Below are 57061 nucleotides of genomic sequence, written 5' to 3'. Positions count from 1 at the left end.
AAGTCGACAGTCTCTGGACCAAGGCCGTGCATCTGTCCGACATCGAACTGGACAAGCCCAAGACTGAAATCCTCTTCGGCAAGGACGGCCAGCTCAACCTGCTCGGGCTGTTCAAACTGCCCGCGAGCGAACCGACCCCTGCCGACCCGAACGCCAAGCCATTTCCGCTGCGCGTGGACCGGATCAATCTGGCGGGCGGCGCGGTGCACTTCGAAGACTCGCGCCCCAGCGAACCGATTGAATTTCTCTACGACAAACTCGACTTCGAGCTGAAAAACCTCAGCACCCTGCCCGACGACAGCGCCGACATGACCCTGGTGGCCATCGGCCCCAACGGCGGACAGGTCGACTGGACCGGCAACTTCAGCCTGATCCCGCTCGCCTCCGAAGGTAAGCTGAAAATCACCGATGGCAAGATGCAAGCCTTCTGGCCCTATGTGCGCGACGCCGTGCCCCTGGACCTCGAAAGCGGCATCATGAGCCTCAGCACCGACTACAAACTCAACCTGTCCAAAGAAACCGAACTGCTGCTGAACAACGTCGCGGTCAGCATCGCACCGTTCGCGATCAAGGCCCCGGACGGCCGTCCTTTGGCGAAGCTGGCACGACTGGACATCAGCGAAACCACAATCGACCTGGCCAAGCAGCAAGTGGTGGTCGGCAAGATTCGCAGCCAGAAACTGGAAACCTGGGCCTCCCTCGAAGCCGATGGGCAACTCGACTGGCAAAAGCTGTTCGCCAGCCAACCGTCCAAACCTGCCGCCAAAGCCAATGCCGAACCCGCCAGTACGCCAGCGGCAGCCGACTCGCCCAAGCCTGAACCGGCGCCACCGAGCAAACCGTGGCAAGTGCTGCTCAAAGACGTACAGCTGCGCGATTACCAGGTGCACCTCGCCGACCGCAAGGCACAACCCGCCGTAGCGCTGGAAGTCGGCCCGTTGAACCTGGACCTGCAGAATTTCGACAGCCTTAACGGCTCGCCTTTCAATCTCAAGCTCGACACCGGCGTGGGCAAACAGGGCAAGCTCCTGGCCGACGGCGTGGTCAATCTCGCCCCGGTCAGCGCCAAACTGAAGGTGCAGACCAAAGACATCGACCTGCGTGTCGCCCAGTCCTACATCACCCCGTTCATTCGCCTGGAACTGCGCAGCGGCATGCTCGGCAGTGACCTGACGGTCGATCTGAAAAGCACCGAACCGCTGGCGTTCAGCGTCACCGGTCGTGCTCAGGTCGATCAGTTGCACACCCTCGACACCCTTAAAACCCGCGACTTTCTCAAGTGGCAACAACTGGTGCTCGAAGGCCTGAACTATCAGCATGGTGACAGCCTGTCGATCGACAAGGTCAACCTGTTCCAGCCGTATGCGCGCTTTATGATCAACGATGATCGCACCACCAACATCGATGACCTGTTGATCCCGCAACCGCCCGACAGCGGCGCCAAAACCACCGCGGCCAAACCGGCCAGCAAAGACAAACCACTGGGTATTCACATCGGCGGCATTGCCATCAATGACGGTTCGGCCAACTTCGCCGACTTCAGCCTGACACCGAACTTCGCCACCGCCATCCAACAGCTCAACGGACAGATCGGCACCATCGACAGCCGTCAGGCGAAACCGGCCAGCGTGGATATCAAAGGCAAGGTTGACCGTTATGCACCGGTGACCATCAAGGGCGCGGTCAATCCGTTCGACCCGATGGCCAGCCTCGACATTGCCACCAGTTTCAAACGGGTAGAACTGACTACCCTCACGCCCTACTCCGGCAAATTCGCCGGGTATCGCATCCGCAAGGGCCGGCTCAATCTCGATGTGCATTACCTGATCACCAAAGGCCAGCTCAAGGCCGAGAACAAAGTGGTGATCGAGCAATTGCAACTCGGTGAAAAGGTCGACAGCCCGGATGCCGTGAGCCTGCCGCTGAAACTGGCGATTGCCTTGCTCAAGGATGTCGATGGCAAGATTTCCATCGAGTTGCCCGTCACCGGCGACCTCAATAATCCGCAATTCAGCATCATGCCGATTGTCTGGCAAACCCTGCGCAACCTGATCGTCAAAGCGGCCGCTGCGCCGTTCAAACTGATTGGCGGACTGGTCAGTGGCGGCGGTTCCGAGGACCTGGGCACCGTGTCGTTTGCGCCGGGTTCAAGCGACTTGAGCAAGGACGCCGAAGGCGCTCTGATCAAACTGTCCCAGGCCTTGAAGGAACGTCCGGCCCTTCGCCTGGAAATCGAAGGCACGGCCGCCGCCAGCAGCGACGGCCCGCTAATTGCCGAACAACGCCTGGAACGTGAATACCAGTACAACTACTACAAAATGCTCCAGCGACGCGGCGACAAGGTGCCGGCCCAGGCTTCATTGGTGCAGGTCCCGGAGAACGAGAAAGGCCCGCTGCTGGAAGGCATCTACCGCACGCGCCTGAAGACTCAGCCGCCAGCCGAATGGAAGGACCTGGGCAAGGAAGAACGCACCGCGAAAATGCGTGCCGACGTGATCAAGTTCTGGAGCACCAGCGACGTGCTGTTGCGTCAGTTGGGGCAAGAACGCGCCAGCAGCATCAAGGACTATCTGGTGGATAAGGGTCAGTTGGCCGATGACCGCGTGTACTTCGTCGACGCCAACCTTGGCGAAGCCGAAAGTGACGGCTGGGTGGTGACGCCGTTGCATCTGGACGCGGAGTGAGGGTGATGCGATTGCTAGCGGGCCTGGCATTGGTGATGGCTGCCAGCCAGGCCTCGGCGGCCGATACGCTGCGCTGCGGCAGTCAATTGATCAGCGTTGGGGACCGGTCCAGCGAAGTGCTGCAGAAATGCGGGGAACCGGTCAGCCGCGACTTGTTAGGCTACAAACGTAGCGCCAACCGCCGCGAGGAGTTTCAGGTGGAAGAATGGACATACGGGCCCAATGGCGGGATGTACCAGTTCCTCAGGTTTGAAGGAAATCGCCTGACGCAGATCACCAGCAAACGCGGTAACTGAACTCACCACAGTCTCAAAGGGCCACAATCAAAAATGTGGGAGTGGGCTTGCTCGCGAATGCGGTCTCTCATTCAGCATCTGTGTTGACTGAACCAGCGCATTCGCGAGCAAGCCCGCTCCCACATTTGATCTTTGTTGCTGTTCCAAATAGAACAGGCCCCCGACACGAATGTCGGAGGCCTGTAATGGCCACATCCTTATGGCCGTTCGCATGAACTCCTAAGAAGCGGCAGGCGTATTGCTCGGCCCGTCTGCCACACCTTCTCCCGGTCCAGGCGAGAAGTCTTGCCTTACTCGGCTTTCAGGCCGTCAGCGGAGACCGCTTTGACGCCTTTGATTTTCTTGGTGATCGCCACGGCGGTGGCTTTCTGGGAATCAGTCACTGCAACAGTGGACGACAGCGACACAACACCTTTATTGGTTTCGACTTTGATGTCGGTACCAGGAATGCCTTTTTCGGTCAGCAGGTCGCTTTTGACTTTGGTGGTGATCCAGGTGTCGGAAGTAGCTTCCTGAGCCTTGTCGACTTCACCTGCAGCCAAGGTCATTGGCGCTTGGGTGGTGGTGGTCTGTGCGAATGCTGCGTTGGCCATGGTCAGGGTCAGCGCGGTAGCAGCAGCGGCAGCGATAGCGAACTTCTTCATACGAGTAACTCCTGTTTTTCTAGAAAGTCTGCTGGTTGTCTTCTCAGCAGGGTTACTGGGTATATTGCGAACGCTGTGCCAACTTTGAGACGACTAACAACTCCTTATAAATCAACAGGTTACGAATTAGCCCCATTTTCGAAATCATGCAAAATGCATGACCTTGGAAATCTCTGCATGCAACATGCGGGATTTCACAAAGTTCCTAACACGCTGAATTTTTTGGCTTTTTTTCTGTGTCTGGAAGGCATTCGCAAGCAAAAAAAAGCCCCGAGTCCTTTGGACGCGGGGCTGTACGGGAAGTCGCCGTTTACGTAGCGGAACCCGTGCAACCTTTAGGCACGTAATCTTGTTGAGCGGTGCTGGTACACGACCAGCCATTGGTAGCATCGCGGGTCAATGTAATGGTCTTGCTCAGCACTGGCGCCGGTGCATTCAGAATCGTGCACACAATCGTACCCGCGCCTGTGGAAGCCGTACCGGTCACCGCGACCGTACAATTGCTGGTCGTGGCGCTACCTGCCGGCGCCACGTTGGCAACCGTTGGCGCAGTGCCCTGGTTGATCACATCTTCATACGGCACCTTCATCGCGGAAATCTCGGCCAAACCCGCCGTCACTTTCGCCCGCGCCTGATATTTGGAATACATCGGCAACGCAAACGTCGCGAGGATCCCGATGATCGCCACCACGATAAGCAGTTCGATCAGGGTAAAACCTTTCTGAGTCTTCATAGACAAGCTCCATGCATGAGTCGGAATCTCATGATCTGAAAGAACTCCAGCACAGCCCGTGCCAAGCGCTACAGCCCCTGCTGGCGGGACGCGGGATCGATCAAAAGAGCTTTCCTACACCCAGCAACCGCACTATCTGACACTTTTTGTCACCTCAACACGGCTGGTTGGGCTCGGGTCCTTGACTAGGCTATAAGTCATGAACTGTCTGCGTCCGGTATCCCAATGAATGACATCGCCCTTAGCGGTCTGGCCAAGCAATTGGTCCTGGCCGAGCTGCTCACTGACAAAAGCGCGCAACAGGCGTATCAGCAAGCCCAACGCAATAAAATCTCCCTGGTCAGTTATCTGGTGCAGAACAAGCTGGTGAAGAGCCGACAGATCGCCGAGATCGCCTCGGAGCATTTCGGCATGGCGCTGCTTGACCTCAATGGCCTGGACAAGGAAACCCAGCCCAAGGGACTGGTCAGCGAAAAGCTGATCCGCCAGCACCACGCCCTGCCCCTCTGGCGGCGCGGCAACAAGTTGTTCGTGGGGGTTTCCGACCCGACCAATCACCAGGCGATCAATGACATTCAGTTCAGCACCGGGCTAAACACCGAAGCCATCCTGGTGGAGGACGACAAACTCAGCGAGGCCATCGAGAAGTTCTTCGACAGCCATGCCAGTGGCCTGGAAGACATGGCGGACGTTGACCTCGATGGGTTGGACATCGAGTCGGCCGACGACAGTAAAAATGACGCCATCGCCGGGCAGGATGCCGATGACGCCCCCGTGGTGCGGTTTGTCCACAAAATGCTGCTCGACGCGATCAAGAGCGGATCGTCCGACCTGCATTTCGAGCCCTACGAAAAAACCTACCGCGTGCGGATGCGCACCGACGGCATGTTGCGCGAAGTGGCCAAGCCGCCCATCCAGTTGGCCAGCCGCATTGCGGCGCGGCTGAAAGTCATGGCCAGCCTGGACATCTCCGAGCGGCGCAAACCTCAGGACGGGCGGATAAAGATGCGCCTGTCCAAAAGCAAGTCCATCGACTTTCGGGTCAATACCCTGCCGACCTTGTGGGGCGAGAAAGTGGTGATCCGGATCCTCGACCCGGCCAGCGCGCAAATGGGCATTGACGCGCTCGGCTACGAGCCCGACCAGAAAGACCTGTACATGGCCGCCCTGAAGCAGCCACAGGGGATGATTCTGGTCACCGGGCCCACCGGCTCGGGCAAGACCGTGTCGCTCTACACTGGCCTGAATATCCTCAATACCGTGGACATCAACATTTCCACCGCCGAAGACCCGGTGGAGATCAACATGGAAGGCATCAACCAGGTCAACGTCAATCCCAAGCAAGGGCTGGATTTTGCCCAGGCACTGCGTTCATTCCTGCGCCAGGACCCGGACGTGATCATGGTCGGCGAAATCCGCGACCTCGAAACCGCCGAAATCGCCATCAAGGCTGCGCAGACCGGGCACATGGTGCTGTCCACCTTGCACACCAACAGCGCCGCCGAAACCCTGACCCGATTGCACAACATGGGCATTCAGGGCTTCAACATCGCCACCTCGGTCACCCTGATCATCGCCCAGCGATTGGCGCGTAAATTGTGCAACCACTGCAAGACCCCCATCGAGATCCCCCGCGAAGCGCTGCTCAAGGAAGGCTTCCCCGAGGAACGCATTGGCTCATTCACGATCTATGAACCGGTCGGTTGCGATCAGTGCAACGGCGGCTACAAAGGGCGAGTCGGGATTTATGAAGTGGTGAAGAACACCAAGGATTTGCAACGGCTGATCATGGCCGAAGGCAATTCGCTGGAAATCGACAGCCAGATGCGCAAGGACGGTTTCAACGACTTGCGCACCTCGGGCCTGATCAAGGCCATGCACGGCCTCACCAGTCTTGAAGAAATCAATCGGGTCACCAAGGACTGAACATGGCGGTCAAAGCAGCAAAAATCAGCGTCTATGCCTGGGAAGGCACAGACCGCAAAGGCACGAAAATGACCGGCGAGTTGAGCGGCCAGAACCCGGCGTTGATCAAGGCCCAACTGCGCAAGCAAGGCATTAACCCGGGCAAGGTGCGCAAGAAATCCGCGTCGATTTTCAGTTTCGGCAAACGCATCAAGGCCCAGGACATTGCCCTGTTCACCCGGCAGATGGCGACCATGATGAAAGCCGGCGTGCCGCTGTTGCAATCGTTCGACATCATCGGCGAAGGCTTCGATAACCCGGCCATGCGCAAGCTGGTGGACGAGGTGAAACAGGAAGTGGCGGCGGGTAACAGCTTCGCCGCCTCCCTGCGCAAGAAGCCGCAGTATTTCGATGAGCTCTATTGCAACCTGGTGGACGCCGGCGAGCAGGCCGGTGCCCTCGACACCCTGTTGGAGCGCGTTGCGACCTACAAGGAAAAGAGCGAAAGCCTCAAGGCCAAGATCAAAAAAGCCATGACCTACCCGCTGGCCGTGGTCTTCGTCGCGATCATTGTCACCGGGATTTTACTGGTCAAGGTCGTGCCGCAGTTCGAGTCGGTGTTCAAAGGCTTTGGTGCCGAACTGCCGGCGTTCACGGTAATGGTCATCGGCCTGTCGGAATTCATGCAGCAGTGGTGGTGGGCGATGCTCGGCGGGTTGTTCGCGGGCATTTTCGGCGTGCGTCACGCCTTCAAGACATCCCCGGGGTTTCGCGACTGGCTCGACACCTGGCTGTTGAAACTGCCGCTGATTGGCACACTGATGTACAAATCTGCCGTGGCCCGCTACGCCCGTACGTTGTCGACCACCTTCGCCGCTGGCGTGCCATTGGTCGAAGCGCTGGATTCAGTGGCCGGCGCCACCGGCAACATCGTCTTCAAGCGTGCGGTGCTGCGCATCAAGCAGGACGTGTCGACCGGCATGCAGCTGAATTTTTCCATGCGCACGTCCGGCATCTTTCCCAACATGGCGATTCAGATGACGGCCATTGGCGAAGAGTCCGGTGCGCTGGACGACATGCTCGACAAGGTCGCGAGTTTCTACGAAGACGAAGTGGACAACATGGTCGATAACCTCACCAGCCTGATGGAGCCATTCATCATGGTCGTGCTCGGTGTTATCGTCGGAGGCCTGGTGGTTGCGATGTACCTGCCCATCTTCCAACTTGGCTCAGCGATCTGACATGCCACTGACTGAAATCCTCACGGTTTACCCGGCGTTCTTCGTGGTCATCGCCTTGGCGGTAGGCCTGGTGGTGGGCAGTTTTCTCAATGTGGTGGTCTGGCGCCTGCCGAAAATGCTCCAGCGTGAATGGCGGATGCAAGCCAACGACGTACTGGGCGTGCCTCCCGAAGTGCCGGGCCCGACCTACAACTTGATGCTGCCCCACTCCCACTGCCCGCACTGCGACCATCGCATTCGCGCGTGGGAAAACATCCCGGTGCTCAGTTACCTGTTTTTACGCGGTCGCTGCTCGAACTGCGCCGCACCGATCAGCAAGCGCTATCCGCTGACCGAACTGGCCTGCGGCCTGCTCTCGGCGTTTATCGCCTGGCATTTCGGTTTCGGCTGGCAGGCTTGCATGGTGCTTCTGCTGACCTGGGGCTTGTTGGCGATGAGCCTGATCGACGCCGAGCACCAATTGCTGCCGGATGTACTGGTGTTGCCGCTGCTGTGGTTGGGGTTGATCGTCAACAGCTTCGGGGTTTTCGTCTCACTGCATGAAGCGCTGTGGGGCGCAGTGGCCGGGTACATGGCGTTGTGGTCGGTGTACTGGCTGTTCAAGCTGATTACCGGCAAGGACGGGATCGGTCACGGCGATTTCAAGTTATTGGCCATGCTCGGTGCCTGGGGCGGTTGGCAGATCTTGCCACTGACGATCCTGCTGTCATCGCTGGCAGGCGCCCTTCTCGGGGTGATTTTGTTGCGCCTGCGCGACGCGAAAACTTCGTCGCCAATCCCCTTCGGCCCCTATCTGGCGATTGCCGGCTGGATTGCCTTGCTCTGGGGTGGTCAAATAACCGACTTCTATTGGCAGTTTGTCGGTTTGAAATGAATACCCCTGTGGAAAAACCCTGGATTCTCGGCCTGACCGGCGGCATCGGCAGCGGCAAAAGCGCCGCGGCCCAACACTTCATCGACTTGGGCATTCACGTCGTCGACGCTGATCATGCGGCGCGTTGGGTGGTCGAACCGGGTCGCCCGGCACTGGCCGCGATCGCTGAACATTTCGGCCCCGGCGTGTTGCAAGCCGATGGGCAACTGGACCGCGCCGCTCTTCGGAAATTGATTTTTGAAGTACCGCAGGAACGCCTGTGGCTCGAAGGCCTGCTGCATCCGTTGATCGGTGAAGAAATCGCACACAATCTGGCCAAGGCACAATCGCCCTACGCGATTCTGGTTTCGCCACTGCTGATCGAGTCCGGGCAGTACGCCATGACCCAACGGGTGCTGGTGATCGATGCGCCGGAACAGTTACAGATCGAACGCACCTTGCAGCGTGACCAGACCAGCGAGCAACAGGTCCAGGCGATCCTCAAGGCCCAGTCCAGCCGTGAGGACCGCGTGAGCCATGCCGACGATGTGGTGGTCAACGACCGCGACCTCGCCTGGCTGCACAGCGAGGTCGAACGCCTGCATCACTTTTACCTTACTTTGCGTGGAGGCCAGTCATGAGCCAGATCCCTACCGTCGAATGCCCAACCTGTGGCGCGCCTGTCGAATGGAGCCCCGAGAACAAATTTCGGCCGTTCTGCTCGGACCGTTGCAAACTGATCGACCTCGGGGCATGGGCATCGGAAGAACACAAGATTCCGGTCAGCCCGGACGCTGAAGACGAAATGTTCAGTGAAGACTTCGATCCGCGCCACTGACTTCTCAGGGCCGCATAAAACCGTAGTCCTGGTCGTCATCGAGGTTTTCCGCGAGAAAGCGCAACTCATCGGCCAGGTCCTCGATACTGCGCACCGCCTTGCTTTGTTGCACCACTGCACTGAGCAAGGCGCGCAGGCTCAACCCCGGATCAAATCCCACTTCCTGCGCCCCATCCAGACTCTGACGCAGCTCCTGTCTTGCCCATTCGTACACACTCATGCCCATGCTCCTCAAGGTTTGGTCGAGCATGAGTTCGCCGGTCGAAAGCCGATTTGATGTGGATCAAGACTTCGGATCGTCGTCTTTCCAAGGGGCCGACAGGTAGCGTGTGCGGTTGAACGTCTCCAGCCATTCCGGGCAAAACACCACCAGCGCGCTGACGATCATGCCGTTGATGAACGCTTCCGGAAAAATCAGCAGCCACAGATAGCCGATAAAATCTTCCAGCCAATACGGCATGACAAAAATTTCGTCGTACCACAGCAACCCCAGCGCCAGCAGCAGACACAACAATGCCGACAGCGCGGCGGCAAAAAAACCGGAACAGAAGATATACACAAAGGGATTTCGCGGTTGCGCCCGCTCTACCAGGATGGCGATGCACTCAGTAACCAGCACGGGTAGCAAAATCAGCAACGCCCCGTTTACCCCTACGGCAACCAGGTCCTGACGCCCGAGCAGCACCAGCCCGAGCTGCGCAATCAAGCCACCGACGATTGCCAACGGCCAATCCAGCAACAAGGTGACGGCCGTCATGCCGATGAAGTGATAAGACACACCGGTATCGAAATCCCGTCGCACCAGCCACAGCATGAACAACGCGAACACCGTGCCGAACAGCAAATGCTGGCGCCGACTGTCGGTGAACAGCTCGACCCAGGGCGCACGCCAGATCGCCCAGAGCAGCACGGGCGCATAGATCAGCCAGCCGACCGTCAGCGTTTCGGGTGACAGCAGCTCGGCACCGATCATGGCCGGACCTTCTCCAGCGCCTCATGCAGCTGCGCGGCCGTGGCGTATTCGTGTTGCGCCACTAATTGGCCTGCATTGAGTTGCAGCCACAGCACTTTGTCCCCCGCCCCGGGGTAACGCGGCACTACGCGCCCGTCACGGTCGAGCATTACCCTGTAGGAATAATCGCGCATGGCCGGAATGGCAAACATCTTCGCGATCAGCTGTGGCATGCGTTGGATGTCCGCTAAAAATACGACATGACGCGCCTCCAGATAGCCCTTGGGCTGGCCTTGCAACGCCGCCTCAACCAGTTTGGCGGCTTCCATGCTTCGTGCCACCAGCAGCGTCTGCGTCTGATTATCGAGTGTGAATGCCTGATCGAACTGATCGAGCAGGGTCCAGGGCGCCAGTCGTTCACCCACCGCCAGCGCCTGGGCCCACAAGGGCAGAAAACTGAGCAGCAACACCGGCCAATATTTCATGTTCACCCCTTGTCCCATCGCTTATGCATGATGGCCATCAGTCTACACCGCCGATTCTGACTGCCCAGTGATCTCCAATGCCGGTAAACGGTTTCTGCTTGTCGCATTTGAACGCTAAGCTTGGGCCTATGGATGACTCAGATTATTTACGCCTGCTGACCATCGCGGCCGAGCAAGCCAACGCGTTCCTTTCCAATGCCCGCAAATGGGAGCGTGAGCGTTGGGTGTGCCAGCGCCTGCTGCAAGGCCTGAACATTCCCTACCGCGCCGACGAGTTCGCTCCGGCCGGCGAGCCGCCGGACGTGTTGTTTCGCGAGGCGAATTTCGAGGTGTTTTTCGTACTCGATGAGGGTCGGCGACTGAACGACGAATGGCGCGACGAACTGCAACGTCGACGCAGCGCGTTTTCCCTGAGCCAGTTGGTGCGACGCGAAGCCAAACCCAAACGCATCCCCGCCAATGAGTTTTTGCTGCGACTGGCGCCGACCTTGCGCAAAAAAGCGCACAACTACAAAGAACGCGGCATGGACCTGGGGGAGCTCGACATCATTGCCTTCGCCAGCCTCAAGCGAGAAGTGCTGGACCTCAACAGCCATTTTCCGCCGCCCACCGAATACCTGCGCCAGGGCTGGCGTTCGTTGTCGCTGGTCGGCCCGACGTTTGCCCGAGTACTGTTCGCGCACCCGGATGCACCGGATTTCCTGCGCAGTAACCTGGGGCGCAGCATCGTCTTCGATGTCGGCATCAGCCTGTGAGCCCATTGCAGGAATTGATCGCACACGTCCCGCAAACCGGCCGCGTACGCTGGATCGGCGTACGCCCTGAACCTCACGTACCGATGATCGAACTGGATGCCGTGGAAGCGCGGCTCGAGGCCGGTTTGACTGGCGATCGAGCCCGTCCCGGCATCCGTAATGCGCGGCAGGTGACATTGATTCAATGGGAACACTTGGCCGTCATCAGTTCGCTGATGGGCCGCCCGGACGATCAACCGGTGTTACCTAATGATTTGCGGCGCAACCTCGTTATCAGCGGTATCAACCTGTTCAGCCTCAAGGGCCGGCGCTTCCGGATCGGCCAGGCGATTTTCGAAACCACCGGCTGGTGCCAGCCTTGCGCGCGCCTGCAAAACAGCCTCGGCCCAGGGTCTTTTCAGGCTGTGCGCGGCCATGGCGGAATCACCGCCCGGGTGATACAAAGTGGAATCATTCGACTGGACGACACGGTGAGCGTCGAGCCCATCCCGGACAGCGGCTATGCTCCGTTCAACGTGCGTTAAATCCGCCTGTAGCTTCTACACATTCAGCAACGTCTACTGACGAGGCCTTTATGACCAGCCGCCTGAACCCCGACGACCAAAAGCATGTCGAAGAGTACCTGCATTTGTCCCAGCACCAAGTCGAGCGCCGACCTTTCCGGCCGTGGATGCTCCTGGTGGTGGTGTTGGCAGTGACCATTGGCCTGGGCCTGTTGAGCCGATTTATCAGTTACCTGACGCTATGAGCCGCCTCGCGCTCGCTCGGTTGACTGCACCGATTTCTTTTAGCCTTGCGAGATATCCCCATGACTCATCGTATTGTCATCGTTGGCGGCGGCGCCGGCGGTCTGGAGTTGGCTACCCGTCTGGGTAAGACTCTGGGCAAGCGTGGCACGGCCAGTGTGATGCTGGTCGACGCGAACCTGACCCACATCTGGAAACCGCTGCTGCATGAAGTGGCGGCCGGGTCGCTGAACTCTTCCGAAGACGAACTTAACTATGTTGCCCAAGCCAAATGGAACCACTTCGAGTTCCAGCTGGGGCGCATGAGCGGGCTCGATCGCACGCAGAAAAAAATCCAGCTGGCCGCCACTTACGACGAAGCAGGCCTGGAACTGGTGCCCGCCCGTGAAGTGGGTTACGACTCGCTGGTGATCTCGGTCGGCAGCACCACCAACGATTTTGGCACCCAGGGCGCGGCGCAGCATTGCCTGTTCCTCGACACCCGCAAACAGGCCGAGCGCTTCCACCAGCAACTGCTCAACCATTATCTGCGTGCCCATGCCGGGCAGACCGACAAGGTCGAACAGATCAGCGTCGCTATCGTCGGCGCCGGTGCCACCGGTGTTGAACTGGCCGCCGAGCTGCACAACGCGGCGCATGAATTGGCAGCTTATGGTCTGGACCGGATCAAACCGGAAAACATGCACATCACTCTGATCGAAGCCGGTCCTCGGGTATTGCCAGCCTTGCCGGAACGAATCGGCGGGCCTGTGCATAAAACCCTGGAGAAACTCGGGGTCAACGTCATGACCAATGCGACGGTGAGTGAAGTGACGGCCGACAGCCTGATCACTGCCGACGGCAAAGTGATCAACGCGAGCCTTAAAGTCTGGGCTGCGGGGATTCGTGCACCGGGTTTCCTCAAAGACATCGATGGCCTGGAAACCAACCGCATCAATCAGCTGCAAGTGCTGCCGACCCTGCAAACCACCCGCGACGAGAACATCTTCGCGTTCGGCGATTGCGCGGCCTGCCCGCAACCAGGCACTGATCGCAATGTGCCGCCGCGCGCTCAGGCGGCGCATCAGCAGGCGTCGTTGCTGGCCAAGTCACTGAAGCTGCGGATCGAGGGCAAGGCGTTGCCGGAGTACAAGTACACCGATTATGGCTCGTTGATCTCGCTGTCGCGTTTTTCGGCTGTGGGTAACTTGATGGGCAACCTGACCGGCAGCGTGATGCTGGAAGGCTGGCTGGCGCGAATGTTTTACGTGTCGCTGTACCGCATGCACCAGATGGCGCTGTATGGGGCGTTTCGTACGGCAATGCTGATGCTGGGCAGCAAAATCGGGCGCGGGACTGAGCCGCGACTCAAACTGCACTAACTCGGTCTAGTGTGGGAGCGGGCTTGCTCGCGAAGAGGGAGTATCAGTCGACATGAATGTTGCCTGGCACTCCGCTTTCGCGAGCAAGCCCGCTCCCACATTTGTTATTCATTGCCCTGAAGATCTGTGTCTCACTGTATCTCCCCCGCGTTTTCGCCCCTTCGCTTACAAACTCCCCCTTGCGCGACACAGTAGCGATACACCCAACCCGCTAAATGGCCACACCCGAGCAAGGCTACCCGCCCGCTTCGGTTGTCGCCGCACTTACGTGGCAACCCTTTATCAAGTGGTTGTGTCGTGCAACCCAGGAGAATTGAAATGTCCCGTACTACCAAAAACACTATTGGTCTGCTTGGCGCTGTTCTGGCCGGTGGCATGATGTTGACCGGCTCCGTCTTCGCTTCGCAGCCCCTGACTCAAGGTTATCTGCTGGCCTCGGCCGAACAGGTGGTGAAAACCCCTGAAGGCAAATGTGGCGAAGGCAAGTGCGGCGATGCGTCGATGGCAAAGACCGATACCGACGGTGACGGCAAAGTCTCCCGCGCCGAATTCCAGGCTGTCGCGCCGAAATCCAACTTCGACAAGATCGACACCAACCACGATGGCTTCATCGACGAGCAAGAAGCGTTCGATAACGTGAAAGCCAACTACGAAGCCAACGGCAAGAAAATGCCAAAAGGTTTGTTCGAGCACCTGAAAGACCAAGACGGCGCCTAAGTTTCAGAACACCACGCCCCGCTTTCTCCACCCAGAAGCGGGGCTTTTTTCATCTGGCGGATTTACACCTGGAAGCGCTGCACCATGGTGCTCAACGAATTGGCCAAGCGTGAGAGCTCATGGCTGGAAGCACTGGTCTGATTCGCCCCGGCAGCGGAACGCACGGACAGGTCGCGGATGTTCACCAGATTGCGGTCCACTTCTCGCGCCACTTGCGCCTGTTCTTCGGCAGCGCTGGCGATCACCAGATTACGCTCATGGATCTGGTGAACCGAGTCAGTGATGGTCTGCAACGCCTCGCCCGCACGCTCAGCCAGGGCCAGAGTCGTCGCTGCGCGAGTCGAGCTCGCTTGCATCGAATCCAGCGCCTGGGTCGAGCCGCTGCGCATGCCCTGAACCATTTGTTCGATTTCCTGGGTCGATTGCTGCGTGCGATAAGCCAGTGCGCGAACTTCATCGGCCACCACCGCAAATCCTCGACCGCTTTCCCCGGCGCGTGCCGCTTCGATGGCAGCGTTGAGCGCCAACAGATTGGTCTGCTCGGCAATCGCGCGAATCACATCCAGCACCTTGCCAATGTCCTGCGACTGGTTGGCCAGGGACTGCACCAGGCCACCCGTCACCTGCACATCACTGGCCAGCGCACCGATGGCCGCGACCGTTTCGCTGACGCGCTCCTGACCGGCGTGGGCGGAATCGCTGGATTGGCGCGTAGCGTCGGACGTCGACACCGCATTGCGAGCAACTTCCTCCACCGCCGTGGTCATCTCGTTAACGGCGGTGGCAGCCTGTTCGATCTCGTTGTTCTGCTGCTGCAGGTTTTGCGTGCTGTCGAGGGTGACCGCGTTCAACTCGTCCGCCGCCGTCGCCAGTTGCGCCGCCGAGCCGCTGATGCCTTGCAAGGTTTCGCGCAGGTTCTGCTGCATGGTTGCCAGCGCCTTGAGCAAGCGGCTGACTTCGTCGTTGCCATGGGTTTCGATCGCACGCGTGAGGTCGCCACGTGCGACGTTTTCCGCAGCCTGCAGCGCTTCGCCCAAGGGTTTGACGATGCTGCGAGTGAGTAACATGGCCAGTCCGACGGTGGCCAGCGCTGCCAACGCGATGAACAGGCTGACAATCGTTCGCGAGGTATCGTAATGCGCGGCAGATTTCTCGCTTTCGGCGGCGACTTGCCTGGCGAACAGGTCTGCCAGGTCAGTGAGTTGTTTGCCGGAGCCATCGACCACGGTTTTCATGTCGATCAGCAGCAGTTTGGTCAGTTCGTCACGACGACCTTGTTCCGCCAGTGAAAACGATTGGGCAATACCGGAACGGTAGGCCGCGAAGGTGGTTTTGAACTGGTCATATAACGCCTTGCCTTCGGCGGTGTTTACCAGCTTGTCGTACGCGGCGATCCGGTCGCTGAGCTCCTTGTCGCGGGTATCCATCTGGCTGCGGTATTGAGGAATGTTCTTGGGGTCCTGATCCAGGGCCATGCGCAGGGAAATGGTGCGGATGCGCAGCATGAGCTCGCGGATCTCGTCGCCACCGCGAATGCTCGGCAGCCATTGCTTCTCCACCGCCACTTCACTATCGCGAATGCTCGACATCTGACCCAGCGCAAACACGCCAAGCAAGGCGACCAACACGGCAATCAGGGCAAACCCCAAGGCCGCCCGAGGAGCAATATTCAACTGACGAAGCAACATAACGAACGCCCTTTTCTTGTAATGGCCTGGATAAGGGGCGTGTGTCGACAGAACCCCGTCGCTTCGCTATCGGCAAGTTGTACGATGACTTGAAGGGGATCGCATTTTTTGGCAAACAAAAAGCGGCAGACAAAAAACGGCAGACAAAAAAAATCCCCGTATCTTTCGATACGAGGATTTTTAATATGGTCGGGGTAAGGGGATTCGAACTCCTGACATCCTGCTCCCAAAGCAGGCGCGCTACCGGACTGCGCTATACCCCGGTAAAAAAAAGGCGACCTTCACAAGTCGCCTTCTTCGATCAGCGCTTTTGGCCTCTGATCTTAAGATCTGATCCCAGCGTTAACTGGTTTCAAAAATGGTGGGTCGTGTGGGATTCGAACCTACGACCAATTGGTTAAAAGCCAACTGCTCTACCAACTGAGCTAACGACCCAAAAATGGTCGGGGTAAGGGGATTCGAACTCCTGACATCCTGCTCCCAAAGCAGGCGCGCTACCGGACTGCGCTATACCCCGGTTTGAAATTGGCTCCGTGACCAGGACTCGAACCTGGGACCCAATGATTAACAGTCATTTGCTCTACCGACTGAGCTATCACGGAACTACATATTTCAATTTACAACGGTGAAGCTTTTCGCATTCTCTTCGACCCGTTCGCATCGCTGCGTTCGTGTGTCTGAGGCGCGCTATTCTACAATCTTCAGCACCTCTGTCAACCCCCTAAATTGCTTTCAAGTTAATGATTTGCAACTTATTTTGGATTCCTGCTTGGGGAGCGGAAACCCTGGCGGGTGACTGACTGCGGGGCGCACTTTACAAGCCTTTTCCTTAGAGTTCAACAGCCTGGCGAAAAAAAGGCCTCGCAATGCGAGGCCTCGTCAGTTTTGTTGACCGGATGGGTCAGACGAATACGATTTCGTCGTTTTCCACCACACCCTTGGCGGTATCGCCTGGCATGAAATGACCCGACAGAATCAACTGGGCCAGCGGGTTCTCGATCCAGCGCTGAATCGCTCGTTTGAGCGGACGTGCGCCGTATACCGGGTCGTAACCCACCGCGATCAGCTTATCCATGGCCTCAGGGCTCAACTCCAGTTTCAGCTCACGCTCGGTCAGGCGACTGCGCAGGCGACCCAACTGGATCTCGGTAATGCCCGCAATCTGATCCCGCGCCAAAGGCTCGAAGATCACCACTTCGTCGACCCGGTTAATGAACTCCGGCCGGAAGTGGGTGGAAATCGCGTCCATCACCGCCGCGCGCTGTGCCTCACGATCACCGACCAGTTCCTGGATCTGCACCGAGCCCAGGTTGGACGTCATGACGATCACGGTGTTCTTGAAATCCACCGTGCGGCCATGGCTGTCGGTCAAGCGGCCATCTTCCAGCACTTGCAGCAAGATGTTGAACACATCCGGGTGGGCCTTCTCGACCTCGTCCAGGAGGATCACCGAGTAAGGCTTGCGACGCACCGCCTCGGTCAGGTAACCGCCCTCTTCATAGCCCACATAGCCTGGTGGGGCGCCAATCAGCCGGGCCACGGAATGTTTCTCCATGAACTCGGACATGTCGATCCGCACCATGGCCTCTTCAGTATCAAAGAGGAACTCGGCCAGTGCCTTGCACAGCTCGGTTTTACCGACACCGGTCGGGCCGAGGAACATGAACGAACCGCTCGGGCGATTCGGGTCGGACAACCCGGCCCGGGAACGTCGCACGGCGTTGGAGACCGCGATTACTGCTTCGTCCTGGCCGATCACACGCTGGTGCAACAGGCTTTCCATCTTCATCAGCTTGTCGCGCTCGCCTTCGAGCATTTTCGACACGGGGATGCCGGTCCACTTCGACACGACTTCAGCGATTTCTTCCTCTGTCACCTTGCTGCGCAGCAACTGGTTCTCGCTTTTGCCGTGTTGGTCGACCATTTGCAGGCTGCGCTCCAGATCCGGGATGACCCCGTATTGCAGCTCGGCCATGCGGTTCAGGTCGCCTTTACGGCGTGCGGCTTCCAGTTCCTGACGGGACTGTTCGATCTTTTGCTGGATCTGCGCAGAACCCTGGACTTCGGCTTTTTCAGAATTCCAGATTTCTTCGAGGTCCGAATACTCACGCTCGAGGCGGACGATTTCTTCCTGGAGTTTTTCCAGGCGTTTGATCGCCGCTTCATCGCTTTCTTTCTTCAGTGCCTGGGATTCCACCTTCAACTGAATCAGGCGACGCTCCAGACGGTCGAGCACTTCCGGCTTGGAATCGATCTCCATGCGGATGCGGCTGGCCGCCTCGTCGATCAGGTCGATGGCCTTGTCCGGCAACTGACGGTCAGTGATGTAGCGATGGCTGAGTTTGGCCGCGGCGATAATCGCGCCATCAGTGATCGCCACCTTGTGGTGAACCTCATAACGCTCTTTGAGGCCACGCAGAATCGCGATGGTGTCCTCTTCGCTCGGCTCGTCCACCAGCACTTTCTGGAAGCGCCGTTCGAGGGCCGCATCCTTCTCTATATATTGGCGGTACTCGTTGAGCGTGGTCGCGCCGACGCAATGCAGCTCGCCGCGAGCCAGGGCAGGCTTGAGCATGTTGCCCGCATCCATCGAGCCTTCGCCTTTACCGGCGCCGACCATGGTGTGCAGTTCGTCGATGAACAGGATGATCTGCCCTTCCTGCTTCGACAGCTCGTTGAGCAGCGATTTCAGGCGCTCCTCAAACTCACCGCGATACTTGGCACCGGCGATCAGCGCGCCCATGTCGAGGGACAGCAGGCGTTTGCCTTTCAGGCCATCCGGCACTTCGCCATTGATGATGCGCTGGGCCAGGCCTTCGGCGATGGCAGTTTTACCCACGCCAGGCTCACCGATCAGCACCGGGTTGTTCTTGGTACGGCGTTGCAGGACCTGAATGGTCCGGCGAATTTCGTCGTCACGGCCGATCACCGGATCGAGCTTGCCTTCTTCGGCGCGCTTGGTCAGGTCGACGGTGTATTTATCCAGCGCCTGGCGCGACTCCTCGTGGTTGGCATCGTTGACCGCTTCGCCACCACGCAGGTTATTGATCGCGTTTTCCAGGGCTTTCTTGCTCACGCCCTGCCCCAGCAACAACTTGCCGAGTTTGCTGTTCTCGTCCATGGCGGCGAGCAGCACGAGTTCGCTGGAGATGAACTGGTCGCCCTTCTGCTGGGCCAGGCGATCAGCCTGATTGAGCAGGCGCGCCAGGTCCTGCGACATGTTCACGTCGCCGGTCGGGTTCTGGATTTTCGGCAGCTGGTCGAGCTCTTTGGTCAGCTCCTTACGCAGGCTGTTGACGTCAAAACCGACCTGCATCAGCAGGGGTTTGATCGAACCACCCTGCTGTTCGAGCATGGCCTGCATCAAGTGCGCCGGCTCGATGCCGGGATGGTCGAGGCCGACGGCCAGGGATTGGGCGTCGGAGAGTGCTAACTGTAATTTGCTGGTTAAACGATCTATGCGCATGGGTCACCTTCCTTTTGAGCAGGCCGGACCTATAAATCATCCTGAATGAAGAAACCTGCCAGATACCGTTATAGATGCGGTCGATTCTGGGAGTTTCAAGCGTCGATCAGTTGATGCAGATCAGAGAAGTCTAGCGTTCGAGCCAGATAAGGGAGGCAAACCGGCCGGTACGGGGACTGCGGCGGTAAGAAAAGAAGCGTGGATCGGTCACGGTGCAGAAACCGCCACCGTAAACAGCGGTGACACCGCGTGCCGCCAGACGCAAACGCGCCAGTTCGTAGATATCGGCCATGAACTTGCCGGCGTTTCGACTTGGCTCGAAAGCTTTAGCGGCGTCCGGCAATTGCTCGACGAAGGTTTCGCGCACTTCCGGGCCGACTTCAAAGGCTTTGGGGCCAATGGCCGGGCCGAGCCAGACCAATACGTCTGCGGGCGGCACCTCCAGACTGTCAAGCGTCGCTTCCAGCACACCCGCCGCCAATCCGCGCCAACCGGCATGGGCCGCGGCAACGCGGGTGCCGGCACGGTCGCAAAACAGCGCCGGCAAACAGTCTGCGGTCATTGAAGCGCAGGCAATACCGGGCGTGGCTGTCCAGCTGGCGTCGGCAGTGACGACCAGGCCTGGGTCCGCGTGGGCCACGGCAATGCCGTGGACCTGTTGCAGCCAGGCCGGTTGAATAGAGAAATGCTCGGTGAGGCGACGGCGATTTTCGGCCACAGCTTCGGGGCTGTCGTCGACGTGATCGCCGAGGTTGAGGCTGTCGAACGGCGCCAGACTGACGCCGCCCGCACGGGTGGTCACACAGGCTTTCACCCCGGCAGGCGCAGGCCAGTCGGGAATCAGCCAGTCACTCATCCGATGAACGCCTCACGGTCTTGCTTGAGCAGGGTCAGCAACCAGACGAAATCGTCTGGCAGCGGCGATTCCCAGCTCATGCGCTTACCGGTGGTCGGGTGATCCAGTTCCAGGAACCGCGCATGCAGGGCCTGACGCGGGAACGCCTTCAACGATTCGACCATGGTCACACTGGCTGCCGGCGGGATACGGAAGCGACCGCCGTAGGCAGGGTCTCCGACCAACGGGTAGTTGATGTGGGCCATGTGTACACGAATCTGGTGCGTACGACCGGTTTCCAGCTTCACCCGCACGTGAGTGTGGGAGCGGAAACGCTCGAGCACGCGGTAATGGCTGACGGCTTGCTTGCCCCCTTCCATCACCGCCATGCGCTGGCGTTGCTGACCGTGACGACCGATCGGCGCGTTGATCTTGCCGCCGGCAGTCACCACGCCGATCACGATGCATTCGTAGATCCGGCTTACGCTGCGGCTCTGCAATTGCGTGACAAGCTGTGTCTGCGCCTGAATGGTCTTGGCCACCACCATCAGACCGGTGGTGTCCTTGTCCAGGCGATGCACGATACCGGCGCGGGGCACATTGATAATGTCCGGCACATGGTGCAGCAAGGCGTTGAGCAAGGTGCCATCAGCGTGGCCGGCAGCCGGATGCACCACCAGACCCGCAGGTTTGTTGATCACCAGGATGTCGTCGTCTTCATAGACGATGTCCAGTTCGATGTCTTGAGCGATCCATTCGCCCTGAGCTTCCTGCTCGGCGGTCAGTTCAAGAATGGCGCCACCGTGAACGATGTCTCGCGGGCGGATAACCGCCCCATCCACAGTCAGGCGGCCGTCTTTGATCCAGGCGGAAAGGCGCGAGCGCGAGTGCTCAGCGAATAATTGTGCGGCGACTTGATCGAGGCGTTGGCCGCCCAATTCGGACGGCACCTCTGCGCGAAGTTCAATTTTATCGGACATGCTCAGACTAGGCGTCGGCACAGCCTTTGGTTTCGGCTGCGCGCTTGTGGTTAAATACGGCGTCTTTTGCCCCGAGGCTATTCAACGGGGCGCTCATCATAACAGGACGGCCCCGCCCAAGACAGCGGCCGTCATAGGGACGCAAGCCGCCATGCAAGTGAAACACCTGCTGCTGATCGCCATCCTCGCATTGACCGCTGCTTGCTCATCGAAGGAAGTCGTAGACGAAAACCTTAGCGAAGTCGAGCTGTACCAGCAGGCTCAGAACGATCTGGACAATAGTAGCTATACCAGCGCCATTGCCAAGTTGAAGGCTCTGGAATCGCGCTATCCGTTCGGTCGCTACGCTGATCAGGCTCAACTCGAGCTCATTTACGCCAACTACAAGAACACTGAGCCTGAAGCCGCCAAGTCTGCTGCCGAGCGTTTCATTCGCTTGCACCCGCAGCATCCGAACGTGGATTACGCCTACTATCTGAAAGGTTTGACGTCTTTCGACCAGGACGTCGGCCTGCTGGCGCGCTTCCTGCCGCTGGACATGACCAAGCGTGACCCGGGTGCCGCTCGCGACTCCTACAACGAGTTCGCCCAGCTGACCAGCCGCTTCCCGAACAGCCGCTACTCGCCGGATGCCAAGCAGCGCATGATTTATCTGCGCAACCTGCTGGCCTCCTACGAGATTCACGTTGCCGACTACTACCTGACCCGTCAGGCCTATGTCGCCGCAGCGAACCGTGGTCGTTACGTGGTGGAAAACTTCCAGGAAACCCCGTCCGTCGGTGACGGCCTGGCGGTCATGACCGAAGCCTACCAGCGTCTGCACCTGGACGAACTGGCAGCCACCAGCCTCGAAACCCTGAAGCTCAACTACCCGAACCACCCAAGCCTGGTGGACGGTCAGTTCCAGCCTTCGGTTGCCGAAGCCGACAACCGTTCGTGGTTGAGCAAGGCCACCCTGGGCCTGATCGAATCCCGTCCGCCGCTGCCGCCGGGCGAAACCCGCGCCAACCAGGACGTGCAGAAGCAGTACCAGGATGCCAAGGACGCGATTCCGAGCGAGCTCAAGCCTAAAGATGGCAACGGCGACGCAGTCGAAGAAGAGCAACACGAGTCCGAAGGCAACAACAGCGACCGCTCGTGGTTCAGTTACATGACCTTTGGCGTGTTCGACTGACACCTCAGGTTGTACAAAAAGGAGCCTCGCGAGGCTCCTTTTTTGTGGGTGTGATGATTACGCTGTGCGCTCGCCATGACCTTGGCTAAACTGCTGAATCACTCGTCATAAAGCAGCTCACCATGCTTCGTTTATTGTTCTGGATCGCCCTGATTGCCGCTGCAGTATGGTTCTGGCGCAAGTTCAAGGGCGCGGCCAATGCCCCAAGGTCCTCCGCCGAGCTGGAGGCTGCGCCCATGGTCCGTTGCGCCCATTGCGGCGTACACCTGCCCCGCGACCGCGCGCTGAGCCTTCAACAACAGTGGTATTGCAGCCAGGCTCACCTCGAGCAAGGCCCGGGCCCAAGTGGTCGCTGAGACCTCCAGTCCCGGCGGCAAACAGGCTCAGCGACTGCTGCGCCTCTATCACCTCTACCGTTTAAGCATCGGCATCACTCTGGTGCTGTTGATGACCAGCAACCTGGACAACCAGTTGCTGGCGTTCGCCAATGACGACCTGTTGCGTAATGGCAGCTGGCTGTACCTGGTACTGAACATTCTGCTGGTGGTGTTTCTGGGAAACACCCGCCGGCCGGCGCAGCTGTTCAGCCTGGCGCTGGTCGATGTCCTGCTGCTCTGCGGTTTGTTCTACGCTGCGGGCGGAGTGGCCAGCGCCATCGGCAATCTGTTGATTGTGTCGGTGGCCATCAGCAATACCCTGCTGCGAGGACGTGTCGGCCTGTTGATCGCCGCGGTCGGCGCGCTGGGCATCGTCGGTTTGAGTTTCCTCCTGAGCTTCAGCCATCCCGCCAGCCCCAACGATTACCTGCAAGTCGGCATGCTCGGCGCCCTGTGTTTTGCTGCGGCATTGCTGGTGCAAGGGCTGAGCAGACGCCTGGAAGTCAGCGAACACCTCGCCGAACAGCGAGCCGGCGAAGTGATGGGACTCGAAACGCTCAACGCGCTGATCCTGCAACGCATGCGCACGGGGATTCTGGTGCTCGACGAACAGCGACGAGTGCAACTGGCCAACCACAGCGCATTGATCCTGCTGGGGCACAAAGCACTCGATGGACGGCTGATCGACGATTTTTCCCCGACGCTGGTCGAACGTCTGCAGCTGTGGTTCAACAATCCGACCTTGCGCCCGCAAAGTCTGAAAATTCCAGGCAGCGGTCTGGAGCTGCAACCCAGTTTCATTGCCCTGGACCAAAGCCCGAATCCTCAGACCCTGGTTTTCCTCGAAGACATCGCTCAGGTCGCGCAACAGGCACAGCAACTGAAACTCGCCGCCCTCGGTCGACTGACGGCGGGTATTGCCCATGAAATCCGCAATCCATTGGGTGCCATTAGTCATGCCGCGCAATTGCTGCGCGAATCCGAGGAACTCAACGGTGCGGATCGGCGTCTGACCCAGATTATTCAAGACCACTCTCAGCGAATGAATAGGGTTATCGAAAACGTCCTGCAACTGTCCCGCCGCCAGCAAACCGTCCCGCAAAGGCTGGACCTGAAGCCGTGGCTGGAAAGGTTCGTCGCTGAAACCCGTGAGAACGCGAACGACGCCCAGCAGATCCACCTGTGTATAGGTTCCGGCGACTTCACCACCTTGATGGACCCGAACCAGCTCACCCAGGTTCTGGACAATTTGTTGCGCAATGCCTGGCGCCACAGCGCCCTGAATCACGACCCGGCTCAGGTCTGGCTCGAGTTGTTTGTCGATGCCGACAGCCAATTGCCGATGCTCGAGGTGGTGGACAACGGCCCCGGCGTGGCGCCAGACCAGCAGGGGCATCTGTTCGAACCGTTTTTTACCACCAGTAGCCAAGGCACAGGCCTGGGGCTTTATCTGTCCCGTGAGCTGTGCGAAAGCAACCAGGCCCGCCTAGACTTCAAATCACGCCAAGGCGGCGGCTGCTTTCGCATCACTTTTGCTCACGGACGGAAACAAAGTTGAACATGAGCCCACGGCCCAAGGTCCTGATCGTCGACGACGAACCGGATATCCGCGAACTCCTGGAAATCACCCTGGGACGGATGAAACTCGACACCTTCAGTGCCCGCAACCTCGGCGACGCCCAAGCCTTGCTGGCCCGGGAAACCTTCGACCTGTGCCTGACCGACATGCGCCTGCCCGACGGCACCGGCCTTGAGCTGGTGCAGCACATCCAGCAGCGTTACGCACAGGTGCCGGTGGCGATGATCACCGCTTATGGCAGCCTCGAAACAGCGATCAACGCGCTCAAGGCTGGCGCCTTCGACTTCCTGACCAAACCGGTCGACCTAACTCGCCTGCGGGAACTGGTCACCAGCGCGCTGCGCCTGCCTGCTCCCGCTGACGCCACTACCGCGATTGATCGCCGGCTGCTGGGCAACTCACTGCCCATGCGTAACCTGCGCAAACACATCGACAAACTCGCCCGCAGCCAGGCACCGGTGTACATCAGCGGCGAATCCGGCAGCGGCAAGGAGCTGGTTGCGAGACTAATCCACGAACAAGGCCCGCGAGCCCATCACCCCTTCGTTCCGGTCAACTGTGGGGCGATTCCGTCAGAGCTGATGGAAAGCGAGTTTTTCGGGCATCGTAAAGGCAGCTTCAGCGGCGCCATCGAAGACAAGCGCGGACTGTTCCAGGCCGCTCAGGGCGGCACGCTGTTCCTCGATGAAGTCGCGGACTTGCCGTTGGCGATGCAGGTCAAACTGCTGCGTGCGATTCAGGAAAAAGCCGTGCGCAGTATTGGTGAACAACAGGAAACGGTGGTCGACGTGCGCATCCTGTGCGCCACCCACAAAGACCTTGAGGCCGAAATCGCCGCCGAACGTTTTCGTCAGGATTTGTACTATCGGCTCAACGTGATCGAACTGCGGGTTCCGCCCTTGCGCGAACGCCGTGACGACATCGAGGCATTGTCCAGCCATGTGCTCAAGCGCTTGGCGGCCGACAGCGGCCGACCTGCCGCGACACTCCATCCACTCGCACTGGATGCGCTGAAAAGCTATCGGTTTCCGGGCAATGTGCGGGAACTGGAGAACGTGCTCGAACGGGCTCACACCTTATGCGAGAACAAGCAGATTGAAGCCAGCGATTTACGACTGGCCGAGGGTAATTGCTCGGCAGAAGGCGGGGTGCCGGACCTGACGCAGATCGACAATCTGGAAGACTATCTGGAAAACGTCGAGCGCAAAGTCATCCTCCAGGCGCTGGAGGAAACCCGCTGGAACCGTACGGCGGCGGCTCAGCGGTTGAATTTGTCGTTCAGGTCGATGCGTTACAGGCTGAAGAAACTGGGCCTGGATTGAGTGCCCCTTCGCGAGCAAGCCCGCTCCCACAGGGGTTATGCATTGTTCAAAGATCCAGTGTGGGAGCGAGCCTGCTCCGGGCGGCGTTCCGACGAAGGCAATATGACAGTCGCCGAAGATCCTGCGACTAGATACGCCCAACCGGCGCATATGGCGCAGGATCAATTATCGGCTCACGCCCCAGCATCACATCCGCAAACAATTGACACGACGCCGGCGCCAGCACCAGCCCATTGCGGTAATGCCCGCAATTGAGCCAAAGCCCTTCAAACCCGGGCACCTGACCGATGTAAGGAATGCCTTCCGGCGAGCCCGGCCGTAACCCGGCCCAATGCCCGACGACTTCGGCATCCGCCAACGCGGGAATCAGCTCCACCGCCGACGCCTTCAGGCTCTCCAAAGCCGAATCGGTCGGCGTCTTGTCGTAGCCTTCATGCTCCAGCGTACTGCCGATCAGAATGTGCCCGTCGCGGCGGGGAATCGCGTAACGCCCCTTGGCCAGCACCATGCTCGGCAAAAAATCCGCCGCGCACTTGTACAAAATCATCTGCCCTTTCACCGGTTCGACCGGCAGCGCCAGGCCCAATTTTTTGAGTAAATCACCACTCCAGGCGCCGGCGGCCAGCACCACTTGATCCCCCTGAATGGCACCCTTCGAGGTCTGCACGCCAACGACTTGATCGCCTTCACGAATGAACCCGCTGACTTCGCACTGCTCATGGATGGTCACATTCGGCAGCGCCATCAATGCCGCCTTCAGCGACTTCACCAGCCGCGGATTGCGCACATTGGCCACATCGGCCATGTAGATCGCCCGCGAAAACCCCGCACCCAATACCGGCACCGCATCGTGGGCCGCCGAGATATCCACAGCCCGCAGCGGACGGTTTTCCCGTTTGGCCCACGCCAGTGCCTCGGCTTCATCATCCAGGTCCAGCCAGTACAGGCCGGTGGTGTGAACCTCAGGATCAACCCCGGTCGCAGCGAACAATCGCTCACCGAGCTGTGGATAAAAATCCTGGGACCAATGCGCCAACGCGGTGACCGCCGGGTTATAGCGCCACGGATAGAGCGGCGAAACAATCCCGCCCCCCGCCCACGACGACTCCTGCCCGACGTTCGAACGATCCAGCAGCACCACGCTGCGCACGTCGGACGCGAGATTGAACGCCGTAAGCAGCCCGATCACGCCGCCGCCGACAATCACCACTTGCTGTTGCCTGATCATCTTCAGATCCAACCGTTAAATAGACAGAGGGCGCAAAGGCGCCCGAAGGGAAACTCAGCGACCCCAGCAATCCTTGGCGGTCAGGCCAGCTGTTGCGTTGACCATGCTCCGGACACCGGTATTGGTGAGGGTGAAATCCCCGCACTTGTCGGTTGCCATGCTCGAGCCGGTCTTGCGCACGGCCGTCAGCAGGAAGGTCTGGTCCGTGATCGTCGGGGTGATGGTGTAATAGTCATTGCCGGCGCTCAGACCTGTGGCGCCGGTGTAGACATTGCTCTTGGTGTAGAAGCGTTCAAGGATCTGCGCCTGCTCCGACAACACCCCGGCGATTTCGCTGCGCCGGCCCTTCTTCAGGTACTCGGTGAAGCTCGGGGCGGCAATGGTCATGACGATCCCGATGATCGCAATCACGATCATGATTTCGATCAGGGTAAAACCTCGGTTGGATCTACGCATGCCTCAACTCTCACTTACTGTATTTGTCGCCACATGATGCGACGGCTACCGCCGCCACCTTTTTCTACTAGCGTTTTGATGCTGCCACTGGAACTGTTAACCAATTTACGGGTTCCGCCATTGACTATGCCATTCAGGTTCGGAATGCCGCTGCTGGACACCACCCCGCTCGACACCATGTCGACGCTGTCGACCACGCCGTCGTCGTTGGTATCAAGCACCGCATAGTTGAGCATCTTACCGCTGAACGCATCCAGTTCGACCAGTTTGCCGGTGCCGAAGCTGGCACACGGGTCCGTGGTGTCCACACTCGCCGTAGTAAAAACGATCCGCCCCAGCACCAGACTCGCCTGATTGATCACCCGCTCGCCGGTCAACACGTTGTTGTACACCAGTGGCAAGTACCACCCCTTCTCTGCCGGGTAGGTCACGTCGTTCTGGCTGGTAGTGATGAATTGATCGGCGCCCCCTGCAAACACACCGGTTACCGCCTGCGCCTGCAAACTGGTCGCGGTGATTTGTCCCGCCCCGCCGTCCGCATCCCACACCGCATAAAACGCCTGTAGATCCTTGTTGGTCTTGTCGGCGGTCTCGTTGAATTTACCGGTGCCGACAAACACTTCCTTGCCGCCCAATGCATTGTCCGCCAGCAACGGTTGCGCGGTGATGGGCTGAGTGGCGCCGCCTGCCGTGGTAAACAACGGTTTTCCGGAAAAGGCTACGCCCCAGGTATCGGGCGCCGTGGCGCTCAGATCGAACTTCCACAACCGCCCTTTCAAATCGCCGCCATAGGCGGCTTGCACCACATTCTGCGAGTTGACCCTGAGTTTCACCGACGACAGACCATTGGTGGTTTCAGTGCTGTCGACCACGACTTTCTTGATCAACGAGCCGTCACGCACATCGACCACGTACAGCGCAGCGACCCCGGAGTTGCTGCCATAACCGTTGGAAATAAACGCAGCCCATCGACCATCGGCCAAGCGTGCCACTTCCGGCCGGGCGTAGGCATAACCCAGGTCATTGAACACGTTTGCCGTACTCGGCGTAGTCGGCGCAGCGATTTCCCACAGTGCCTTGAACGCGTTACCCACCGAGGCATCGAACAGTTGCAGCGCATAGAAGACTTTGCCACCCGCCCCGGCTCCGCCGATGGCCAGGGTTTTCCAGGTGCCGCTGAGTTGGGCATCGAACACACCGAGCTGACCGTCGACCAGGTACTTGTGGCTCACACCATTGATGTAGGTTGGATCGGCGATATAGCGTAGCGAGGGTAAAACGCTGGACGGCATGTAGGCATAGCGCCTGACACCGTTGGCCGAGTTGATGACATTCACAAAGCCGTCGTTGGCGTTCACCACCAGACTGGCACTCATATTGGCGGCTTTGGTGGCCAGGTAGGTGCTGTAGGAGGTATCGCCCAGCAGATCAGAGGCGGTTTTATCCACAGGGGATGCCAGCACCAGCGGTGAGTTGATGATGTCGCCGAGCAATACGCTGCGCACCTTGAGCCCGGTTTTGTTGGTGCCCTTGCTCCACTCCACCAGATCACTGCCGGTGATGCCGGTCGGCAGGCTCTGACTCAACGATGTCTGCTGCGCCGGGGAAAAACTGCTGTAGGCCAGCGTGACGGCGGTGTTGTTCAAGGTGTTCCAGGATTGAAAGGTCGGTGCGGTCGCGCCGGGGACGAGGGTGGTGTCGGTGGTCCATTGCACAGCGGCAGTGTTCACCGCTCCAGCGGGCGTGAAACCGAAGGACTTGATGGTGCCGCGCCAGTCCTTCGGGTCATAGCTGGTCTGGAAATAACTGGAACCGCTGGCCAGGGTGGTGCCGCTGGTGACCCCGCTCCCCCCGGAACCGGCCTTGGATGTGATCTCACTCAACGCCGACGACAATGCGCTGTTGAGCCCCACGCTGTCGGTCGCCTGATAATACTTGCCCTGCCCATAGCTGGCCGCGTCCGACAGCATCTGGTTCGCAGCAGTAAACCCCACGGTGTAGGTATTCATGTTCTGTTTCGGGAAGTCCACTGCGTTCCAGCTTTTGCCCGCCGCGTCGGTGCCGGTGGAGCGCATGTCGATATCGAACGCGAACTTGGCGATATCGTCGAGGTAAAGCGTGTCACCCTCGCCGTCACCGTTGAGGTTGTTGCCATCGTTGTTCACGCCATCCCAGTTCGGCAGGCGAGCTCCTCCCAGCGGATCGTTGGTCGGGAAGCTGCGGTCAAACGTCGGCAGGCCATCGGTGATGACCACGCCGTAGTTTTTCTGGCAACGGTACTGGATCGGGCTGGTGTACGTGGCCGGCGTCGAGTTGTAGTACGGCGCCAGCCCCCGGAAGTAGCGGGTGATTTCGTAATAGGTTTCCGCCAGCGGGGTGTTGGCCACGGCGCTCAAGCCGTTGATGGAATTGATCAGGTTGTTGTAATTGTTGTCGGCCTGCGACTGGGTCACGCTGCCGCTCACCACTGACAGATCACTGATCAAGCGCGCAATGAAGCCGCCATTACCGGAGTTGCTGCTGTTCACCGGGTTGAAGGTCGCAAGCCCCATGCGCAGGCCGCGGTTGCTGCTCACCAGTGCCGTGGACACATTTCGCGCCACGTTCATGCGGTAGTCGTTGGGGATCGAACCGGTGGTAAAGTCCCGGTTGCTGCCGTTGGCCAGGCCCACCAGGTACGACAGGTAATCGTCGGAGTACCGGGTGTTTTCATTGCCGACCGGATCCGGCAACTTCAGGCACAACGGCGCCAGGCTGTTGTTGTAAAACGCGTAGGCCCCACTGGAACATCCGGACTGCGGCAGGCTGGAAAGAAAGATCGAATCACCGACGATGTCGCTGCCGCTCAAACACAGCCCGAGGAAAAAATTACATTGTCTGGCGGGCGTGCGCCCCGTGACGGTCGGATCGAACCCGGCGGCGTAAAGGATGCTGTTCATGCTTCCCGAATCGTCGATCAGCAACATCACGTTCGGAGGAACAGCCGCAGCGCTTAACAGCGGTGAATCCGAAGGCGTGAAGGCATACGCCGGAGCCGACAAATAAAGTCCGAACACAACGCCGCAAAGCAGCCGCCAAACACGGGCGCGCCCTTCAGTACTTCGCATAAATACTCTCCACGATGCTGCGCGAGTTGCCCGCGATGCCGACGGCGGTCACCCGGTAAAGCGTCGCCGAGGTATTGCTTGGCACATTGACGGCGTTGAGTGTGGTGCCGATGTTTTGCACTGCGTAAAAGCCACTGCCGGAAGCGATCCACGTCACTCCAGAGCTGGAGTTGAGACCCGCGGCCGTGATGCTCGTGGCCTCGGCCGGCGGCGTGCACTGGCTGCAGACCGGCAATGAATAGCTGTCCAGCTGCACCGCGCTTTCACCCACGCGCAACGCCGCTTCGGCCCCCTGAAACGATTGGTTGCGCAGGCTCACGCTGCCGGCCATCTTTTCCTGCAGGGTGGCGTTCTGCATCGAAGAAAGGCCGATCAGTGTCAGCAACAGCAGAAACACCAGGCTGACCAGCAGCGCCATGCCACGCTGGACATGAGAGGTCATGGCGGCCACCCTCATGGCAGACGGTTGCGCAAGGCGGCAACCACGCTGAAGGTCTGGTCGTGAACACGGTTATTCGGGTCGAAGAGGATCAGGCTCAAGCGTACGCTGCGGATGCGTGCGGGGTCCGACGGGTTGCTGCTGTAACTGGAAGCTGCCAGATCAGTGGCGGAACTGGCGAGGCCGAAACTCACGTTGAACGCCCTCACGTTGTTCACCAGCACGTACTGGGTGGGCGTGCCGGCGCCGGCCCCCATCAATATCTGGTTGTTGCTGAAGCTGTAGATCAACCGGCGGATCGGAAACGCCAACTGCCCCGATGTCAGAGCCGGTGGATTTGTATAAGCCGTCGCCGTGTTTCGACAATCGGAAACCACTGTCCAGACTGGCGCCCCGCCACCCGCTCCCACATCAGCGGTCACGAGGGTCAATTTGAGGTTGGCATTATCCCAGCTGATCGGTGTTGTCTGACTGACAGCGAAGCTCCCCCCCGTACTTGAATCGGTGATGTTCCCCAAACAGCCGAACATGCCGACCATGCGGATTTCCTGAATCATTTTGCTCAACACAAAACGCGCGTCTTCCTGCATGCCGGCGGAGATGTTCTGACTGACGTAGGTGTTTTTCGCCGCGATGAAAATCTGCGCCACGCCCAAGACCACGATCAGACTCAACGCCAGCGCAATCAACAACTCGATCAAACCGAACCCTCGGCTGGTGCGGTTCATGGCGTGGACGCCGGGTCGACCGCGGCGCGGCTGGTCAGGACAAAGCTGCGGCGCGCGTTGGCGGTATTGGCGGCACGCGCGTCATCCCAGGTGATAGTGATGGTGTAAACCCGCTGGTTCAGCGTCACGCTGCCGGTGGCCGTCGCGCCGCCGAAATTGACGATGTTGGTGGTGAAATCGTAGAGGTCCTGGTCCCGGGCGACACTCAGGTTGCCCGAGGTCGGAGGCGTGACGGTGTAATCGGCGGCGGAATTGGCGCGGATGCGGTCCATCATGTCGTAGGCGATAAAACTCGCCTGGCTGGTCATCCGTGAACTGTCGGTGTACTTCAGCGCATTGAGCTGAATCGCCGCCGCCCCCAATAGCCCCACGGTCAGTATCAACAACGCCACCAAAACTTCGATCAGTGTCATGCCCTCCTGTGCACGCTTGCTCCATTCCCTCATCCGCAACTTCCACCCAATAGAATTCGTCCGTTCAAACACACATTCAGCGTCCTGCTTTGCGTCCCCGATACATAGTTGATGACCACGGCGGTGGACGGTGCCGACAAACCGCCCAGGTTGTTGAAGTCCAGCGCGGTCACTCCTGAGGTTAGCGTCAGAGTGGCGCCGCCGCTCATCGCTGGAACAACCCGCAATACATTGGCCGGTGTGCCAGTACCGTCATAGACCGTCAATTCACCGGTCCACACACTGCCGCCCGCCGTCGGACGGACCCGGGTGGTGATGCCACGGTCGATGGCCTCCAGTCGGGCGAAATTGAGTCCACGCTGCAAATCGCCGATTTCGGTATCGGCCCGGGTGGTTTGCACCGATCGGGTAAACGCCGGCACGGCCAGGGTGATCAGGATCAGAAACACCGCGAGCGTGATCAACAACTCGATCAGCGTGAAACCTTTTGTACGATGATCCATCGGTGCCCTCCGTTGCCGTCGGCTATACCTGCTTCTACACGCTAGAACATTCGACCGGCCCAGGCGGATTGTTTTGCCATTACTCGCGCAAGGATTGCGCGGGCCACACCACTCCAGGGAGGGAAATGCCATGCATCAGCAAGGTTTCAGCCTGATCGAACTGCTTATGGGACTGGCGATTGCCGCAATTGTTCTGCTGTTGGTCAGTCCAGCGTTTGCGGCTCTCACTGAATCGAACCATCGCGAAGCGGCGGCGAACGCTTTGATCAGTGGAATACGCAACGCCAGAACCCTGGCCATCACACGCAATCAGGCCGTTGTGATTCATGGCATCAACGGAGATTGGGGTCAGGGCTGGCGGATCATTCTGGACATCAGTGGCAAAGGATCGAAGGACAGCAGCAATCCGCTGCTGGTTGAGCGCGCGGGGAGCGCTCGGGGGGCGATTGTCGGCAATCAGCCGGTCAGGCGATATGTTCGATTCAGCGGGATCGGCGAACCCCAGATGCCCGGACGAGCCTTTCAAGCGGGGACAGTGCACTTTTGCGCAGCCCGCGAACCGGTCAGCCAGCTCCAGGTGGTGCTGGCCGCCACGGGTCGCGTCAGCCTGCGCAGCGATAAAGCTGAGCAGGCTTTATGTCAACGTTAAAGCAACGAGCGCACGCGTAACTCTTTAGGCATGGAGAACGTGATGTTCTCCTCGCGACCGGCCAGTTCGTCGGCACCGGTGGCGCCCCACGCCTGCAATTGCTGGATCACGCCGCGCACCAACACTTCCGGAGCCGAGGCGCCGGCAGTAATGCCGATACGCTCGACACCCTCAAACCAGCTCTTTTGCAGGTCTTCGGCGCCGTCGATCAGGTAAGCCGGGGTGGCCATGCGCTCGGCCAGTTCACGCAAGCGATTGGAGTTGGAGCTGTTCGGGCTGCCGACCACCAACACAACGTCGCATTCGTCGGCCAGTTGCTTGACCGCGTCCTGACGGTTTTGCGTGGCATAGCAGATGTCGTCCTTGCGCGGACCACCAATCGCAGGGAAACGTGCACGCAGTGCGTCGATCACGCGGCTGGTGTCGTCCATGGACAGGGTGGTCTGGGTCACGAAAGCGAGTTTTTCCGGGTTACTCACCTGCAACGCGGCGACGTCTTTCTCGTCTTCGACCAGGTAAATCGCACCGCCATTGCTGCCATCGTACTGGCCCATGGTGCCTTCGACTTCCGGATGACCGGCGTGGCCGATGAGGATGCATTCACGACCATCGCGGCTGTAGCGCGCGACTTCGATGTGCACCTTGGTCACCAGCGGGCAGGTCGCATCGAACACCTTGAGACCACGGCCGGCGGCTTCGGTACGCACAGCCTGGGAAACGCCGTGGGCACTGAAGATCACGATGACGTCGTCCGGCACCTGATCCAGTTCCTCAACGAAGATCGCCCCGCGAGCACGCAGGTCTTCGACGACGAATTTGTTGTGGACCACTTCGTGGCGCACGTAGATCGGCGGCCCGAACACTTCCAGGGCGCGGTTGACGATTTCGATCGCGCGGTCCACACCGGCGCAGAAGCCACGGGGGTTGGCGAGTTTGATTTGCATACTGTGCCTCGTGTCTTGCGCGCAAGAAATAGCGAAAACAGTGAAAAACTTAATGTGGGAGCGAGCCTGCTCGCTCCCACATTTTGACCGTGTTCGGTCAGTTACAGCGATTTGACGCTGATGATCTCGACGTCAAAGGTCAAAGTCTTGCCGGCCAGCGGGTGGTTGAAGTCGATGGTCACTTGCTCGTCATCGAATTCTTTCACCACGCCAGGCAGCTCAGTATTCGCCGCATCGTTGAAGATCACCAGCAAACCCGGTGACAGGTCCATGTCCTTGAACTGCGAACGCGGGATGATCTGTACGTTTTGCGGGTTCGGCTGGCCGAACGCGTTTTCCGGCTGAATCGTCAGCGTACGCTTGTCGCCCGCCTTGAAGCCGAACAGTGCCGCTTCGAAACCTGGCAACAGGTTGCCGTCGCCGACCTGGAAGGTCGCCGGGGCTTTGTCGAAGGTGCTGTCGACGGTGTCGCCGTTCTCCAGGCGCAGTGCAAAGTGCAAGGTGACTTCCGTGTTCTGGCGGATGCGTTGCTCAGCCAATACCTGTTCAGTCATGAACGGCTTCTCCGGTCTTCTTACTTTTGAACATATCCAGTGCCAGCATTACCGCACCGACAGTAATTGCGCTGTCGGCAAAGTTGAACGCCGGGAAATACCAGCGGTTCTGCCAGTGCACCAGAATGAAATCGATCACATGGCCCAAGGCAATGCGGTCATACAAATTGCCCAACGCGCCACCCAGCACCAACGCCAAGGCGACGGCCAGCCAGGTTTCGTTGCGCCCTAGACGCTTGAGCCATACCACCAGCACCGCACTGACCACCACGGCGATCAGGGCGAACAGCCAGCGCTGCCAGCCCGAACTGTCAGCCAGGAAGCTGAACGCCGCACCGGTGTTGTACGCCAGGGTCCAGCTGAACAAATCGGGGATCACCACGATTTGCTGATACATCTGGAGCTTGCCTTCGAAGTAGAACTTGCTGGCCTGGTCGATGACCAGGACCAGCAAACTCAACCAGAGCCAGCTCAGCCGTCCGAAACGGCCAACGGCATTAGGCATAGTGACGAACCTCGCCAGCGCCGCTGATGTTGTCGACGCAACGACCGCAGATTTCCGGATGCTCCGGGTTCACGCCGACGTCTTCACGGCAGTGCCAGCAACGGGCGCACTTGGCGTGACTCGACTTGACCACTTGCAGCTTCAAGCCGCTGACTTCGGTGATCACGGCATCAGCCGGTGCCTGTACAAATGGCGCAACGGTTGCAGTCGAGGTGATCAGCACGAAGCGCAGTTCGTTGCTCAGTTTGGCCAGGTCGGCGCTCAGCGCTTCTTCGGCGAACAGCGTCACTTCGGCTTGCAGGTTGCCACCGACGGCCTTGGCCGCGCGCTGGATTTCCATTTCCTTGTTGACGGCTACCTTGACGGCCATGATCCGCTCCCAGTAGGCGCGGTCCAGCTCGACGCCTTCCGGCAGCTCGGTCAAACCTTCGTACCAGGTGTTGAGCATTACCGACTCGTTACGCTCGCCCGGCAGGTATTCCCACAGTTCGTCCGCGGTGAACGCGAGGATCGGCGCGATCCAGCGCACCAGCGCTTCGGAGATGTGATAAAGCGCGGTTTGCGCCGAACGGCGGGCCTTGCTGTTGGCGCCAGTGGTGTACTGACGGTCCTTGATGATGTCGAGGTAGAAACCGCCCAGTTCCTGCACGCAGAAGTTGTGGATCTTGGAGTAGACGTTCCAGAAGCGGTATTCGCCGTAGTGTTCTTGCAGCTCGCGTTGCAGCAGCAGGGTGCGGTCCACGGCCCAACGGTCCAGCGCCAGCATGTCTTCGGCCGGCAGGATGTCGGTTGCCGGGTTGAAACCGGTCAGGTTCGAGAGCAGGAAGCGCGCGGTGTTACGGATACGTCGGTAGGCGTCCGCACTGCGTTGCAGGATCTGCTCGGACACCGCCATTTCACCCGAGTAATCGGTGGAAGCCACCCACAGACGCATAATGTCGGCGCCCAGGGTGTCGTTGACCTTTTGCGGTGCAATCACGTTGCCCAGCGACTTGGACATCTTGCGACCGGACTCGTCGACGGTGAAGCCGTGGGTCAGCAGTTCGCGGTACGGCGCGTGATTGTCGATGGCGCAACCGGTCAGCAGCGACGAGTGGAACCAGCCACGGTGTTGGTCCGAGCCTTCCAGGTACAGGTCGGCGCGTGGGCCGGTTTCATGGCCCATCGGGTGCGAACCGCGCAGGACGTGCCAGTGCGTGGTGCCCGAATCGAACCAGACGTCCAGGGTGTCGCTGATCTTGTCGTACTGCGGCGCTTCGTCACCGAGCAGCTCGGCGGCGTCCATCTTGAACCAGGCTTCGATGCCTTCGACTTCGACGCGCTTGGCGACTTCTTCCATCAATTCAGCGGTACGTGGGTGCAACTCGCCGCTTTCCTTGTTCAGGAAGAACGGGATCGGCACACCCCAGTTGCGCTGACGGGAGATGCACCAGTCCGGACGGTTGGCGATCATCGAGTGCAGGCGCGCCTGGCCCCAGGCCGGAACGAACTTGGTGTCTTCGATGGCTTTGATCGCCCGCTTGCGCAGGGTGTCGCCGGTCGCAGGCTCTTTGTCCATGCCGATGAACCACTGCGCGGTGGCGCGGTAGATCAGCGGGGTCTTGTGACGCCAGCAGTGCATGTAGCTGTGTTCGATGATGGTGGTGTGCAGCAGCGCACCGACTTCAGTCAGTTTGTCGACGATGGCCGGGTTGGCTTTCCAGATGAACTGGCCACCGAAAAAATCCAGCGAAGTCGCGTAAACGCCGTTGCTTTGCACTGGATTGAGGATGTCGTCGTTAACCATGCCGTACTTCTTGCAGGTCACGAAGTCGTCCACGCCGTAGGCCGGTGCGGAGTGAACCACGCCGGTGCCAGCGCCCAGTTCAACGTACTCGGCCAGGTAAACCGGCGACAGGCGATCGTAGAACGGGTGACGGAAATTGATCAGCTCCAGTTCTTTACCGGTGGTGGTCGCGATGACCGAACCTTGCAGGCTGTAACGGGCCAGGCACGACTCGACCAGCTCTTCAGCCAGTACCAGCAGTTTGTCGCCGACGTCGACCAGGGCGTAGTTGAACTCCGGGTGAACGTTCAGCGCCTGGTTGGCCGGGATGGTCCACGGGGTGGTGGTCCAGATCACGATCGAAGCCGGCTTGGCCAGCGACGGCAGACCGAATGCGGCAGCCAGTTTGGCTTCGTCGGCAATCGGGAACGCTACGTCGATGGTCGAGGACTTCTTGTTCTCGTACTCGACTTCCGCTTCAGCCAAGGCCGAACCGCAGTCGAAGCACCAGTTCACAGGTTTGAGGCCCTTGAACACGAAGCCGCCCTTGACGATTTCCGCCAGGGCACGGATTTCACCGGCTTCGTTCTTGAAGTCCATGGTCTTGTACGGATTGGCGAAGTCGCCCAACACGCCCAGACGGATGAATTCGGATTTTTGCCCTTCGATCTGCTCGGTGGCGTAGGCACGGCACAGTTCGCGGGTCTTGTCCGCGCCCAGGTTCTTGCCGTGGGTCACTTCGACTTTGTGCTCGATCGGCAGGCCATGGCAGTCCCAGCCCGGAACATAAGGCGCGTCGAAACCCGACAGGGTCTTGGAGCGGATGATCATGTCCTTGAGAATCTTGTTCAACGCATGACCGATGTGAATCGTGCCGTTGGCGTACGGAGGACCGTCGTGAAGCACAAACTTCGGACGATCCTTGCCAATCTCGCGCAACTTACCGTACAGGCCAATGCTGTCCCAGCGCTGCAGAATCTGCGGTTCGCGCTGAGGCAGGCCGGCCTTCATTGGGAAGGCGGTGTCCGGAAGGTTTAGCGTGGCTTTATAGTCGGTCATTTAAGGCTCTTCATTAGCGATTGGCGCTAGGTGCGACAGGGCACGGGCGGCGGCGACATCCGCATTGATCGCCGTCTTAAGCGCCTCCAGAGAGGCGAAACGCTGCTCTTCACGCAGCTTGTGGTGGAAGACCACCGTCAAACGCCGGTCATACAGATCGCCGGCAAAATCTAAAAGATGCACTTCGAGGTGGGCTTTGCCATCACCTTGGACCGTTGGCCGCACGCCGATATTGGCGACGCCTGGCCAGGTCTTGCCGTCGATGTCGACGTTGACCAGGTAAACCCCGGTCAGCGGCACGCGACGGCGCTTGAGTTGGATGTTGGCCGTGGGCGTACCCAACTGGCGCGCCAGCTTCTGGCCATGCAGCACCCGCCCGGTAATCTGGAACGGTCGCCCGAGCAGGCGTTCAGCCAGGACAAAATCGGCAGCGGCCAGGGCATTGCGGACCTGGGTGCTGCTGACGCGAATACCGTCCAGCTCGACGGTTTGCGCAGCTTCCACGGTAAAGCCCTGAACGACGCCGGCCTGTTGCAGGAAATCGAAATCGCCGACGCGGTCACAGCCGAAGCGGAAGTCGTCACCGACCTCCAGGTGCTGCACGCCAAGGCCGTCCACCAGAATGGTATCGACGAATTCGCTGGCGCTGAGCTTGCTCAGTCGCTGGTTGAAAGCCAGGCACAGGACGCGGTCGACACCTTCGTCGGCCAGCAGCTGCAGTTTGTCCCGCAGCCGGGCCAGACGGGCTGGGGCCGTGTCCGGGGCGAAGAATTCTCGCGGCTGCGGCTCAAAAATCACCACGCAGCTCGGCACGCCCAACTCGAGCGCACGTTCACGCAGCCTCGCCAGGATAGCCTGGTGGCCACGGTGAACACCGTCAAAGTTGCCAATAGTGGCGACACAGCCCCGATGCTGGGGGCGCAGATTTTGGAGGCCTCGAACCAGCTGCATAACGCGCTTCTTGCTCATAAAGTGGTCGATTATAACCACACCCGGCGGCCGACGACAGGCAACACCGTAACCAAAGTGATCGAGCCGACAAAACCACCGGCTCGCCCGTGTTTATCGAGGTCGCAACCTCAACTCAATGCCTTGCGATTGAAGTCGCGCAAACGGAAGCCCATCAGCAGCAACATCCCGAAGTAAGCGACGATGCCGGCGGCGATCAAAGCACCCAGGCGCAGGAACCGCTCCAGCATATGCCCTTGATCCCATGCCGGCATGAAGTGCATCCCCACCAGCAATACGGCGGACATCACCAGCACGGCAATAACGAGCTTGGCACCGAACTTCGCCCAGCCCGGCTGCGGCTGGTACATCTGCTGCTTGCGCAGTTGATAGAACAACAGGCCGGCGTTGATGCAGGCACCGGCACTGATGGCCAGGGCCAGGCCGGCGTGGGCCAAAGGACCGATCAGCATCAGGTTGAACAACTGGGTCACCACCAGGGTGAAAATGGCGATTTTCACCGGCGTGCGGATGTTTTGTTGCGCATAAAAGCCCGGCGCCAGCACTTTGATCACGATAATTCCGAGTAAACCGACGGAATAAGCGATCAACGCGCGCTGGGTCATCGATGCATCAAAGGCACTGAACTGGCCGTACTGGAACAGCGAAACGGTCAGCGGCTCAGCCAGAATCCCCAGCGCCAGCGAACACGGCAACACCAGGACGAAGCACAGGCGCAGGCCCCAGTCGAGGATGCGCGAATATTCGTGACGGTCCTTGCTGGCGTAGGTTTTGGCCAGCGTCGGCAACAGAATCGTGCCCAGCGCCACGCCCAATACGCCGGACGGCAATTCCATCAGGCGGTCGGCGTAGTACATCCAGGACACGGAGCCTGCCACCAGGAAGGACGCGAAAATGGTGTTGATGATCAGGGAAATCTGGCTGACCGATACGCCAAGGATCGCTGGCAACATCTGCTTCATGACCCGCCAGACACCGCTGTCACGCAGGTTCAGACGCGGCAACACCAGCATGCCGATCTTTTTCAGGTGCGGCAGCTGATAAAGCAATTGCGCCAGGCCACCCACCAGAACCGCCCACCCCAATGCCATGACCGGCGGATCGAAGTACGGCGTCAGGAACACCGAAAACACGATCATGCTGACGTTGAGCAGGGTCGGCACGAACGCCGGCACCGAAAAACGGTTGTAAGTATTGAGGATCGCACCGGCCAGGGACGACAGGGAAATCAGCAATATGTAGGGAAAGGTCACCCGCAACAGGCTGGAGGTCAGCTCGAATTTTTCCGGCGTATCGGTAAAACCCGGCGCGGTTGCCCAGATCACCCAGGGCGCTGCAATCATCCCCAATGCCGTGACCAGCGCCAGCACCAGTGTCAGCAGACCCGAGACATAAGCAATGAATGTTCGCGTCGCCTCCTCGCCCTTCTGGCTTTTGTATTCGGCCAGAATCGGCACGAAGGCCTGGGAAAATGCCCCCTCGGCGAAGATGCGCCGCAACAGATTGGGTAATTTGAAGGCGATAAAGAAGGCGTCCGTCGCCATCCCGGCACCAAATGTACGTGCGATCAGCGTGTCACGAACAAACCCCAAAACCCGGGAAATCATCGTGATAGAGCTGACGGCGGCCAACGATTTGAGCAGATTCATTGAAAGAGTTTGTGCCTGTCGATAAACAGCAGGCGAACAAAGCGCCTACTTATGCGATACTCCGCGCCGCAGCAGCACAGAGCCAAAGCTCGCGAGTTTACAGGTCAAGCGCCGGAAATAAATATCCCGCCTCTTTATACCTACCACTTAGCGGAACGTCTCAACCGCCCTTGACAAGACATCAACTCATCGGCATGATTCGCGGCCTATTTTGTTTGCTATTTCCTAAAAAGTCTTTCGAGGAGCTCGACGGTGGCCAACACACCTTCCGCCAAAAAACGTGCAAAACAGGCTGAGAAGCGTCGCAGCCACAACGCCAGCCTGCGTTCCATGGTTCGTACCTACATCAAGAATGTAGTTAAAGCCATCGACGCAAAAGACGCTGCTAAAGCTCAAGCTGCTTACGTTCTGGCCGTGCCAGTTATCGACCGTATGGCCGATAAAGGCATCATCCACAAGAACAAGGCTGCTCGTCATAAGAGCCGCCTGAACGGTCACGTCAAGGCTCTGAACCTTGCTGTTGCCGCATAAGCGATAAGCTTGTTAAAAAACCGACCTCAGGGTCGGTTTTTTATTGCCTGCGATTTAGTAAAAGCACCACAAAAAAATGTGGGAGCGGGCTTGCTCGCGAGGAGGGAGTATCGGATGACATTAATGTCGCCTGACACACCGCCTTCGCGAGCAAGCCCGCTCCCACATTTCGATTTGTGTCAGCTTATTGAGCGTGCGCCCATGGCAGGATCGGGATCGCCGTCACCGCATTCTGCGGGCTGCCTTCGATCAAGCGATCGCTATAGACCAGGTACACCAGCGTATTGCGCTTTTTGTCGAGGAAGCGCACCACCTGCATGGTCTTGAACACCAGCGACGTGCGCTCCTTGAACACCTCGTCACCATCCTTCAGCTCACCCTTGAAGCTGATAGGCCCGACCTGACGACAAGCGATAGAGGCCTCAGCGCGATCTTCCGCCAGACCCAAACCACCCTTCACGCCACCAGTCTTGGCACGCGACAGGTAGCACGTCACGCCGTCGACCTTAGGATCATCAAACGCCTCGACGACGATACGGTCGTTCGGCCCGACGAACTTGAACACCGTCGACACCTGGCCAATTTCCTCAGCCGACGCCAGCAACGGCATCGCCAGCAGCAGACCCAACAATCCTTTTGTCACACGCATTCAGGTATTCCTTCAGACCAGAATCAGATTATCGCGGTGAACCAGTTCCGGCTCAGCCATATAACCCAACAGACCGACAATCGCCTCAGACGACTGACCGATGATTTTTTGTGCTTCCAGCGCGCTGTAGTTGGCCAGGCCGCGAGCGATCTCGCGACCGTCCGGCGCCACGCACACCACCATTTCACCGCGACGGAAGCTGCCCTGGACCAATTTGACGCCCACCGGCAGCAAACTTTTATGGTCCTGGGCCAGCGCTTTCACCGCACCACCGTCCAGCACCAGCGTGCCACGGGTTTGCAGGTGCCCGGCCAGCCATTGCTTGCGTGCCGCCAGCATGCCGCGCTCAGGCGAGAGCAAGGTGCCGATGCGCTCACCCGCCTTCAGGCGATCCAGCACGCGCTCAATGCGCCCTCCAACAATGATGGTGTGCGCCCCGGAACGGGCTGCCAGACGCGCAGCACGCAATTTGGTCTGCATACCGCCACGCCCCAACGCACCGCCAGTGCCACCCGCCACCGCATCCAGCGCCGGATCATCAGCGCGCGCTTCGTAAATCAGGCTGGCATCAGGGTTGTTGCGCGGATCCGCGTCGAACATGCCATCGCGATCCGTGAGGATCACCAGCAAATCAGCTTCGACCAGGTTGGCCACCAGCGCCGCCAGCGTGTCGTTGTCGCCGAAACGGATTTCGTCGGTCACCACGGTGTCGTTTTCGTTGATCACCGGGATCACTTTCAGCTCGACCAGCGCGCGCAAGGTGCTGCGGGCGTTCAGGTAGCGCTTGCGATCGGACAAGTCATCGTGCGTCAGGAGAATCTGCGCGGTGTGCCGGCCATGCTCGGCAAAGCTCGACTCCCAGGCCTGCACCAAGCCCATCTGACCGATGGCGGCAGCGGCCTGCAGCTCGTGCATCGCACTGGGTCGTACGGTCCAGCCCAAGCGGCTCATGCCCGCGGCCACGGCCCCGGAAGACACCAACACCAGCTCGACGCCAGCTTCATGCAAAGCCACCATCTGCTCGACCCAGACACCCATTGCCGCGCGATCCAGGCCCTTGCCGTCCGCTGTCAGCAAAGCGCTGCCGATCTTCACGACCCAACGCTGCGCACCTGTCACCTTGCTCCGCATCATCTTCAACCTTAGCTTGAGGACAGCGCGACCTGGCACTGCCCATGACGTTAATCGTGGCTATTACTGACCAACGATCGATTTCCAGATACTAAAACGCCGCTCTATTGAGCGGCGCTTAAGTTTACTGCAACGAATCAGTCACGCACGTAAATGATTTCCGGACCGTCTTCGTCATCCACATCTTCCTCGTCCCAATCATCGTCGCCGATGTCGTGGACCGACTTCACGCCGCTGCGGCGCAGGGCACGCTGGTCATCCAGGGCCTGCAGCTGAGCACGGGCTTCGTCTTCGATGCGCTGATCGAGTTCTGCCAGCTCTTCCTTGTAGGCCGGGTCGGCAGCCAGTCGATCGGCACGATCTTCCATGTAACGCATGATGTCGTGGCACAGACGCTCGGTGCCGAGCTTGGAGATGGCCGAGATCACATAGACAGGACCAGTCCACTCCAGGCGATCGACGATTTCCTTGACGCGAGCATCGTGCTCTTCCTCAAGGATCTGGTCGCACTTGTTCAGCACCAACCAACGATCACGCTCAGCCAGGGACGGGCTGAACTTGGTCAGCTCGCTGACGATTACTTCAGCAGCGTCCGGTGCGCTGGTGTCATCCAGCGGCGCCATGTCCACCAAGTGCAGCAGCAAACGGGTACGCGACAAGTGCTTGAGGAAGCGAATCCCCAGGCCAGCACCATCGGAAGCGCCTTCGATCAGGCCCGGAATATCCGCAACCACAAAGCTCTTCCAGCGATCGACGCTGACCACACCCAGGTTCGGCACCAACGTGGTGAACGGGTAGTCGGCGACTTTCGGCTTGGCGGCCGATACCGAGCGAATGAAGGTACTTTTACCGGCGTTCGGCAAGCCCAACAGGCCGACGTCAGCCAGCACTTTCATTTCCAGTTTCAGGTCACGCGCCTCACCCGGCTTACCCGGAGTGGTCTGACGCGGAGCGCGGTTGGTACTGGATTTGAAACGGGTGTTGCCCAGACCGTGCCAGCCGCCGTGAGCCACCAGCAGCTTCTGCCCGGCCTTGGTCAGGTCGCCGATCACTTCTTGGGTGGCCGCGTCGATGACGGTGGTGCCAACCGGTACGCGCAGTACCAGTTCTTCACCTTTCTTGCCGGTGCAGTCGGTGCTGCCGCCGTTCGAACCGCGCTCGGCGTCGAAGTGGCGGGTGTAACGGTAGTCGACCAGGGTGTTGAGGTTTTCGTCGGCGATCATGTAGACCGAGCCGCCATCACCACCGTCACCGCCGTTCGGGCCGCCGTTTTCAATGAATTTCTCGCGACGGAAGCTCATGCAACCGTTGCCGCCGTCGCCGGCCTTTACTCGAATCGATACTTCATCAACAAACTTCATAACAAAACGCCTCTCGCCATACGGACGAGCCGAAAAAATCTAGACATAAGACTCTTGCAAAAATGAGCGCAGCGACCTCAATCAACGACCGCAAAAACCTGCGCTGGAGCCCATCACAAACAGCTTTGCAAGAGACTCACCCCACAAACGAAAAAGCCCCGTCGCAAGACAGGGCTTTTCCAGCAACCACGTAATTATGCCGCGACGACGTCAGTCTTCGGGACAATGCTTACGTAACGGCGATTGAAAGCGCCTTTTACTTCAAACTTGATCACGCCGTCGATTTTAGCGAACAGAGTGTGATCTTTACCCATGCCAACACCGTAACCGGCGTGGAATTGGGTGCCGCGCTGACGCACGATGATGTTGCCCGGAATGATAACCTGGCCGCCATACATCTTCACGCCAAGGCGTTTGGCTTCCGAGTCGCGACCGTTACGGGTACTACCACCAGCTTTTTTGTGTGCCATGAGTCAATTCTCCTAGTGAGGAATTAGGCTGAAATTAAGCCTGAATACCGGTGATTTTGATCTCGGTGTACCACTGGCGGTGGCCCATACGCTTCATGTGGTGCTTACGACGACGGAACTTGATGATGCGGACTTTATCGTGACGACCTTGGGAGATCACTTCAGCCACAACGGTAGCGCCAGCAACAACTGGAGCGCCGATGTTCACGTCATCGCCATTGGCGACCAACAGAACGCGATCAAAAGTAACGGATTCGCCGGTAGCGATTTCCAGTTTTTCGATCTTCAGGTATTCACCTGGGGCGACCTTGTATTGCTTGCCACCAGTAACAATTACTGCGTACGACATGGTATTTCTCCGATAATCCTGCTCACCCAGCTCTTTATAAGAAGAGGTATTGGCTGGCATGGCTGCATAGGGCTGGAAGGCCGGTTTGCAATTGCGTAAGGCAGGTGCTGCCCAGGAAGTTCAGGGTGCGCGATTGTACGCAAGCTGCCGGAGTGATGCAAGAGGCCGTCCATCGCGCCTTGACACCCGCCGACGTGGGTCCTAGCATGCCGCGCAACCCTTCTGGAGCAACTGTCGCTGATGCAACCCCAAGCTTTCTACCGCGCGGTGGCGGACGATTTTAGCGCCGTCGACGGCATCATCAAGAAGCAGCTGACTTCCCGAGTGCCGCTGGTATCGAAAATCGGCGATTACATTACCTCGGCTGGCGGTAAACGCCTGCGTCCTTTATTAGTGTTGCTGTGTGGCAAGGCGCTGGGCCGCGAAGGCGACGACCTGCGCCTGCTGGCCGCGACCATCGAGTTCCTGCACACCGCCACCCTGCTGCACGACGATGTGGTCGACATGTCCGGTATGCGCCGTGGCCGCTCGACCGCCAACGCCATGTGGGGCAACGCACCGAGCGTGCTGGTCGGCGACTTCCTGTATTCGCGTTCCTTCGAAATGATGGTCGAACTGGGCTCCATGCCGGTGATGAAGATCCTTTCGCAAGCGACCCGCATCATTGCCGAAGGCGAAGTCTTGCAGCTGTCGAAGGTCCGTGACGCCAGCACCACCGAAGAAACCTACATGGAAGTCATCCGCGGCAAGACCGCGATGCTCTTCGAGGCTTCGACCCACAGTGCTGCCGCGCTCTGCGAGGCCACAGCGGAACAGGCCGAAGCCCTGCGCACCTTTGGCGACCACCTGGGCGTGGCCTTCCAACTGGTCGACGACCTGCTGGATTACAAAGGCGACGCGGAAACCCTGGGCAAGAACGTCGGCGACGATCTGGCCGAAGGCAAGCCGACCCTGCCGTTGATCTACACCATGCGCGAAGGCACGCCGGAACAGGCAGCCCTGGTGCGCAAGGCGATCCAGAAAGGCGGCATCGAGGACCTGGAAAGCATTCGCGAAGCGGTAGAAGCCTCCGGTTCGCTGGACTACACCGCGAATCTGGCCCGTGATTACGTGGCCCGTGCGATCAAATGCCTCGACGCACTGCCTGCCAGTGAGTACCGCGATGCATTGGTTGAGTTGAGTGAGTTTGCGGTAGCCCGCACGCACTAACTGCACCGCAATACCCTGTGGGAGGGCCCCTCCCACAGGTTTATCAGCGTCCAGCCCTCTCCCGCCTAAAACCCTATATAATGTGCGCTTTTTAGCGATCCTGAATCCAAGGAGCTTTAGTGAGCACGTTGCCACCCTGCCCAAAATGCAATTCCGAATACACCTATGAAGACGGCGCTCAGCTGATCTGCCCCGAGTGCGCGCACGAATGGTCCGCCAGCGGCGAAGCCGATGTGGCATCCGATGACACCGTGAAAAAGGATTCGGTCGGCAATGTCCTGCAGGACGGCGATACCATCACCGTGATCAAGGACCTCAAGGTCAAGGGCACGTCGCTGGTGGTCAAGGTCGGCACCAAGGTCAAGAACATCCGCCTGTGCGATGGCGACCACGACATCGACTGCAAGATCGACGGCATCGGCCCAATGAAGCTCAAATCCGAGTTCGTCAGAAAAGTCTGATTCCGCTGTATTCCATCCCGCGCCATGCGTGGGATGGTGTTTCGCCCTCCCCCGCTTCAACCCGCCTGCACGCGCAATAGCCAAACGCTAGCCGAATTGACCTTACGCAACCTTTACCCGGAAAAAAGCGCAAACCGCCAATAGGCCCTTGCTATTTGATGAATAAGAATTATTCTCATTGAAACCCAAATCAATGGAGATGAGACATGACTTATTTGATCGATGCCTGGCTGGATCGCCCACACCCTTACCTCAGGATTCTGCATCGGGAAACCGGGGAAGTCTGTGCGGTGCTTGAAGAAGAAGCCTTGAACGAGCTGCAGGATCAGGGGGATCTGGACGTCAACGGCCTGAGTTCCAGCGAGCCGGTGGTGCTCAAGGAACTGGTGCGTAATCTGTTTCTGTTCTGCTATGCCCGGGCGTTGCGCCCGTCGAGTGAAGTGCACCACAAGATCGAAATATGAAGATCACACGCAAGATGTCGGAACGAGCCCTGTGGGAGCGGGCTTGCTCGCGAAGAGTCCATAACATTCAACATCATCGCTGACTGTCAGACCGCCTTCGCGAGCAAGCCCGCTCCCACATTTACCGAGCTCGTTCCAACATCCGGGTCTTACAGAACGTCGAGCAGTTCGACGTCGAACACCAGTACGCTGTGCGGCGGAATGCTGCCAACGCCTTGAGCGCCGTAAGCCAGTTCGCTCGGCACGTACAGACGCCATTTGCTGCCGGCATTCATCAGTTGCAGGGCTTCGGTCCAGCCAGCGATCACGCCGCCAACCGGGAATTCTGCAGGCTGGCCGCGCTCGTAGGAGCTGTCGAACACAGTGCCGTCGATCAGGGTGCCGTGGTAGTGAGTACGTACTTGATCTTCACGGGTCGGCTTGGCGCCTTCACCGGCAGTCAGCACTTCGAATTGCAGGCCGGAAGCCAGAGTGGTGATGCCTTCACGCTTGGCGTTTTCAGCCAGGAAAGCCAGGCCTTCGCCAGCAGCCGCTTCAGCTTTGGCAGCTGCTTCGGCTTGCATGATTTCGCGAATCACCTTGAAGCTCGCGGACATTTCTTCCTGGCCAACACGGCTTTCCTTGCCGGCGAAGGCATCGGTCAGACCGGCCAGGATCGCGTCCAGGCTAACGCCCGGTGGCGGGTTGTCGCGCAGTTGGTCGCCCAGCTGACGGCCAATACCGTAGCTGACGCGGGTTTCGTCGGTGGACAGATTTACTTCGGACATGACACTGCTCCGCTGTGCGGACGGCCCGGGAACTTGCCGTGCGTGCACAGCGCGTCCCGGAGCGCCCGGAACCAAAAGGGCCAGCAGACTAGCACAGATGACATCGTCCTGATGAGGGCTGTCAGTGATGCCAGGAGGAGCGGAAGGCGATAGGCACCTTCAGGCTTTCCCCGACGCTAGCACCCAGCCCGCACATTTCATCATGAACCGAGGCGTGAACGAGATTGAAGGGTAAGGACGGGAAGTCATGCAGCACTTGACGAGCATGCTCGACCGAGCGCACGTGGAACATATGGTCGTGGACATCGCTCAAGGGATACGCGGCACCATGCATGCGCGCCTCCAGCAGATAGATCCCGCCTTCCATGGAGATCAGGTTCAACTCATCGATTTTCCCTGCGATGGCATAAGCGCGTAGTTCAACAAGGTTCATGAAGGCACCTCAGACAATGGCGAGCCAAGACTACTTACAGGGATAGGCCCCGGCGCATCAAAGCACAAGCCAGCAACGCCACCGCCCGTCCGGTTCAACCATCTCCCCTTGTGGAAATCAGTGCTTGGTCAGTTTGTCCAGGTAGCCCATGGCGAAGGCCGACACGACGAACGTCATGTGGATGATCACGTACCACTTCAAATGCTCGGGATCGACGTTCTTGGCGTCCATGAAGATCCGCAGCAGGTGGATAGAGGAAATCGCCACGATGGAAGCGGCCACTTTCATCTTCAGGGAAGATGAATCCATGGTGCCCAGCCAGTTGAGCTTTTCCTTGTGGTCATCGATGTCCAGTTCAGAAACGAAGTTCTCGTATCCGGAAATCATCACCATCACCAGCAAACCGCCCACCAGCGCCATGTCGATCAGCGACAGCAGCACCAGGATCAAGTCCGATTCCGCCATCGAGAACACGTTGGGGATAACGTGGAAAACTTCCTGGAAGAACTTCAGCGCCAGCGCCAAGAGCCCAAGCGACAACCCGAAATAGATCGGCGCCAGCAGCCAGCGGGAGGCGTACATTGCATTTTCGATAAAGCGTTCCATTGAATCTCACACAGGACTGGAAATGGCCGCGAGTATATCAGCCCGCTGTTACACCCAGAAACCATTGAAAAATCCGCCACCTGCGCGCGTGTCCCAAATTTTTTCTGCTAGTGTCCAAGCTATTGACCGCTCAGCGACATCGGACAGGAAGACTGGAAAATGGATGTGCGATTGCCTTTAACGAGTGCCGGCATTTGCCTGACGTTGCTGATGAGCGGCTGCTCGCCAAGCGAGGACAAGCATCAGGTCAGCCTCGAGGAAAAAACCGCGCAGTTCGAACAATCGCTGGATCAGATCCAGGACCCAAAACTCAAGGACGCCGTCTCCGAGCTCGGCGGCTCACTGCTGTTGCTCGAACGTGCGCAACTCAAGCTCGACAGCAAACCGGTGGACACCGAATACGGCGAAGACGCTCTCGCCGTGCTCAAGCACTACCCGACGCCCCAAGTCCTGGTCGACACCTACATCAACGGCCTGTTCGTATTGCACAAGGATTCCAGCTCCGATTACCTGACCGACCTGCAACCGGTATTCCCGTTCAACTTCAATATTCCAGCGGCGTTCCTTTTCCCCCATGGCCTGGAATGGCAATCGGTGACGCTGAGCAATAAACGCGTCATCCCCTTCCAGCCCGAATGGTCGGAAACCGATCCCGGTATTCAGCTCAGCCCGTCGAGTTCCAACCTGACCAATCCCGACGACCTGACGGTGACCTACCCTTTCATCGACGGCCTGGATGTCGACAAGAAGAACCAGCCGCAACCGGTGAGCCTGCAAGGCAAAGTTGAAGTGATCGCGCCCCGCCGGCTCTACAGCTTCGACTTGACCAAAAAGGACGTCGGCCAGACCCGCACCAACGACAACCTCAGCGTCACCCTGTTGAACCTTGGAAAGAACTACGCCGAAATCGAGTACAACAACAGCGCACCAGAAGCCCCTGAGGTCGGTGAAACTCCGTTGAACCCATTGATCGTCCAGGCCAAGGACAGCACCGGGCAATTTCTCTCGCGCTCCGGTTCGATCAATGAAACCGCCACGCAAATTGCCTTCTACCAAAAACAATTGGCGAAAATGCAGCAACAGAAAACCTGGAGCGAGGCGTTCGAAAAACAGCTCAATGACGAACAGCGTACGTTCGAGCAGCAGCAGGGCCAGCATTATTCCAAGGTGTACTTCAACGGGCCGATCGAGACCCTTGAAGTCAGCCTGCTGGATTTCTCGACCGCAACCGTCACACGCAAGGACTTGAACTTGCCGGTACGTCGCTTCGACCCACACACCACGGAAAAAGCCGTGCAGCCGCTGACCTTGCCGGTGGTGGTGTATGACGATCAGACGCCCATCTGGCTCAAGGGCGCGACACTGAGTGAGGAACAGCTGAAAAAAAGCATCAACGTCAATCAGTCGGTGGAGGACCCGAGCGCCGCGCGCATCGAATTCGATCACCCCAGAAGCTTCAACGACGAGTTGCTCGGCACGTCATTCAGCCCCGGCGATAGCCCGGTCAGTTTCTTTACCGCGGACAGCAATGGCAAGCGCGATGAGCCGATCGAACTGCCACCGGAGGCCTATCAGGTCGACCCCTTGCGCGGCACGATCACCTATGACCTGAACCTGTTTCCGCAAACGCCGGCGTTCGCCGTGGGCTCCATGCCGCTGTTCCTGGCCACGGTCGACAAGCAAACGCTCGACGCACAGAAATTGCCCAAGGGGCTTGAGCTCAAAGGCAATGCGCTGGTAGTGGATGCGAAACTGTTTCCTGCGCAGGACTGGCGTTTTTTCGCCAAGGACAACAGCGGGAACTACCTGAAGGAGATCCTTGCGGTCACCCATGACGCCAGCGCCGACGGGCCGGCGTTATTTGACGTGCATTACTTCTATGGCCAGCCCACACGTCTGGAAAGTTATCAGCGAACCGACCTCACCACTGTGCAATATGGCTTCGAGGTCAAACTGGCCAAGGCTGATCTGAGCCAACTCGATCAATAATCCATCAATGCTCGAAGCCACCCAGATTGCGGCAACGGCCGCCGTTGATTTCCCGCAGTTGCGCTTGCAGGTGCAGGCACCAGATTTGTGGATCATCGGCCAGTTCGTAGCCGTGCAGCGTCAGGCTTTCAACGATGGTATCGAGAATTGATTCAGCCACGAAAGGGCCATGAAACGGGCCTTGTGCCTTGATGGCTGAAGGTTGCTCGCCAGCCATTCCGGCGGCGAAGAGCAAGGTCCACATGCCCGTATCTCCCGCCAAAGGACGGATGGCACACTCGATACGGGTCACTAGGCCCAGGCATTGACGGGTGAGGCAGAGGTTGCGCGACATGGCGGCGACCCTCGGTAGATCCGGTATTCAGCCCCCGTGGGAAGGCTGTTTCGATCCTGTGATGGCTGTCGATATCCTTGAACCAGAGAATAGAAGAAAAGTCTGGCCCGCACGCCAGGCGAGACCAGAAGGCGCCGAATGGTCATAGTGTGAATATTGACGCCAGAGTGATGGCACTTTTTGAATGCAACGCCGAACGAAATGTGGGAGCGGGCTTGCTCGCGAAAGCGGTGTGTCAGTCAACTTACCTGTTGAATGAAGAACCGTATTCGCGAGCAAGCCCGCTCCCACAGTGGGTCGAGGTGACCTCAGGAATGCATCAGGCAGGCTTGGCCTCGACCAACGCTTCCTGCGCCGCTTCTTTCTCGGCTTCCTTGAGGTCTTCCTCGCTGATCATTTCCGCGATCACCCGCAGGCGCTCCACCACCCGCGCATTGACGCTGCCTTCAGGGAATTCGCCATTCTCATCCGGCGCACCCGCCGGCTCGCCGACCAACAGGCTCAGCGCCTCGTCCGCCTGACGCACCGCGTAAACATGGAACTGCCCTGCGCGCACGGCAGCCAGCACCTTCTCGTCGAGCATCAAGGTGGCAACGTTCGCGTGCGGAATGATCGCACCTTGCTTGCCGGTCAGCCCGCGCGCTTCGCAGAGGCGGAAGAAGCCTTCGATCTTCTCGTTGACCCCGCCCACGGCCTGCACTTCGCCGAACTGGTTGATCGAACCGGTGATCGCAAAGCACTGCTTGAGCGGAGTTTTCGACAACGCCGAAATCAACGTACAAGCCTCTCCCAACGACGCACTGTCGCCATCGACATAACCGTAGGATTGCTCCAGGGCGATGCTCGCGGAAATCGCCAGCGGGAATTCCTGGGCGTAACGACTGCCCAGATACCCGGTGAGGATCATCACGCCTTTGGAGTGAATCGGCTGCCCGAGGTTGACCTCGCGCTCGATGTCGACGATGCCGCTGCCGCCCGGATAAACCGTGGCAGAAATCCGCGCCGGCACACCGAAAGCCGAGTCACCGACTTCCAGCACCGTCAGGCCGTTGCACTTGCCGACCGCCGCGCCATCGGTATCAATCAGGATGATTCCGGCCAGCATGTCATCGAGAATCCGCGCCGAGACGCGCCCGGTACGGGTGGCCTTGGCCTTGAGCGCACGCTCGATGTGCCCGGCGTCGGTCATTTCGTCGCCCGCCAGGTGGCGAATGAAATCCGCCTCGCTGACCAGCTGGAACAGATCGCCGATGCGCGCCGACAAACGCCCTTGGTGTTCAGCCAGACGCGCGCTGTATGTGGCCAGACGTGCGACGGCATCTGCCGTCAACGGCGCCATCCCTTCTTCAGAGGTGCGGGTTTTGAGCAACTGGGCGAACTGCTCCAGGCTCTCGTCGACCATCGGGATGTCTTCATCGAAGTCCACCAAGACGCGGAACATCTCCTGGAAGTCCGGATCAAGGTCTTGCAGCGTGTAATACAGCTGACGGGCACCAATGATGATGACTTTGACCGCCAACGGAATGTGTTGCGGCGTCAGGGTCACGGTGGCCAGTCGACCCAGCTCACCCAACGGCGATTCCATTTTCAGCTTGCGCGACTGCAGGGCGCGCTTGAGCGCATCCCAGACGAACGGCTCACTGAGCATTTTTTCCGCTTCAAGGATCAGGAAGCCGCCATTGGCCCGGTGCAAGGCGCCCGGTCGCAGTTGCCGATAGGTCGTGTACATCGCGCCCTGATCGGTGCTGTATTCGATGCGGCCAAACAGGTTTTCGTACGTCGGGTGGGGTTCGAACACCACCGGCGCACCGCCGCTGGCCGTATGCCCGACCACCAGGCTCGGCGCGTATTGCTCTTCCAGCAGTTTGCGGGCAATGGCGTCGGTCTTGCTGTCGTCCACCAGTTGCTCGACCACGGTCTTCAACAGGTAAACCTGCATCGCTTGCAGGTAACCGCAAACGGCTGCGTTCTCGGCGTACTTCTCCGACAACGGCGACAACAGTGGCTGCAAGGCCAGGGTGATGGTTTCTTCGTTGAGGTGGCGCAGTTGATTGCTCGACTCACGCTTCCATTGCGGCAGGCTGGCGAGTTCCTCGTTCAGACGCTCTTCCAGGCCGGAAATATCCTCGTGGAATCGCTCGCGATCGGCTTCCGGCAACTGGGCGAACTCCGCCTCATCCAGCGCCTTGCCTTCGCTCATCGGGGTAAACGCGATGTTGCTGGCGTCGCGATAAAGCGCGACTTCTTTCTCAAGAGCCAGGCGCTCGATGACGTCCAGCGCCTTGTCGTAGCGCTGATTGAAGGCGCGGTCGATAGCGCTTTTCTTCTGCTGGTAGGACGGGTGTTCAAACACCGCCGGAAAGGTCGCCAGCAGGTTATCGATCAAGCCGTTTATGTCGCCGATGAAGGCACCGGCGGTGCCCGACGGCAGTTCCAGGGCGCGCGGCTCGCGCGGTTCATCGAAATTGTTGACGTAGACCCAGTCCGCCGGGGTCTGCAGGCGCTTGCCTTCGGCTTTCAGGTAGCGTTTGACGAACGAGAACCGGCCGGTGCCAGGCTCACCCATGACGAACACGTTGTAACCGGGGCGTGGCATGGCCACACCGAACTGCAAGGCTTCGACCGCACGTTCCTGGCCAAGCACACCGCGGAAGGGCTCCAGATCATTGGTGGTAGAGAAGCTGAACTGTTCAGCGGAAAACGGACGGGTCAGCGCTTCGGGCGCTAGACGCAAGCTGGCAGCAACAGGATCAGGCATCGGGCTTCCTTACATCAGGCGGGGCAGATAGCGGCATTCTGGCGCTGCCCACACCCCACTTGCAAGGCGCGCCTCCTGCCAAAGCATAGACAAACAGCCATCCCCCAGTGGGCCGGGGCCAAATCAATGATTTCGGCAAATGTTTTGCAAAAAATCACGGAACCCCGTGATCGTGCCTAAACTCCAAACTGCGCGGCTGGACTAATAACCGGCCCAATTGGCGCCGACACGGGCCAAAACCCCTTGTCCATCGGTATGCACACTAAGAGAACATAGCTATGAAACGGATTCTTCTCGGTACTCTCTTCACCGTTGTATCCCTCAACGCCATGGCGCAAGCCCCAGGCGGGCCGGATTGCGGTTGGGGCAACATGCTGTTCGAAGGTCAGCGTGGCACCCCGGCTCACTTCATGGCCTCCACCACCAACGGCACCTCCGGCAACGCAACCTTCGGTATGACCTCCGGCACCAACGGCTGCGCAACGAATGCGTCGCTGACCTACGGCGGCAAATCCTGGTTTGCCATGAATGGCATGATGAACGAGCTCTCCGAAGACATGGCCAAAGGTCAGGGCGAAGCGCTGACCACTTACGCCGTGGTACTGGGCGTGGCGCCGGAAGACCGTGCGCATTTCGCCGCCGTCACTCACGAGCACTTCCAGCAAATCTTCAGCAAGGCTGACGTGACCGCTGAAGACGTGCATACCAACACCCTGGCCGTTCTGAAGAGCGATCCGCGTCTGGCCAAGTACGCCACTCAAGCTTAAGCTCGAAGCGCCCGCTCCTTTCGGGGAGCGGATTTATTTTTTTGACCCGTCCCTCCTTGGGTCTTTGTTTTTTTCGACTTAAGTTGCCCACTATGCTCAAACGCCTTGCCTGGCTGGCGCTCTGTGTCTGCGCCCCGCTGTCCGCCGCGCCACACATCGACCCTCAACGTTTGCAGCAACTGGCCAACGACCCCTTCTGGATTTCCCTGGGCCACTACGAAACCGCCAAGCTCGGCGGCTGGCGCAGCTATGTCAGCGACAAGAAATTCTTCCTCGCGCCCGACGGCAACGAGCACCCCGACCACGAATTGGCCGCCACAGTGCAAGCGTTGTACGCCCCGGCCAGTGCCGGCGAGCACCACGCCCAATGCGTTTACCCGGCCCGTACCCGCTGGCTGAAAGCACAGCTCAACCTGAGCGATCTGCCGACACTGGACTGCAGCGAATTCAAGCAATGGTTCAAGGACGTCTCGCCCCACAGTGCGGTGATGATTTTCCCGGCGGCGTATTTGAACAGTCCGTCATCGATGTTCGGCCACACGTTGCTGCGCATCGACCAGGCCGATGTACAGAGCGACCACACGGCCCTGCTCAGTTACGCGATCAACTTCGGCGCCTACATCGAAGGTTCGGACAACAGCATCCTCTATGCCTGGAAAGGCTTGATGGGTGGCTATCCAGGACTGTTCGCACTGGTGCCCTACCAGGAAAAACTCTCGGAATACCGCAGCCTCGAGAACCGTGACTTGTGGGAATACCGGCTGAACCTGACGCAGGAAGAAACTGCACGTATGGTCGAGCACGTCTGGGAGCTGAAGCAGATCAAGTTCGACTATTTTTTCTTCGACGAAAACTGCTCCTACCGCCTTCTGGAATTGCTGCAAGTGGCTCGACCCAGCCTGCGACTGACCGAGCAATTCCCGCTGACTGCGATTCCGACCGACACCGTCAAAGCCGTGAAGGAAGCCGGTCTGGTGCAATCCATTCAATATCGCCCGTCGCGCGAGCGTGAGTTGTTGAGTCGTGCCGAGCCGTTGAACCCTGAAGAACAGCAATGGGTGCTGAAAGTCAGCGCCGATCAGAAGCAGCTACAGGAACCTGCGTTCAAGGCGCAACCCAAGGCTCGCCAGGCGCTGATCATCGATGCGGCCTATCGTCTTGAGCGCTACCGCGCCAATGGCCAGGAACGTGACCCGGCTCGGGCTCAGCGCAGTTTCGAACTGCTGCGGGCGATCAACCAGAACCCGGCACCGGAACTGGACATCCCGCAACCCGGACTGCCCGAGGACGGCCATGAATCCCGCACTTGGCAGGCCGGCCTCGGCACCCGCGGTGACAAGGCGTTTGGCGAGTACGGCTTGCGCATGGCCTATCACGATCTCAACGATAACGCTGAGAGTTTCCCGCTCGGCGCCCAGATTGAAATCCTGCAAATGAAACTGCGCCAGTACGAAGGCAATCACTGGCAATTCCAGCAGCTGGATCTGGCGACGATTCGCTCCCTGACCCCGCGCAACGAGCTGCTGCAACCGCTGTCGTGGCAGGTAACGGGCGGCCTGGAGCGGGTGCCGGGCAAGCATGACGACGAAACCCTGGTCAGCCACGTCAATGGCGGTGGGGGCGGCACCTGGCAACTGGGCGAGGACATGCTCGGTTTTGCGCTGGGCACGGTGCGCGTCGAGCACAACAATGACTTCGCCGAATTCATCGCCCCGGCGGCGGGTTTCAACACCGGTGTGCTATGGAAAAACCCGCTGGGTAATTTCAGCCTGGAGACCAAGGGCGACTTCTTCACCAATGGCGAAGTGCGCCGCAACATCAGTCTGAATCAGCAATGGGAACTGTCGCGCAACCTGGGCCTGCGCCTGAGCGCCCAGCGCGACTTCAGCCACCTCGCCACCCCCGAGAACGAAGTGATGCTTGAAGTGAAGTGGTATCACTATTGACCCGAACCCAGCGCAAAACACTGTAGGAGTGAGCCTGCTCGCGATAGCGGACTGTCATTGAGCATTGATGTCGACTGTCACACCGTCATCGCGAGCAGGCTCACTCATACAAGGGGCTCGGAGTTATCCAACAGATCCATCACAGGCCTTTCACACACGCCTCACGAATCCACTTCTAGACTTCCCTTATAGGCCGTTGCACGGCCCGGGAGCTTGAGATGTGGCGGTGCGTGGCAG

56 protein-coding genes, 4 tRNA genes and 2 pseudogenes (2 of these 62 running past the window's edge) are annotated in these 57061 nt (G+C 59.1%); 25 read left to right on the top strand and 37 right to left on the bottom strand.

Going from position 1 to position 57061, the window contains the following annotated elements; all coding sequences use genetic code 11:
* Window positions 1-2684, top strand: the 3' portion of a protein-coding gene (locus tag BK660_RS12475) for a DUF748 domain-containing protein (protein WP_123433541.1). Its footprint begins 268 nt before the window's first position; 2684 of the gene's 2952 nt are visible here — the last part of the coding sequence; its start codon lies off the left edge, out of view; its stop codon occupies window positions 2682-2684.
* A gap of 5 nt (window positions 2685-2689) precedes the next feature.
* A complete protein-coding gene (locus tag BK660_RS12470) occupies window positions 2690-2980 on the top strand; it encodes a DUF2845 domain-containing protein (protein ID WP_123433540.1) in 291 nt (96 codons plus the stop codon).
* 290 nt (window positions 2981-3270) lie between these two features.
* Here the strand turns inward: BK660_RS12470 and BK660_RS12465 are convergent, their stop codons facing one another.
* The gene (locus tag BK660_RS12465) at window positions 3271-3624 is read right to left on the bottom strand and encodes a BON domain-containing protein (RefSeq protein WP_123433539.1); all 354 of its coding nucleotides are present in this window, start codon (window positions 3622-3624) and stop codon (window positions 3271-3273) included.
* 310 nt (window positions 3625-3934) lie between these two features.
* Window positions 3935-4357: a pilin gene (locus BK660_RS12460; RefSeq protein WP_027924165.1), complete on the bottom strand. Its 423-nt coding sequence runs from the start codon at window positions 4355-4357 to the stop codon at window positions 3935-3937.
* Window positions 4358-4582: 225 nt separating this feature from the next.
* Between BK660_RS12460 and pilB the strand changes: the two genes are divergently transcribed.
* From pilB to yacG, 5 genes are read left to right on the top strand one after another with little or no spacing between them, the layout of a single operon-like run.
* Window positions 4583-6283, top strand: coding sequence for a type IV-A pilus assembly ATPase PilB (gene pilB / locus BK660_RS12455; RefSeq protein ID WP_123433538.1), 1701 nt, complete (start codon window positions 4583-4585; stop codon window positions 6281-6283).
* A 2-nt stretch (window positions 6284-6285) separates the two neighbouring features.
* Entirely contained in the window at window positions 6286-7503 is a 1218-nt protein-coding gene (locus tag BK660_RS12450) for a type II secretion system F family protein (RefSeq protein ID WP_123433537.1), read from the top strand.
* 1 nt (window position 7504) lies between these two features.
* Window positions 7505-8377 (top strand): prepilin peptidase, encoded by an 873-nt coding sequence (locus BK660_RS12445; RefSeq protein ID WP_123433536.1) that lies wholly within the window; start codon window positions 7505-7507, stop codon window positions 8375-8377.
* Entirely contained in the window at window positions 8374-8997 is a 624-nt protein-coding gene (gene coaE / locus BK660_RS12440) for a dephospho-CoA kinase (protein WP_123433535.1), read from the top strand. The genes BK660_RS12445 and coaE overlap by 4 nt, the downstream gene beginning before the upstream one ends.
* Window positions 8994-9194, top strand: a complete 201-nt coding sequence (gene yacG, locus BK660_RS12435) for a DNA gyrase inhibitor YacG (RefSeq protein ID WP_123433534.1) — start codon at window positions 8994-8996, stop codon at window positions 9192-9194. The genes coaE and yacG overlap by 4 nt, the downstream gene beginning before the upstream one ends.
* 4 nt (window positions 9195-9198) lie before the next feature.
* Here yacG and BK660_RS12430 read toward each other — a convergent pair whose 3' ends face one another.
* The 3 genes from BK660_RS12430 to BK660_RS12420 all read right to left on the bottom strand — a co-directional run bounded on the left by BK660_RS12430 (window position 9199) and on the right by BK660_RS12420 (window position 10631).
* Window positions 9199-9414, bottom strand: a complete 216-nt coding sequence (locus BK660_RS12430) for a hypothetical protein (protein ID WP_027924171.1) — start codon at window positions 9412-9414, stop codon at window positions 9199-9201.
* Window positions 9415-9477: 63 nt separating this feature from the next.
* Window positions 9478-10167: an energy-coupling factor ABC transporter permease gene (locus BK660_RS12425; RefSeq protein ID WP_123433533.1), complete on the bottom strand. Its 690-nt coding sequence runs from the start codon at window positions 10165-10167 to the stop codon at window positions 9478-9480.
* Window positions 10164-10631, bottom strand: a complete 468-nt coding sequence (locus BK660_RS12420) for an FAD/FMN-containing dehydrogenase (protein WP_123433532.1) — start codon at window positions 10629-10631, stop codon at window positions 10164-10166. Before BK660_RS12420 ends, BK660_RS12425 begins: the two co-directional genes overlap by 4 nt.
* Window positions 10632-10759: 128 nt before the next feature.
* Between BK660_RS12420 and BK660_RS12415 the strand changes: the two genes are divergently transcribed.
* From BK660_RS12415 to BK660_RS12395, 5 genes are all read left to right on the top strand, one after another.
* Window positions 10760-11386 (top strand): DUF1780 domain-containing protein, encoded by a 627-nt coding sequence (locus BK660_RS12415; RefSeq protein WP_007942303.1) that lies wholly within the window; start codon window positions 10760-10762, stop codon window positions 11384-11386.
* Complete coding sequence (locus BK660_RS12410; protein ID WP_123433531.1) at window positions 11383-11910, top strand: MOSC domain-containing protein; 528 nt, start codon at window positions 11383-11385, stop codon at window positions 11908-11910. The genes BK660_RS12415 and BK660_RS12410 overlap by 4 nt, the downstream gene beginning before the upstream one ends.
* A 50-nt stretch (window positions 11911-11960) precedes the next feature.
* Window positions 11961-12134, top strand: a complete 174-nt coding sequence (locus tag BK660_RS12405; protein WP_032833555.1) for a DUF3094 domain-containing protein — start codon at window positions 11961-11963, stop codon at window positions 12132-12134.
* Between the two features lie 60 nt (window positions 12135-12194).
* A complete protein-coding gene (locus tag BK660_RS12400) occupies window positions 12195-13493 on the top strand; it encodes an NAD(P)/FAD-dependent oxidoreductase (protein WP_123433530.1) in 1299 nt (432 codons plus the stop codon).
* A 318-nt stretch (window positions 13494-13811) separates the two neighbouring features.
* Window positions 13812-14210, top strand: a complete 399-nt coding sequence (locus tag BK660_RS12395) for an HvfA family oxazolone/thioamide-modified RiPP metallophore (RefSeq protein WP_027924177.1) — start codon at window positions 13812-13814, stop codon at window positions 14208-14210.
* Window positions 14211-14272: 62 nt separating this feature from the next.
* Here BK660_RS12395 and BK660_RS33605 read toward each other — a convergent pair.
* The 9 genes and pseudogenes from BK660_RS33605 to rluD all read right to left on the bottom strand — a co-directional run.
* Window positions 14273-14920 (bottom strand): annotated as a pseudogene (locus tag BK660_RS33605) (methyl-accepting chemotaxis protein); the annotation flags it as partial.
* Window positions 14921-15127: 207 nt separating this feature from the next.
* Window positions 15128-15898: pseudogene (locus BK660_RS33600) on the bottom strand (MCP four helix bundle domain-containing protein); the annotation flags it as partial.
* 186 nt (window positions 15899-16084) lie between these two features.
* A tRNA-Pro gene (locus tag BK660_RS12385) sits at window positions 16085-16161 on the bottom strand.
* A gap of 96 nt (window positions 16162-16257) precedes the next feature.
* Window positions 16258-16333, bottom strand: a tRNA-Lys gene (locus BK660_RS12380).
* 5 nt (window positions 16334-16338) lie between these two features.
* Window positions 16339-16415: transfer RNA gene (locus BK660_RS12375), tRNA-Pro, on the bottom strand.
* Between the two features lie 9 nt (window positions 16416-16424).
* Window positions 16425-16500 (bottom strand) — tRNA-Asn (locus tag BK660_RS12370).
* A 299-nt stretch (window positions 16501-16799) separates the two neighbouring features.
* A complete protein-coding gene (gene clpB, locus BK660_RS12365) occupies window positions 16800-19364 on the bottom strand; it encodes an ATP-dependent chaperone ClpB (protein WP_123433528.1) in 2565 nt (854 codons plus the stop codon).
* Between the two features lie 130 nt (window positions 19365-19494).
* Entirely contained in the window at window positions 19495-20220 is a 726-nt protein-coding gene (gene pgeF / locus BK660_RS12360) for a peptidoglycan editing factor PgeF (protein WP_123433527.1), read from the bottom strand.
* Window positions 20217-21179, bottom strand: coding sequence for a 23S rRNA pseudouridine(1911/1915/1917) synthase RluD (gene rluD / locus BK660_RS12355; protein ID WP_007942311.1), 963 nt, complete (start codon window positions 21177-21179; stop codon window positions 20217-20219). The genes pgeF and rluD overlap by 4 nt, the downstream gene beginning before the upstream one ends.
* Window positions 21180-21330: 151 nt before the next feature.
* Between rluD and BK660_RS12350 the strand changes: the two genes are divergently transcribed.
* From BK660_RS12350 to BK660_RS12335, 4 genes are all read left to right on the top strand, one after another.
* Window positions 21331-22353: an outer membrane protein assembly factor BamD gene (locus BK660_RS12350; protein ID WP_123433526.1), complete on the top strand. Its 1023-nt coding sequence runs from the start codon at window positions 21331-21333 to the stop codon at window positions 22351-22353.
* A 122-nt stretch (window positions 22354-22475) separates the two neighbouring features.
* Window positions 22476-22709, top strand: a complete 234-nt coding sequence (locus BK660_RS12345; protein ID WP_027924182.1) for a PP0621 family protein — start codon at window positions 22476-22478, stop codon at window positions 22707-22709.
* Window positions 22699-24288: a sensor histidine kinase gene (locus BK660_RS12340; RefSeq protein ID WP_123433525.1), complete on the top strand. Its 1590-nt coding sequence runs from the start codon at window positions 22699-22701 to the stop codon at window positions 24286-24288. The genes BK660_RS12345 and BK660_RS12340 overlap by 11 nt, the downstream gene beginning before the upstream one ends.
* Before the next feature lie 2 nt (window positions 24289-24290).
* Entirely contained in the window at window positions 24291-25631 is a 1341-nt protein-coding gene (locus BK660_RS12335) for a sigma-54-dependent transcriptional regulator (protein ID WP_123433524.1), read from the top strand.
* Between the two features lie 127 nt (window positions 25632-25758).
* On the opposite strand, the gene thiO is transcribed toward BK660_RS12335, so the two are convergent.
* From thiO to BK660_RS12300, 7 genes are read right to left on the bottom strand one after another with little or no spacing between them, the layout of a single operon-like run.
* Window positions 25759-26859 (bottom strand): glycine oxidase ThiO, encoded by a 1101-nt coding sequence (gene thiO, locus BK660_RS12330; protein WP_123433523.1) that lies wholly within the window; start codon window positions 26857-26859, stop codon window positions 25759-25761.
* A gap of 54 nt (window positions 26860-26913) precedes the next feature.
* On the bottom strand, window positions 26914-27315 hold the full coding sequence (locus BK660_RS12325; protein WP_123433522.1) for a type IV pilin protein: 402 nt from the start codon (window positions 27313-27315) through the stop codon (window positions 26914-26916).
* Window positions 27316-27329: 14 nt separating this feature from the next.
* On the bottom strand, window positions 27330-30422 hold the full coding sequence (locus BK660_RS12320) for a pilus assembly protein (RefSeq protein WP_123433521.1): 3093 nt from the start codon (window positions 30420-30422) through the stop codon (window positions 27330-27332).
* Window positions 30409-30879 carry a pilus assembly PilX family protein gene (locus BK660_RS12315; protein ID WP_123433520.1) on the bottom strand — a complete coding sequence of 157 codons (471 nt, stop codon included), beginning with the start codon at window positions 30877-30879 and terminating at the stop codon, window positions 30409-30411. Before BK660_RS12315 ends, BK660_RS12320 begins: the two co-directional genes overlap by 14 nt.
* The gene (locus BK660_RS12310) at window positions 30876-31589 is read right to left on the bottom strand and encodes a PilW family protein (protein WP_123433519.1); all 714 of its coding nucleotides are present in this window, start codon (window positions 31587-31589) and stop codon (window positions 30876-30878) included. The genes BK660_RS12315 and BK660_RS12310 overlap by 4 nt, the downstream gene beginning before the upstream one ends.
* A complete protein-coding gene (gene pilV, locus BK660_RS12305) occupies window positions 31586-32035 on the bottom strand; it encodes a type IV pilus modification protein PilV (RefSeq protein WP_123433518.1) in 450 nt (149 codons plus the stop codon). The genes BK660_RS12310 and pilV overlap by 4 nt, the downstream gene beginning before the upstream one ends.
* On the bottom strand, window positions 32032-32505 hold the full coding sequence (locus BK660_RS12300) for a GspH/FimT family pseudopilin (RefSeq protein WP_123433517.1): 474 nt from the start codon (window positions 32503-32505) through the stop codon (window positions 32032-32034). Before BK660_RS12300 ends, pilV begins: the two co-directional genes overlap by 4 nt.
* A gap of 130 nt (window positions 32506-32635) precedes the next feature.
* On the opposite strand from BK660_RS12300, the gene BK660_RS12295 reads away from it, so the two are divergent.
* Window positions 32636-33154, top strand: coding sequence for a GspH/FimT family pseudopilin (locus BK660_RS12295; protein WP_123433516.1), 519 nt, complete (start codon window positions 32636-32638; stop codon window positions 33152-33154).
* On the opposite strand, the gene ispH is transcribed toward BK660_RS12295, so the two are convergent.
* The 6 genes from ispH to murJ form a co-directional block, all read right to left on the bottom strand.
* Window positions 33151-34098: a 4-hydroxy-3-methylbut-2-enyl diphosphate reductase gene (ispH, locus tag BK660_RS12290; protein ID WP_123433515.1), complete on the bottom strand. Its 948-nt coding sequence runs from the start codon at window positions 34096-34098 to the stop codon at window positions 33151-33153. The two genes, BK660_RS12295 and ispH, sit on opposite strands and share 4 nt — an antisense overlap.
* 101 nt (window positions 34099-34199) lie before the next feature.
* Complete coding sequence (fkpB, locus tag BK660_RS12285; RefSeq protein WP_174602658.1) at window positions 34200-34637, bottom strand: FKBP-type peptidyl-prolyl cis-trans isomerase; 438 nt, start codon at window positions 34635-34637, stop codon at window positions 34200-34202.
* A 7-nt stretch (window positions 34638-34644) separates the two neighbouring features.
* The gene (lspA, locus tag BK660_RS12280) at window positions 34645-35157 is read right to left on the bottom strand and encodes a signal peptidase II (RefSeq protein WP_123433514.1); all 513 of its coding nucleotides are present in this window, start codon (window positions 35155-35157) and stop codon (window positions 34645-34647) included.
* Window positions 35150-37981, bottom strand: a complete 2832-nt coding sequence (gene ileS, locus BK660_RS12275; RefSeq protein WP_123433513.1) for an isoleucine--tRNA ligase — start codon at window positions 37979-37981, stop codon at window positions 35150-35152. The genes lspA and ileS overlap by 8 nt, the downstream gene beginning before the upstream one ends.
* Window positions 37982-38932: a bifunctional riboflavin kinase/FAD synthetase gene (gene ribF / locus BK660_RS12270; protein WP_123433512.1), complete on the bottom strand. Its 951-nt coding sequence runs from the start codon at window positions 38930-38932 to the stop codon at window positions 37982-37984.
* 128 nt (window positions 38933-39060) lie between these two features.
* Window positions 39061-40599 (bottom strand): murein biosynthesis integral membrane protein MurJ, encoded by a 1539-nt coding sequence (murJ, locus tag BK660_RS12265; protein WP_027924198.1) that lies wholly within the window; start codon window positions 40597-40599, stop codon window positions 39061-39063.
* A gap of 252 nt (window positions 40600-40851) precedes the next feature.
* Between murJ and rpsT the strand changes: the two genes are divergently transcribed.
* Window positions 40852-41130, top strand: coding sequence for a 30S ribosomal protein S20 (rpsT, locus tag BK660_RS12255; protein WP_007942340.1), 279 nt, complete (start codon window positions 40852-40854; stop codon window positions 41128-41130).
* A gap of 184 nt (window positions 41131-41314) precedes the next feature.
* Here the strand turns inward: rpsT and BK660_RS12250 are convergent, their stop codons facing one another.
* The 5 genes from BK660_RS12250 to rplU all read right to left on the bottom strand — a co-directional run bounded on the left by BK660_RS12250 (window position 41315) and on the right by rplU (window position 45090).
* The gene (locus tag BK660_RS12250) at window positions 41315-41779 is read right to left on the bottom strand and encodes a CreA family protein (protein WP_123433511.1); all 465 of its coding nucleotides are present in this window, start codon (window positions 41777-41779) and stop codon (window positions 41315-41317) included.
* 12 nt (window positions 41780-41791) lie between these two features.
* Window positions 41792-42910, bottom strand: a complete 1119-nt coding sequence (gene proB, locus BK660_RS12245) for a glutamate 5-kinase (RefSeq protein ID WP_123433510.1) — start codon at window positions 42908-42910, stop codon at window positions 41792-41794.
* A gap of 137 nt (window positions 42911-43047) precedes the next feature.
* Window positions 43048-44271 (bottom strand): Obg family GTPase CgtA, encoded by a 1224-nt coding sequence (gene cgtA / locus BK660_RS12240; RefSeq protein WP_027924200.1) that lies wholly within the window; start codon window positions 44269-44271, stop codon window positions 43048-43050.
* A gap of 194 nt (window positions 44272-44465) precedes the next feature.
* Window positions 44466-44741, bottom strand: coding sequence for a 50S ribosomal protein L27 (rpmA, locus tag BK660_RS12235; RefSeq protein WP_007943982.1), 276 nt, complete (start codon window positions 44739-44741; stop codon window positions 44466-44468).
* 34 nt (window positions 44742-44775) lie between these two features.
* Entirely contained in the window at window positions 44776-45090 is a 315-nt protein-coding gene (gene rplU, locus BK660_RS12230) for a 50S ribosomal protein L21 (RefSeq protein WP_003176051.1), read from the bottom strand.
* Window positions 45091-45330: 240 nt separating this feature from the next.
* Here rplU and BK660_RS12225 point away from each other — a divergent pair, with 240 nt between their 5' ends.
* From BK660_RS12225 to BK660_RS12215, 3 genes are all read left to right on the top strand, one after another.
* Window positions 45331-46299, top strand: a complete 969-nt coding sequence (locus tag BK660_RS12225; RefSeq protein WP_123433509.1) for a polyprenyl synthetase family protein — start codon at window positions 45331-45333, stop codon at window positions 46297-46299.
* 119 nt (window positions 46300-46418) lie between these two features.
* A complete protein-coding gene (locus BK660_RS12220) occupies window positions 46419-46760 on the top strand; it encodes a zinc ribbon domain-containing protein YjdM (protein WP_046028563.1) in 342 nt (113 codons plus the stop codon).
* Window positions 46761-46966: 206 nt separating this feature from the next.
* Window positions 46967-47224 carry a PA4570 family protein gene (locus tag BK660_RS12215; protein ID WP_123433508.1) on the top strand — a complete coding sequence of 86 codons (258 nt, stop codon included), beginning with the start codon at window positions 46967-46969 and terminating at the stop codon, window positions 47222-47224.
* Window positions 47225-47373: 149 nt separating this feature from the next.
* Here the strand turns inward: BK660_RS12215 and BK660_RS12210 are convergent, their stop codons facing one another.
* The 3 genes from BK660_RS12210 to BK660_RS12200 all read right to left on the bottom strand — a co-directional run bounded on the left by BK660_RS12210 (window position 47374) and on the right by BK660_RS12200 (window position 49030).
* A complete protein-coding gene (locus BK660_RS12210) occupies window positions 47374-47991 on the bottom strand; it encodes a BamJ family beta-barrel-assembly machinery protein (protein WP_027924204.1) in 618 nt (205 codons plus the stop codon).
* Between the two features lie 121 nt (window positions 47992-48112).
* Window positions 48113-48424, bottom strand: a complete 312-nt coding sequence (locus BK660_RS12205) for a DUF6482 family protein (protein WP_123433507.1) — start codon at window positions 48422-48424, stop codon at window positions 48113-48115.
* A gap of 117 nt (window positions 48425-48541) precedes the next feature.
* Window positions 48542-49030, bottom strand: coding sequence for a TIGR00645 family protein (locus tag BK660_RS12200; protein ID WP_027924206.1), 489 nt, complete (start codon window positions 49028-49030; stop codon window positions 48542-48544).
* A gap of 159 nt (window positions 49031-49189) precedes the next feature.
* On the opposite strand from BK660_RS12200, the gene BK660_RS12195 reads away from it, so the two are divergent.
* Window positions 49190-51019 (top strand): hypothetical protein, encoded by a 1830-nt coding sequence (locus BK660_RS12195; RefSeq protein WP_123433506.1) that lies wholly within the window; start codon window positions 49190-49192, stop codon window positions 51017-51019.
* A gap of 4 nt (window positions 51020-51023) precedes the next feature.
* On the opposite strand, the gene BK660_RS12190 is transcribed toward BK660_RS12195, so the two are convergent.
* Window positions 51024-51353 (bottom strand): PA4575 family protein, encoded by a 330-nt coding sequence (locus tag BK660_RS12190; protein WP_027924208.1) that lies wholly within the window; start codon window positions 51351-51353, stop codon window positions 51024-51026.
* 319 nt (window positions 51354-51672) lie between these two features.
* Window positions 51673-54111 (bottom strand): Lon protease family protein, encoded by a 2439-nt coding sequence (locus BK660_RS12180; protein WP_123433505.1) that lies wholly within the window; start codon window positions 54109-54111, stop codon window positions 51673-51675.
* A gap of 278 nt (window positions 54112-54389) precedes the next feature.
* On the opposite strand from BK660_RS12180, the gene BK660_RS12175 reads away from it, so the two are divergent.
* The 3 genes from BK660_RS12175 to BK660_RS12165 form a co-directional block, all read left to right on the top strand.
* A complete protein-coding gene (locus BK660_RS12175) occupies window positions 54390-54878 on the top strand; it encodes a DUF3015 domain-containing protein (RefSeq protein ID WP_123433504.1) in 489 nt (162 codons plus the stop codon).
* Between the two features lie 92 nt (window positions 54879-54970).
* A complete protein-coding gene (locus BK660_RS12170; protein WP_123433503.1) occupies window positions 54971-56824 on the top strand; it encodes an Lnb N-terminal periplasmic domain-containing protein in 1854 nt (617 codons plus the stop codon).
* A 218-nt stretch (window positions 56825-57042) separates the two neighbouring features.
* Window positions 57043-57061: the start of a hypothetical protein gene (locus BK660_RS12165; RefSeq protein WP_123433502.1), read on the top strand. 338 nt of this gene lie beyond the right edge of the window; the window shows 19 of its 357 coding nt (coding positions 1-19); the start codon lies at window positions 57043-57045; its stop codon lies beyond the right edge, outside the window.

The organism is Pseudomonas brassicacearum, assembly GCF_003732265.1.
In the GTDB taxonomy this organism is placed as follows: domain Bacteria; phylum Pseudomonadota; class Gammaproteobacteria; order Pseudomonadales; family Pseudomonadaceae; genus Aquipseudomonas; species Aquipseudomonas brassicacearum_D.
The sequence above is the reverse complement of the archived record's forward strand: the minus strand, read 5'-3'. Positions and strand labels throughout refer to the sequence as shown.

Coding starts and splice junctions, on each gene's coding strand:
- BK660_RS12470 (WP_123433540.1), top strand. CDS start 2,690: ATGCGATTGCTAGCGGGCCTGGCATTGGTGATGGCTGCCAGCCAGGCC.
- BK660_RS12465 (WP_123433539.1), bottom strand. CDS start 3,624: ATGAAGAAGTTCGCTATCGCTGCCGCTGCTGCTACCGCGCTGACCCTG.
- BK660_RS12460 (WP_027924165.1), bottom strand. CDS start 4,357: ATGAAGACTCAGAAAGGTTTTACCCTGATCGAACTGCTTATCGTGGTG.
- pilB (WP_123433538.1), top strand. CDS start 4,583: ATGAATGACATCGCCCTTAGCGGTCTGGCCAAGCAATTGGTCCTGGCC.
- BK660_RS12450 (WP_123433537.1), top strand. CDS start 6,286: ATGGCGGTCAAAGCAGCAAAAATCAGCGTCTATGCCTGGGAAGGCACA.
- BK660_RS12445 (WP_123433536.1), top strand. CDS start 7,505: ATGCCACTGACTGAAATCCTCACGGTTTACCCGGCGTTCTTCGTGGTC.
- coaE (WP_123433535.1), top strand. CDS start 8,374: ATGAATACCCCTGTGGAAAAACCCTGGATTCTCGGCCTGACCGGCGGC.
- yacG (WP_123433534.1), top strand. CDS start 8,994: ATGAGCCAGATCCCTACCGTCGAATGCCCAACCTGTGGCGCGCCTGTC.
- BK660_RS12430 (WP_027924171.1), bottom strand. CDS start 9,414: ATGAGTGTGTACGAATGGGCAAGACAGGAGCTGCGTCAGAGTCTGGAT.
- BK660_RS12425 (WP_123433533.1), bottom strand. CDS start 10,167: ATGATCGGTGCCGAGCTGCTGTCACCCGAAACGCTGACGGTCGGCTGG.
- BK660_RS12420 (WP_123433532.1), bottom strand. CDS start 10,631: ATGAAATATTGGCCGGTGTTGCTGCTCAGTTTTCTGCCCTTGTGGGCC.
- BK660_RS12415 (WP_007942303.1), top strand. CDS start 10,760: ATGGATGACTCAGATTATTTACGCCTGCTGACCATCGCGGCCGAGCAA.
- BK660_RS12405 (WP_032833555.1), top strand. CDS start 11,961: ATGACCAGCCGCCTGAACCCCGACGACCAAAAGCATGTCGAAGAGTAC.
- BK660_RS12400 (WP_123433530.1), top strand. CDS start 12,195: ATGACTCATCGTATTGTCATCGTTGGCGGCGGCGCCGGCGGTCTGGAG.
- BK660_RS12395 (WP_027924177.1), top strand. CDS start 13,812: ATGTCCCGTACTACCAAAAACACTATTGGTCTGCTTGGCGCTGTTCTG.
- clpB (WP_123433528.1), bottom strand. CDS start 19,364: ATGCGCATAGATCGTTTAACCAGCAAATTACAGTTAGCACTCTCCGAC.
- pgeF (WP_123433527.1), bottom strand. CDS start 20,220: ATGAGTGACTGGCTGATTCCCGACTGGCCTGCGCCTGCCGGGGTGAAA.
- rluD (WP_007942311.1), bottom strand. CDS start 21,179: ATGTCCGATAAAATTGAACTTCGCGCAGAGGTGCCGTCCGAATTGGGC.
- BK660_RS12350 (WP_123433526.1), top strand. CDS start 21,331: ATGCAAGTGAAACACCTGCTGCTGATCGCCATCCTCGCATTGACCGCT.
- BK660_RS12345 (WP_027924182.1), top strand. CDS start 22,476: ATGCTTCGTTTATTGTTCTGGATCGCCCTGATTGCCGCTGCAGTATGG.
- BK660_RS12335 (WP_123433524.1), top strand. CDS start 24,291: ATGAGCCCACGGCCCAAGGTCCTGATCGTCGACGACGAACCGGATATC.
- thiO (WP_123433523.1), bottom strand. CDS start 26,859: ATGATCAGGCAACAGCAAGTGGTGATTGTCGGCGGCGGCGTGATCGGG.
- BK660_RS12325 (WP_123433522.1), bottom strand. CDS start 27,315: ATGCGTAGATCCAACCGAGGTTTTACCCTGATCGAAATCATGATCGTG.
- BK660_RS12320 (WP_123433521.1), bottom strand. CDS start 30,422: ATGCGAAGTACTGAAGGGCGCGCCCGTGTTTGGCGGCTGCTTTGCGGC.
- BK660_RS12315 (WP_123433520.1), bottom strand. CDS start 30,879: ATGAGGGTGGCCGCCATGACCTCTCATGTCCAGCGTGGCATGGCGCTG.
- BK660_RS12310 (WP_123433519.1), bottom strand. CDS start 31,589: ATGAACCGCACCAGCCGAGGGTTCGGTTTGATCGAGTTGTTGATTGCG.
- pilV (WP_123433518.1), bottom strand. CDS start 32,035: ATGAGGGAATGGAGCAAGCGTGCACAGGAGGGCATGACACTGATCGAA.
- BK660_RS12300 (WP_123433517.1), bottom strand. CDS start 32,505: ATGGATCATCGTACAAAAGGTTTCACGCTGATCGAGTTGTTGATCACG.
- BK660_RS12295 (WP_123433516.1), top strand. CDS start 32,636: ATGCATCAGCAAGGTTTCAGCCTGATCGAACTGCTTATGGGACTGGCG.
- ispH (WP_123433515.1), bottom strand. CDS start 34,098: ATGCAAATCAAACTCGCCAACCCCCGTGGCTTCTGCGCCGGTGTGGAC.
- lspA (WP_123433514.1), bottom strand. CDS start 35,157: ATGCCTAATGCCGTTGGCCGTTTCGGACGGCTGAGCTGGCTCTGGTTG.
- ileS (WP_123433513.1), bottom strand. CDS start 37,981: ATGACCGACTATAAAGCCACGCTAAACCTTCCGGACACCGCCTTCCCA.
- ribF (WP_123433512.1), bottom strand. CDS start 38,932: ATGCAGCTGGTTCGAGGCCTCCAAAATCTGCGCCCCCAGCATCGGGGC.
- murJ (WP_027924198.1), bottom strand. CDS start 40,599: ATGAATCTGCTCAAATCGTTGGCCGCCGTCAGCTCTATCACGATGATT.
- BK660_RS12250 (WP_123433511.1), bottom strand. CDS start 41,779: ATGCGTGTGACAAAAGGATTGTTGGGTCTGCTGCTGGCGATGCCGTTG.
- proB (WP_123433510.1), bottom strand. CDS start 42,910: ATGCGGAGCAAGGTGACAGGTGCGCAGCGTTGGGTCGTGAAGATCGGC.
- cgtA (WP_027924200.1), bottom strand. CDS start 44,271: ATGAAGTTTGTTGATGAAGTATCGATTCGAGTAAAGGCCGGCGACGGC.
- rpmA (WP_007943982.1), bottom strand. CDS start 44,741: ATGGCACACAAAAAAGCTGGTGGTAGTACCCGTAACGGTCGCGACTCG.
- rplU (WP_003176051.1), bottom strand. CDS start 45,090: ATGTCGTACGCAGTAATTGTTACTGGTGGCAAGCAATACAAGGTCGCC.
- BK660_RS12225 (WP_123433509.1), top strand. CDS start 45,331: ATGCAACCCCAAGCTTTCTACCGCGCGGTGGCGGACGATTTTAGCGCC.
- BK660_RS12215 (WP_123433508.1), top strand. CDS start 46,967: ATGACTTATTTGATCGATGCCTGGCTGGATCGCCCACACCCTTACCTC.
- BK660_RS12210 (WP_027924204.1), bottom strand. CDS start 47,991: ATGTCCGAAGTAAATCTGTCCACCGACGAAACCCGCGTCAGCTACGGT.
- BK660_RS12205 (WP_123433507.1), bottom strand. CDS start 48,424: ATGAACCTTGTTGAACTACGCGCTTATGCCATCGCAGGGAAAATCGAT.
- BK660_RS12200 (WP_027924206.1), bottom strand. CDS start 49,030: ATGGAACGCTTTATCGAAAATGCAATGTACGCCTCCCGCTGGCTGCTG.
- BK660_RS12195 (WP_123433506.1), top strand. CDS start 49,190: ATGGATGTGCGATTGCCTTTAACGAGTGCCGGCATTTGCCTGACGTTG.
- BK660_RS12190 (WP_027924208.1), bottom strand. CDS start 51,353: ATGTCGCGCAACCTCTGCCTCACCCGTCAATGCCTGGGCCTAGTGACC.
- BK660_RS12180 (WP_123433505.1), bottom strand. CDS start 54,111: ATGCCTGATCCTGTTGCTGCCAGCTTGCGTCTAGCGCCCGAAGCGCTG.
- BK660_RS12175 (WP_123433504.1), top strand. CDS start 54,390: ATGAAACGGATTCTTCTCGGTACTCTCTTCACCGTTGTATCCCTCAAC.
- BK660_RS12170 (WP_123433503.1), top strand. CDS start 54,971: ATGCTCAAACGCCTTGCCTGGCTGGCGCTCTGTGTCTGCGCCCCGCTG.